The 50,057-nt window shown below is 52.3% G+C and carries 47 protein-coding genes, 1 rRNA gene and 1 other RNA gene (1 of these 49 running past the window's edge); 14 read left to right on the top strand and 35 right to left on the bottom strand.

Going from position 1 to position 50,057, the window contains the following annotated elements:
- The 16 genes from D3P09_RS24120 to rpoE form a co-directional block, all read right to left on the bottom strand.
- Positions 1 to 224 (bottom strand): 16S ribosomal RNA (locus D3P09_RS24120); the annotation flags it as partial.
- A 334-nt stretch (positions 225 to 558) separates the two neighbouring features.
- Entirely contained in the window at positions 559 to 822 is a 264-nt protein-coding gene (locus D3P09_RS24115; RefSeq protein ID WP_120113984.1) for a pro-sigmaK processing inhibitor BofA family protein, read from the bottom strand.
- On the bottom strand, positions 819 to 1,061 hold the full coding sequence (locus tag D3P09_RS27855; RefSeq protein ID WP_165867569.1) for a DUF2508 family protein: 243 nt from the start codon (positions 1,059 to 1,061) through the stop codon (positions 819 to 821). The genes D3P09_RS24115 and D3P09_RS27855 overlap by 4 nt, the downstream gene beginning before the upstream one ends.
- A gap of 155 nt (positions 1,062 to 1,216) precedes the next feature.
- On the bottom strand, positions 1,217 to 1,816 hold the full coding sequence (gene recR / locus D3P09_RS24105; RefSeq protein ID WP_120113982.1) for a recombination mediator RecR: 600 nt from the start codon (positions 1,814 to 1,816) through the stop codon (positions 1,217 to 1,219).
- 47 nt (positions 1,817 to 1,863) lie between these two features.
- On the bottom strand, positions 1,864 to 2,175 hold the full coding sequence (locus tag D3P09_RS24100; RefSeq protein ID WP_120113981.1) for a YbaB/EbfC family nucleoid-associated protein: 312 nt from the start codon (positions 2,173 to 2,175) through the stop codon (positions 1,864 to 1,866).
- A 25-nt stretch (positions 2,176 to 2,200) separates the two neighbouring features.
- Positions 2,201 to 3,979, bottom strand: coding sequence for a DNA polymerase III subunit gamma/tau (gene dnaX, locus D3P09_RS24095; protein ID WP_120113980.1), 1,779 nt, complete (start codon positions 3,977 to 3,979; stop codon positions 2,201 to 2,203).
- Positions 3,980 to 4,195: 216 nt separating this feature from the next.
- An RNA gene (ffs, locus tag D3P09_RS24090) (signal recognition particle sRNA large type) lies at positions 4,196 to 4,463 on the bottom strand.
- A gap of 339 nt (positions 4,464 to 4,802) precedes the next feature.
- Entirely contained in the window at positions 4,803 to 5,210 is a 408-nt protein-coding gene (locus D3P09_RS24085; protein WP_120113979.1) for a hypothetical protein, read from the bottom strand.
- Between the two features lie 82 nt (positions 5,211 to 5,292).
- On the bottom strand, positions 5,293 to 5,490 hold the full coding sequence (gene rpmE, locus D3P09_RS24080; protein ID WP_116047876.1) for a 50S ribosomal protein L31: 198 nt from the start codon (positions 5,488 to 5,490) through the stop codon (positions 5,293 to 5,295).
- Positions 5,491 to 5,618: 128 nt separating this feature from the next.
- On the bottom strand, positions 5,619 to 6,887 hold the full coding sequence (locus tag D3P09_RS24075; protein WP_120113978.1) for a radical SAM family protein: 1,269 nt from the start codon (positions 6,885 to 6,887) through the stop codon (positions 5,619 to 5,621).
- 23 nt (positions 6,888 to 6,910) lie between these two features.
- Positions 6,911 to 8,251 (bottom strand): transcription termination factor Rho, encoded by a 1,341-nt coding sequence (gene rho, locus D3P09_RS24070; protein ID WP_120113977.1) that lies wholly within the window; start codon positions 8,249 to 8,251, stop codon positions 6,911 to 6,913.
- Positions 8,252 to 8,346: 95 nt separating this feature from the next.
- Entirely contained in the window at positions 8,347 to 9,603 is a 1,257-nt protein-coding gene (locus D3P09_RS24065) for a UDP-N-acetylglucosamine 1-carboxyvinyltransferase (protein ID WP_120113976.1), read from the bottom strand.
- A gap of 114 nt (positions 9,604 to 9,717) precedes the next feature.
- Positions 9,718 to 10,572, bottom strand: coding sequence for a class II fructose-1,6-bisphosphate aldolase (fba, locus tag D3P09_RS24060; RefSeq protein ID WP_120113975.1), 855 nt, complete (start codon positions 10,570 to 10,572; stop codon positions 9,718 to 9,720).
- A gap of 236 nt (positions 10,573 to 10,808) precedes the next feature.
- Positions 10,809 to 11,207, bottom strand: a complete 399-nt coding sequence (locus D3P09_RS24055) for a response regulator (RefSeq protein WP_120113974.1) — start codon at positions 11,205 to 11,207, stop codon at positions 10,809 to 10,811.
- A 164-nt stretch (positions 11,208 to 11,371) separates the two neighbouring features.
- Positions 11,372 to 12,976 carry a CTP synthase gene (locus tag D3P09_RS24050; RefSeq protein WP_120114003.1) on the bottom strand — a complete coding sequence of 535 codons (1,605 nt, stop codon included), beginning with the start codon at positions 12,974 to 12,976 and terminating at the stop codon, positions 11,372 to 11,374.
- A gap of 286 nt (positions 12,977 to 13,262) precedes the next feature.
- On the bottom strand, positions 13,263 to 13,835 hold the full coding sequence (rpoE, locus tag D3P09_RS24045) for a DNA-directed RNA polymerase subunit delta (RefSeq protein WP_120113973.1): 573 nt from the start codon (positions 13,833 to 13,835) through the stop codon (positions 13,263 to 13,265).
- 356 nt (positions 13,836 to 14,191) lie between these two features.
- Here rpoE and D3P09_RS24040 point away from each other — a divergent pair, with 356 nt between their 5' ends.
- Positions 14,192 to 15,331 carry a S8 family peptidase gene (locus D3P09_RS24040; protein ID WP_120113972.1) on the top strand — a complete coding sequence of 380 codons (1,140 nt, stop codon included), beginning with the start codon at positions 14,192 to 14,194 and terminating at the stop codon, positions 15,329 to 15,331.
- A gap of 22 nt (positions 15,332 to 15,353) precedes the next feature.
- Here D3P09_RS24040 and argS read toward each other — a convergent pair whose 3' ends face one another.
- The 3 genes from argS to D3P09_RS24025 form a co-directional block, all read right to left on the bottom strand.
- The gene (gene argS, locus D3P09_RS24035; RefSeq protein WP_120114002.1) at positions 15,354 to 17,033 is read right to left on the bottom strand and encodes an arginine--tRNA ligase; all 1,680 of its coding nucleotides are present in this window, start codon (positions 17,031 to 17,033) and stop codon (positions 15,354 to 15,356) included.
- Complete coding sequence (locus D3P09_RS24030) at positions 17,033 to 17,473, bottom strand: YwiB family protein (protein ID WP_120113971.1); 441 nt, start codon at positions 17,471 to 17,473, stop codon at positions 17,033 to 17,035. Before D3P09_RS24030 ends, argS begins: the two co-directional genes overlap by 1 nt.
- An 84-nt stretch (positions 17,474 to 17,557) precedes the next feature.
- On the bottom strand, positions 17,558 to 18,097 hold the full coding sequence (locus tag D3P09_RS24025) for a DNA-deoxyinosine glycosylase (protein ID WP_120113970.1): 540 nt from the start codon (positions 18,095 to 18,097) through the stop codon (positions 17,558 to 17,560).
- A gap of 342 nt (positions 18,098 to 18,439) precedes the next feature.
- Between D3P09_RS24025 and D3P09_RS24020 the strand changes: the two genes are divergently transcribed.
- A complete protein-coding gene (locus D3P09_RS24020) occupies positions 18,440 to 19,372 on the top strand; it encodes a copper amine oxidase N-terminal domain-containing protein (protein ID WP_120113969.1) in 933 nt (310 codons plus the stop codon).
- Between the two features lie 81 nt (positions 19,373 to 19,453).
- Here the strand turns inward: D3P09_RS24020 and speE are convergent, their stop codons facing one another.
- Together speE and D3P09_RS24010 are read right to left on the bottom strand one after the other, a co-directional pair.
- Entirely contained in the window at positions 19,454 to 20,281 is an 828-nt protein-coding gene (gene speE / locus D3P09_RS24015; protein ID WP_120113968.1) for a polyamine aminopropyltransferase, read from the bottom strand.
- Between the two features lie 108 nt (positions 20,282 to 20,389).
- Positions 20,390 to 21,634: a sugar efflux transporter gene (locus tag D3P09_RS24010; RefSeq protein WP_120113967.1), complete on the bottom strand. Its 1,245-nt coding sequence runs from the start codon at positions 21,632 to 21,634 to the stop codon at positions 20,390 to 20,392.
- Positions 21,635 to 21,962: 328 nt separating this feature from the next.
- On the opposite strand from D3P09_RS24010, the gene D3P09_RS24005 reads away from it, so the two are divergent.
- Both D3P09_RS24005 and D3P09_RS24000 read left to right on the top strand, forming a co-directional pair.
- Positions 21,963 to 24,098, top strand: a complete 2,136-nt coding sequence (locus tag D3P09_RS24005) for a transglycosylase domain-containing protein (RefSeq protein ID WP_120113966.1) — start codon at positions 21,963 to 21,965, stop codon at positions 24,096 to 24,098.
- Between the two features lie 884 nt (positions 24,099 to 24,982).
- The gene (locus D3P09_RS24000) at positions 24,983 to 25,285 is read left to right on the top strand and encodes a hypothetical protein (protein ID WP_120113965.1); all 303 of its coding nucleotides are present in this window, start codon (positions 24,983 to 24,985) and stop codon (positions 25,283 to 25,285) included.
- A gap of 282 nt (positions 25,286 to 25,567) precedes the next feature.
- Here the strand turns inward: D3P09_RS24000 and D3P09_RS23995 are convergent, their stop codons facing one another.
- From D3P09_RS23995 to D3P09_RS23980, 4 genes are read right to left on the bottom strand one after another with little or no spacing between them, the layout of a single operon-like run.
- Positions 25,568 to 25,999: a (2Fe-2S) ferredoxin domain-containing protein gene (locus tag D3P09_RS23995; protein WP_207892550.1), complete on the bottom strand. Its 432-nt coding sequence runs from the start codon at positions 25,997 to 25,999 to the stop codon at positions 25,568 to 25,570.
- Positions 26,000 to 26,037: 38 nt separating this feature from the next.
- Positions 26,038 to 26,844, bottom strand: coding sequence for an ABC transporter ATP-binding protein (locus tag D3P09_RS23990; protein WP_120113964.1), 807 nt, complete (start codon positions 26,842 to 26,844; stop codon positions 26,038 to 26,040).
- A gap of 2 nt (positions 26,845 to 26,846) precedes the next feature.
- Positions 26,847 to 27,872 (bottom strand): FecCD family ABC transporter permease, encoded by a 1,026-nt coding sequence (locus tag D3P09_RS23985; RefSeq protein WP_207892549.1) that lies wholly within the window; start codon positions 27,870 to 27,872, stop codon positions 26,847 to 26,849.
- Entirely contained in the window at positions 27,862 to 28,881 is a 1,020-nt protein-coding gene (locus D3P09_RS23980) for an ABC transporter substrate-binding protein (RefSeq protein WP_120113962.1), read from the bottom strand. The genes D3P09_RS23985 and D3P09_RS23980 overlap by 11 nt, the downstream gene beginning before the upstream one ends.
- A gap of 725 nt (positions 28,882 to 29,606) precedes the next feature.
- On the opposite strand from D3P09_RS23980, the gene cyoA reads away from it, so the two are divergent.
- From cyoA to cyoD, 4 genes are read left to right on the top strand one after another with little or no spacing between them, the layout of a single operon-like run.
- Positions 29,607 to 30,587, top strand: coding sequence for a ubiquinol oxidase subunit II (gene cyoA / locus D3P09_RS23975; protein WP_120113961.1), 981 nt, complete (start codon positions 29,607 to 29,609; stop codon positions 30,585 to 30,587).
- Positions 30,588 to 30,617: 30 nt separating this feature from the next.
- A complete protein-coding gene (locus tag D3P09_RS23970) occupies positions 30,618 to 32,606 on the top strand; it encodes a cbb3-type cytochrome c oxidase subunit I (RefSeq protein WP_120113960.1) in 1,989 nt (662 codons plus the stop codon).
- The gene (gene cyoC, locus D3P09_RS23965) at positions 32,606 to 33,253 is read left to right on the top strand and encodes a cytochrome o ubiquinol oxidase subunit III (RefSeq protein WP_120113959.1); all 648 of its coding nucleotides are present in this window, start codon (positions 32,606 to 32,608) and stop codon (positions 33,251 to 33,253) included. The genes D3P09_RS23970 and cyoC overlap by 1 nt, the downstream gene beginning before the upstream one ends.
- A 1-nt stretch (position 33,254) precedes the next feature.
- Positions 33,255 to 33,596: a cytochrome o ubiquinol oxidase subunit IV gene (cyoD, locus tag D3P09_RS23960; protein WP_120113958.1), complete on the top strand. Its 342-nt coding sequence runs from the start codon at positions 33,255 to 33,257 to the stop codon at positions 33,594 to 33,596.
- A gap of 69 nt (positions 33,597 to 33,665) precedes the next feature.
- Here the strand turns inward: cyoD and D3P09_RS28230 are convergent, their stop codons facing one another.
- Positions 33,666 to 35,753, bottom strand: a complete 2,088-nt coding sequence (locus D3P09_RS28230) for an Ig domain protein group 2 domain protein (RefSeq protein WP_243644440.1) — start codon at positions 35,751 to 35,753, stop codon at positions 33,666 to 33,668.
- Positions 35,754 to 36,046: 293 nt separating this feature from the next.
- On the opposite strand from D3P09_RS28230, the gene D3P09_RS23950 reads away from it, so the two are divergent.
- Complete coding sequence (locus tag D3P09_RS23950; protein ID WP_120113957.1) at positions 36,047 to 37,081, top strand: GNAT family N-acetyltransferase; 1,035 nt, start codon at positions 36,047 to 36,049, stop codon at positions 37,079 to 37,081.
- A gap of 166 nt (positions 37,082 to 37,247) precedes the next feature.
- Positions 37,248 to 38,477, top strand: a complete 1,230-nt coding sequence (gene hmpA / locus D3P09_RS23945; protein ID WP_120113956.1) for an NO-inducible flavohemoprotein — start codon at positions 37,248 to 37,250, stop codon at positions 38,475 to 38,477.
- A 3-nt stretch (positions 38,478 to 38,480) separates the two neighbouring features.
- Here hmpA and D3P09_RS23940 read toward each other — a convergent pair whose 3' ends face one another.
- Positions 38,481 to 38,987, bottom strand: coding sequence for a Crp/Fnr family transcriptional regulator (locus D3P09_RS23940; protein ID WP_120113955.1), 507 nt, complete (start codon positions 38,985 to 38,987; stop codon positions 38,481 to 38,483).
- A gap of 201 nt (positions 38,988 to 39,188) precedes the next feature.
- On the opposite strand from D3P09_RS23940, the gene D3P09_RS23935 reads away from it, so the two are divergent.
- Positions 39,189 to 39,659: an HPP family protein gene (locus D3P09_RS23935; protein ID WP_165867568.1), complete on the top strand. Its 471-nt coding sequence runs from the start codon at positions 39,189 to 39,191 to the stop codon at positions 39,657 to 39,659.
- A 48-nt stretch (positions 39,660 to 39,707) separates the two neighbouring features.
- Here the strand turns inward: D3P09_RS23935 and D3P09_RS23930 are convergent, their stop codons facing one another.
- From D3P09_RS23930 to D3P09_RS23915, 4 genes are read right to left on the bottom strand one after another with little or no spacing between them, the layout of a single operon-like run.
- Entirely contained in the window at positions 39,708 to 40,409 is a 702-nt protein-coding gene (locus D3P09_RS23930; protein ID WP_120113953.1) for a hypothetical protein, read from the bottom strand.
- A gap of 2 nt (positions 40,410 to 40,411) precedes the next feature.
- Positions 40,412 to 41,674, bottom strand: coding sequence for a hypothetical protein (locus tag D3P09_RS23925; protein WP_120113952.1), 1,263 nt, complete (start codon positions 41,672 to 41,674; stop codon positions 40,412 to 40,414).
- 23 nt (positions 41,675 to 41,697) lie between these two features.
- Complete coding sequence (locus tag D3P09_RS23920; protein WP_120113951.1) at positions 41,698 to 42,381, bottom strand: hypothetical protein; 684 nt, start codon at positions 42,379 to 42,381, stop codon at positions 41,698 to 41,700.
- Positions 42,378 to 42,929: an RNA polymerase sigma factor gene (locus tag D3P09_RS23915; RefSeq protein ID WP_243644438.1), complete on the bottom strand. Its 552-nt coding sequence runs from the start codon at positions 42,927 to 42,929 to the stop codon at positions 42,378 to 42,380. The genes D3P09_RS23920 and D3P09_RS23915 overlap by 4 nt, the downstream gene beginning before the upstream one ends.
- Before the next feature lie 253 nt (positions 42,930 to 43,182).
- Between D3P09_RS23915 and D3P09_RS23910 the strand changes: the two genes are divergently transcribed.
- Positions 43,183 to 44,199 (top strand): S66 family peptidase, encoded by a 1,017-nt coding sequence (locus D3P09_RS23910; RefSeq protein WP_120113950.1) that lies wholly within the window; start codon positions 43,183 to 43,185, stop codon positions 44,197 to 44,199.
- Between the two features lie 73 nt (positions 44,200 to 44,272).
- On the opposite strand, the gene D3P09_RS23905 is transcribed toward D3P09_RS23910, so the two are convergent.
- Complete coding sequence (locus tag D3P09_RS23905) at positions 44,273 to 44,797, bottom strand: YwhD family protein (protein ID WP_120113949.1); 525 nt, start codon at positions 44,795 to 44,797, stop codon at positions 44,273 to 44,275.
- A 103-nt stretch (positions 44,798 to 44,900) separates the two neighbouring features.
- Between D3P09_RS23905 and D3P09_RS23900 the strand changes: the two genes are divergently transcribed.
- Both D3P09_RS23900 and D3P09_RS23895 read left to right on the top strand, forming a co-directional pair.
- Entirely contained in the window at positions 44,901 to 46,913 is a 2,013-nt protein-coding gene (locus D3P09_RS23900; RefSeq protein ID WP_120113948.1) for a M1 family metallopeptidase, read from the top strand.
- Positions 46,914 to 46,962: 49 nt separating this feature from the next.
- On the top strand, positions 46,963 to 47,781 hold the full coding sequence (locus D3P09_RS23895; RefSeq protein WP_120113947.1) for a hypothetical protein: 819 nt from the start codon (positions 46,963 to 46,965) through the stop codon (positions 47,779 to 47,781).
- A gap of 66 nt (positions 47,782 to 47,847) precedes the next feature.
- On the opposite strand, the gene D3P09_RS23890 is transcribed toward D3P09_RS23895, so the two are convergent.
- The 3 genes from D3P09_RS23890 to D3P09_RS23880 form a co-directional block, all read right to left on the bottom strand.
- Positions 47,848 to 49,119 carry an MFS transporter gene (locus D3P09_RS23890; RefSeq protein ID WP_120113946.1) on the bottom strand — a complete coding sequence of 424 codons (1,272 nt, stop codon included), beginning with the start codon at positions 49,117 to 49,119 and terminating at the stop codon, positions 47,848 to 47,850.
- Between the two features lie 117 nt (positions 49,120 to 49,236).
- Positions 49,237 to 49,680, bottom strand: a complete 444-nt coding sequence (locus tag D3P09_RS23885; protein ID WP_120113945.1) for an Rrf2 family transcriptional regulator — start codon at positions 49,678 to 49,680, stop codon at positions 49,237 to 49,239.
- 86 nt (positions 49,681 to 49,766) lie between these two features.
- Positions 49,767 to 50,057 carry the 3' end of a sodium-dependent transporter gene (locus tag D3P09_RS23880; protein WP_243644437.1) on the bottom strand. It continues 1,038 nt past the right edge of the window, so only the last 291 of its 1,329 coding nucleotides appear in the window; the start codon falls outside the window, past its right edge — the gene reads right to left on this strand; it ends in the stop codon at positions 49,767 to 49,769.

Raw genomic sequence — 50,057 nt, 5'->3', positions numbered from 1 at the left:
ATTGCTCCGTCTTTCCCGAGTCGGCCATGCGACCAACTCGCGTATCCGGTATTAGCATTCGTTTCCGAATGTTATCCCAGTCTTACAGGCAGGTTACCTACGTGTTACTCACCCGTCCGCCGCTAACCATCAGGAGTGCAAGCACTCCATCAAGTCCGCTCGACTTGCATGTATTAGGCACGCCGCCAGCGTTCGTCCTGAGCCAGGATCAAACTCTCCATAAAAGTGTTTGACTTGCTCAATAACGTTGTTGCTTTTCTGTTTCATGCTTACGAAGCAAGCTTTGCTCCGCAAACCTTTTAACAGGGCATTTTCGCTCGTTGTTCAGTTTTCAAAGAACAATCATTTGTCTTTCATGTCAGCCCTTTGTCTCAGCGGCGACTTTTATAATATATCACAGCTGCCTAGGTTAATGCAAGCATTTTTTTGAATCTTTTTTTCTTGCCCGCTTGCCGTATTCCCTGGGGCGAACATTAATGTAGCATAATTCGAGACAACTCGTCAACCACTTCGACTATATTCGCAACATTCTGAGTTGGGCGAGCATTCAATCCTTTGTTAAACGATAAAAAGCTGAACGCCCGCGAGCATCAAAACCCCCGGTACGCCAAGCACGACAGCCGTACTTATCGTAATTGGATTAAGCGGAATATGGAGCCCTTCCACAATAGCAAGCTCGTTAACGAGATATAGCAAACCCGCTGCAATGACCATATGCAGCGCAAATCCTTTTAGCCATCCCCATGACAGCTTGTTCCGAAGCAATATACCTATCAATAGCAGCGATGAAACGATCAATATAGACAGCCACACCATTTTCATTCTCCAATCTCCTCCCATTTGGGCCATGGCCCTTTCATTTCTTTGGCTTTATGAATGAGCATGGCGTATCTCTTCTCTGCCGTAATAATCGCATGAATTGCATAGTCCACTTGCTCATGCCCAAGAGCATGTTCGAAAAATCGCTTCGCATTCTCCCATTCCCTAAGCGTCTCCCGTATTTCTTCTTTGATGCGCCGCATGCGTGTCAGCTCTTCACCCTGTGTAACAGTCGAATTCATAGCCCGTCCCCCTCGTCCATGATTCTGATTGGCTTCCTTCTTATGTGTATAAGCCATGGGACAAGAATAGAACGGCATTCTAAACGAGTTATCTCCAAATAACAAAAAAAGAGCCCCCTGGGGGAGCTCGATTCTTGCCATACACACATATGGGATCAACTTAATTCCCGTCTGCCTTCCAGCGCTTTGGACAGCGTCACCTCATCCGCATACTCCAGATCGCCGCCAACAGGCAATCCGTGCGCAATACGGGTAACTTTAAGACCAAAGGGCTTAACCAGCCGGGACAAATACATGGCGGTTGCCTCGCCTTCGATATTCGGATTGGTAGCCAGAATAAGCTCCTGCACCTGCTCATCGCTAAGTCTTCTTAGAAGCTCGGCTATCCGAATCTCATCCGGTCCGATCCCCTCCATTGGAGAGATTGCGCCTTGCAGCACATGATAATAGCCGTCGAATTCCTTCGTACGTTCCATCGCAACAAGATCTTTGGATTCCTGTACCACGCAAATAACAGAACCGTCACGAGACTTGTCTTGGCATATTCTGCAGGGGTCCGTATCCGTAATGTTGCAGCATACAGAGCAATAAAATAAGTTACGCTTCACGCTCACCAGCGCTTTGGCAAAGTCGATGACATCATCCTCTTTCATCCGCAGCACATGGAAAGCAAGCCTGGCTGCGGTCTTGGGACCAATGCCGGGCAAGCGTGTGAATGAATCGATTAGTTTCGCTATCGGTTCCGGGTAATGCAAAGGGGTACAGCTCCTTTCAGGCCTTCAGCAAAGCATCAGCCTGTCGATTAGAACAGACCCGGGATTTTCATGCCGCCTGTAAATTTGCCCATGTCTTGGTTAGCAAGCTCATCTGCCTTTGTAAGAGCGTCATTAACAGCAGTCATGACAAGGTCTTGCAGCATTTCTACATCATCCGGATCTACCGCTTCCGGCTTGATGACAATGTTAAGAAGCTTCTTATGTCCGTTTACAGTTACCGTTACAACGCCGCCGCCAGCTGTACCTTCAACCGACTTCGTTTCCAGCTGCTCCTGAGCCTTCAGCATTTGCTCCTGCATCTTCTTGACTTGCTTCATCATTTGATTCATATTGTTCATTTCATTCACCCCATTGAATTAGTTGTTATTGATTTTCTTTCACGACCACAAGATCTTCACCGAACAACTTGACTGCTTCCTCAACCCATTCGGGCCGCTTGCTCGCCGCAACTGGCGCGCCTTCCCCCTCTGGCACAAGCTCCAGCGGTTCGCTAGCCGGATTGCCCGCGCCATCAAGGGCAGCTTGCCAATCCTTCAGCATGACGGTTACCAGATTGTAGCTGACTCCAAGCACTTCCTGCGCGATTCTCTCGATAATCTCACGGTGATTCGGCTTCTCTGTCGTTTCCCTATGAATATCATTCTTGAAGGCCAGAAGCAAATTTCCGCCATCGACGGATACCAGCTCTCCATCCTTCAACCATGCGTGCAGAGTAACTTTGGCATCCTTGACCCGGCTTAACACATCGCCCCAACGGGAGCGCGCGATGCTAGTCTCCGGACTGCCGGCCGCCGCAATATAACCATCGAGCTTTACCTTCGCGCGGGCAATGCCGCCGCCACCGAATGAGCCGCGAAGCGCTCCCCTGGCGTTAGGCGCCGGATTGCGGGATGCTCCCGCCCCTGCGTCTTGTCCGGCTTGAACCTGCACGCCGTTCTGAACCAGGCTTTCGAGCTTGCGCTCCAATGCCTGGACTTGCTGGCGAAGCTTCGTCACTTCAGCGGAGGAAGCACTGTCGCTGCCTCCGGTATCTCTGGCTCCTTCGGAAGCATGGTCGTCTCCGATAGCGCAAAGTTTCATCAAAGCCACTTCGAACAATGTCTGCGGCTGTGAGGCATGTTTTAATTCTACTTGATAACGATTGAGCACATCAATCATCGCGAACAATCGCTGGGAGGAATAGGCCTCGGCCATTTCGCGGAATCGGTCGCGGTCTACTACCCGCTCCGTAACGGCGCCTCCAGTCGGTGCAAGCTTCAGGACAAGCAAATCGCGGAAATAATACATGAGATTCTCCATGCACTTGTCTGCTGCCTTGCCCGCTTGCATCAAGCTTTCGACCAGCGGCATCAAAGCCGCTACATTGCGTTCCCGCACAGCTTCCGCCAGTTGATAGAATTGATCCGCCGCCATACCGCCTGTCACATCAATAGCTGCGTCCAGCGTAATACGCCGATCGCCGAATGCCGCGACTTGCTCAAGCAAGCTTATAGCATCCCGCATGCCGCCCTCGGACAATCTGGAGATATAAGCGATCGCATCTTCATCAGCCACGATGCCCTCATCCCCGCAAATCTGCAGAAGTCTGGCCGATTGCTCCTCTAGCGATACTTGCCGGAAGTCAAACCGCTGGCACCTCGAAATAATGGTTGCCGGAAGCTTGTGCGGCTCCGTCGTCGCCAATATAAAGATGACATGCCCCGGCGGCTCCTCCAGCGTCTTGAGCAGCGCGTTGAACGCCTCTGTGGTAAGCATATGAACCTCATCGATAATGTACACTTTAAAGCGCACTTCCGACGGTGCGTATCTCACCTTGTCTCTAATTTCCCGAATTTCATCAATGCCGCGATTGGATGCGGCATCAATCTCGATGACATCCATAATGTGTCCCGCCGTAATTCCGCGGCAAGCATCACATTCATTGCAGGGCTCCACCGCCGGTCCCCGTTCGCAGTTCACAGCTTTGGCGAGCACCTTGGCTGTCGTCGTCTTCCCCGTCCCGCGGGGTCCGTTGAACAGATAGGCATGAGATACGCGATTCTCTCGAATCGCATTTTGAAGCGTTTGTATAATATGCTGCTGTCCAACCATGTCCTGAAACGTCTGAGGACGCCAGGCACGATATAACGCAATATGTGACACGCGACCCTTCCCTTTCAGCTTGCTGATCTTCTCGAAGCAGCGTTTTCAGATGCATCTATTATACTACATCAGCGCACCAAGCAAAATGTTAAAAAGCTTATGCATGCAAAAAGTCCCGCAGCCTCGTTCACTCGAGGGCTTCAGCCACTTAAGGAACGGAACTGCGGGACTTTTATGATACGGGCATCCGCTGCCCTTCAATATCTATGGTTAGGACCGTGCACCTGCCCCCGATACATGAGATCCAAGTGGCATTCTTGCTGCACAGCTCGAGCCAGGCACTCCCCCGGCACATGAACTAACTTGCTTACGGCTGCTTCCTTCCGGACCTGACCGGGTTCACAAGCGTCCATTGCGGAGGACCCAGCTGTCAACACTGCTTGCAAGCGCCAAGCCTCACATCAGCATAACCTCAGACAGGAATTCAACCTCGCTACAGCGGATTGCGAGTTACAGGGCACCGCTACCTCCCCATCTAGCACGGCAAAGACAAGTATAGTACATTCCAGAGCAAAGCGCAACCTATGGAGTTTTTTACATACCGCCACCGTTGTATGTCAAAAATCTCCTTAGGTGTTTTTTACATGTCGAAGACTGTGAAAAAGCACCATGGAGTTTTTTGCATGTCGCAAGACTGCGAAAAAGCACCATGGAGTTTTTTACCGCATTAGACTAATTGAATATCTCGTGAATATTCAAAAACTAATCGGCGATCAAAACTTCCGCTATACGCGGTCGCTCATCTTCGTATTGCTTCGATCATTGTTTTTATCACATGCCGTCAGGCTGCGAAAAATCTCCTTAGGTGATTTTAACTTCATTCTTAACTGCGCACCTTTACATGCACATCGTATCGCGGGAAGTTCGCTTGCAGAATATTCTGCGCTTCGGCCCGAATCCGATTACGCTCGGCATCGGACAATCCTGACTCGAGGCGCAGCGTAACGTTGGCATCGTCCCCGTTAAAGCCGACCTCCGTCTTGCGGATACCCTTCACTTGCTGCAGCAGTTCGCCTATAAACTGGATATCCTTCTCATACAGAGTGCCGCTGCGATTAAGCAAATTCGGATTCGTATTGGAGTAGCCCAAATACCCGTCATTATGATAAGTCCGGGCTTTTTCCGCCGCATCTCTTGCACATCCGCTAAGCATTACTACAGCACCGAACAGACCGATCCACAGCAGCTTCCACATCCTGCGTCCTCTTCTATATCCCTTGAAAATGCCCATAAAAAAACCTCCCTTATACCATAGGATGGCTGAGGGAGGTGCTTGTATTCTGCCAAATAAAGGCTGAATGTTCGTAATAAAATTAAATGCCGTATTTCTTCTTGAAACGGTCGACGCGGCCGCCGGCATCCAGGAACTTCTGCTTACCCGTGAAGAATGGGTGACATGCGGAGCAAACCTCAACACGAAGGGTCGATTTGATCGAACCTGTCTCGAACGTATTGCCGCAAGCGCAAGTTGCTGTAACGACGTGGTATGTCGGATGAATACCTTGTTTCATCTCGTTCACCTCTTTCTGCCCTGAGCCACATGCGGACCCAGAGTTAAATCACACATAGTGGATTATAGCACGATAGGCAGCTTGGCGCAATGCCTGGCCGGCTCTCGCAGCACGATTGGTACAATTTGTTAACGAGCGATAATAGGACGGCGCATTCCGGCTGGCGGCACATGCGTATACGATCCGATTACGACATCAGGAAGCTCCTGACGGTAAATCTCCAGCATTTGCTTCATGCCGTAGATTTCCCCCTGCGCTTTCGGAATGAGCTCCAGATAGCTCTCCGGATCGATGTTCAAGTTGCGCATCTGAATGAGCTTCAGCCCCGTACGTTTGGCAAACCCGATCATCGCTTCAATCTCTTCCTCCCGGTCCGTAACGCCGGGGAAGATCAGATAGTTAATAGAAGTATATACGCCTTGATCTGTCGCATATTTGAGCGAGCGTTCCACATTCTGCAGCGTATAAGCGCGCGGTTTGTAGTACGCATTATAATGCTCGTCGATCGCGCTAATCGTACTGACCCGCATGAGGTCGAGACCAGCATCCACAATAGCCCTCATAAAGTCAGTCAATCCGGCATTGGTATTAATATTAATATAGCCAAGCGAGTTTTGGGCGCGCACACGCTTCATCGCTTCTACAATAATTTTCACTTGCGTGGAAGGCTCGCCTTCACAGCCTTGGCCGAAGCTGATGATAGACTCAGGCTCCTTCAGCTGCTCCAGCATAATCTCTACCACTTCGTCCACAGTCGGCTTGAAGTTCATGCGCGTCTGCGGCGCCACGAAGCCGCTGTCATCCGGCTGCTCCGAGATGCAGCCGAAGCAGCCTGCATTGCAGGAATACGAGACAGGCACTGCGCCTTCCCATCTGCTTAAGAAAGTATTGGAGGCTGTCAGACATTCGTATCCCAGCGCACAGTTGGACAGATGCTTGTACAGCCTGTTATCCGGATACTTCTGCAGCAGCCGTTCAACTTGTACATTCAACTCTTGCCGGTCGCAATTCAGGGGATCCCAACGTTCCGGATCATCGCATTGCTCCGCGGTAACGTAGAATCGTCCGTCCTTCCATACAACAGCTGTATAGCCGAATAGCGGCAGCTTCTCTTTCTTGTCCGACTTGACATAGCCGGGCAGACAGAGACGGGTATAACCTTGCGGCAAAAGCGCGCCTACAGCCTGTGAGCCGCTTGGCAATGCCTGCATTTGACCGGATTCGGGATCAAGCCCAATAGGTCTGGTGAACGGCAGGCTGACCAGCGTCGCCCCTTCCGGCAGCGGGATAAGCTCGTCTTCCATAATCTCCACAATCATATCGCCGCTTCGGCCTAGTCCGATATAGTCAGGATGGTCGAACACATTGCCGTGTTCGTCCGCATATACGAGATTCATGATGTACTCCTTTCCTCGAGGCCTTATGAAGTATGCGTCGTTCTGGCTACCGGCCTGCGGCTTGCAGGCGCGCCTGAATTGCTCTTCATCGAAGGCCGTTCACTCTTCGGCGGATCTGCCGATGTATCCAGCGACATGAGGAACTGTTCGTTGTTCTCTGAATCCTTAAGCTTCTTGAGGAAGTTGTCGACAAAGTCAGGCGTGTCGGTCAAGCTTCTGCGAATCGCCCATACCTTATCCAGCTCTTCCTTGCTAAGCAGCATCTCTTCGCGGCGCGTTCCCGATCTGCGCATATCCAGCGCAGGGAAGATCCGGCGCTCTGCCAGCTTCCGGTCGAGATGAAGCTCCATATTGCCCGTGCCTTTAAATTCCTCATAAATAATATCGTCCATACGCGAGCCTGTCTCGATCAATGCCGTCGCCAGAATCGTCAGGCTGCCGCCCTCTTCCACATTGCGGGCAGAGCCGAAGAAGCGCTTCGGACGATGGAACGCAGCAGGGTCGATACCGCCGCTAAGCGTCCGTCCAGACGGCGGGATAACCAGGTTATACGCTCTCGCAAGACGAGTGATGCTATCAAGCAGAATGACGACGTCCTTCTTGTGCTCTACCAATCGAAGAGCGCGCTCTAATACAAGCTCCGCTACTTTGATATGATTCTCCGGGAGCTCGTCGAATGTCGATGATACAACCTCGCCTTTGACCGAACGCTGCATATCCGTTACTTCCTCCGGACGCTCGTCAATGAGCAGCACAAACAGCTCGATATCCGGATGATTCTCCGATATGCTATTGGCGATTTCCTTCAGCAAAAGAGTTTTGCCCGCCTTCGGCGGTGCGACGATCAGACCCCTCTGGCCAAGTCCAACAGGCGCGAGTAAGTCCATCATGCGAGTAGATAGCTTCGACTGCGAGGTTTCGAGCACTAATTTCTTCTCGGGATATAGAGGAGTAAGGGCAGGAAAATGAAGTCGTTCAGACGCTGTATCGGGATTCTCCCCATTCACGGCATTCACTTGAAGCAGACCGAAATAACGTTCGTTTTCTTTTGGCGGCCGGCATTTGCCGGATACGAGATCGCCGTTCCTCAGATCGAATCTGCGGATCTGGGAAGCCGAGATATAAATATCTTCTTTGCTTGGCAGATAATTAATAGGACGCAAGAAGCCGAAGCCTTCCTGCAAAATATCAAGTACGCCTTCCATGAACATAAGTCCGCTCTTCTCGGCCTGAGCACGCAGAATAGCGAAAATAAGCTCCTTTTTCTTCAACTGACCGTAATAGGCGATCTGGTACTGCTTCGCCAGCTTGTACAGTTCCGTCAGCTTTAAGCCTTCCAGATCCGCGATCTGTAGATCGGACATATTCTCACCACTTTATTCAAATTATATAGAGTATGACTGATTAAACATCTTTTCCATTCTATGGCAATTCTATTCCATACGCGCATACGGAGTCCTTAGGACTCCGTCTCGCGCCATACTTCCGCACCCAATCTGGTGAGGTTCTCCACAAGATGATCATATCCGCGGTCAATGTATTCCACATTCGTAATTTCCGTAACGCCATCCTCGACGGTCAAAGCAGCCACTACAAGAGCGGCGCCCGCCCGGAGATCCGCAGCTTTCACCTTGGCAGCGTTAAGCTTCGTGCCTTCAATAATGGCAGAGCGGCCTTCCATACGAATATTCGCGCCCATCCGCGACAGCTCCGGCACATGCTTGAACCGTGTTCCGTACACATAATCAGACAATATGCTGACACCATTCGCTTGGGTTAGCAACGTCGTCATCGGAGACTGCAAATCGGTGGCAAAGCCCGGATAGATTAATGCTTTAACATCAATTGCTGTATATTCTGGCGCTCCGACAATGCGGATCGCTTCATCCATCTCTTCCACTTGCACGCCCATCTCTTCCAGCTTGGCGGTCAGCGCCTCCAAGTGCTTAGGAATAACGTTATCGATAAGAACATCGCCGCGTGTTGCCGCAGCCATAATCATATAAGTGCCTGCCTGGATTCGGTCTGGAATAATGGAGTGACGGCAGCCGTGAAGACGATCGACCCCTTCGATACGGATCGTTTCGGTTCCGGCGCCTTTAATGGTGGCGCCCATGGCGTTCAGGAGAGTAGCTACATCTATAATTTCAGGCTCTTTTGCCGCATTTTCAATAATTGTATGGCCTTTGGCTCTTGAAGCCGCCAGCATAATATTAATCGTCGCGCCTACGCTTGCGACGTCCAGATAAATCTTTGCTCCGCGCAGTTCCTTAGCGGCAATCCGAATGGAACCATGTTCATTCGTTACCGTAGCGCCCAGCGCTTCAAATCCTTTAATGTGTTGATCAATAGGCCGCGGCTCGAAGTTGCAGCCGCCCGGAAGTCCGATCGTCGCTTCGCCGAAACGTCCCAGCAATGCACCCATCATATAATAAGACGCTCTAAGCAGCTTCACCTTGCCATTAGGCATCGGCTTCGAGATCAGCTGCGAGGGATCGATGCGCATCGTATCGCCATCACGCTTCACGACAGCACCCAGCTCTTGCAATATTTCACTATAGACCGCCACATCGCTAATCTGCGGCAAATTATCAAGTACAACTTCCGATTCTGCCAGAATCGCTGCCGGCACAAGAGCCACTGCACTGTTCTTGGCCCCGCTGATCTGGACAGTTCCGCGCAGCGGACGCCCGCCGCGGATCATGAGTTTCTCCATCAAATCAATAATCCTCCTGTTAGTTGGAAGATAACAAAGGAAAAACCGCCGAAGCTAACGGCTCTGAAGCCGCTAGCTCTGTTCAGGCGGTTTGTCCTCCCTTGTTCCTGTTGCTTAAGCTTGATTGCTGCTTCCGAACAAACGGATTTTTTCTTGAATAACAGCCTTCATCGCTGCGCGTGCAGGCGTCAAGTATTTACGAGGATCGATTACATCAGCTTTAGCGCCCAGCACTTCGCGGATCGCGTTCGTGCAAGCCACTTGGTTCTCCGTATTCACGTTGATTTTGCCAACGCCAGCTGCGATCGACAGGCGAATCGCTTCGTCTGGAACGCCCGAACCGCCGTGAAGTACCACTGGTACTGGAATAGCGTCAGATACTTTTTGAATAATATCGTAATGGATTTTTGGCTCGCCTGAGTACATGCCATGAGCTGTACCGACAGCAATAGCCAGACAGTCTACGCCAGTCTCTTCGTAGAAGCGGATCGCTTCCTCTGGTTTAGCCAATGTAGCATCAGCTTCATCAACGCTCAGGTCATCCTCAACGCCGCCGATTGTACCAAGCTCGCCCTCTACGGATACGCCCATAGCGCGTGCTGCTTTCACAACTTCCTTCGTCAATTTGATGTTCTCTTCCAGGCCGTAGTGGGAGCCGTCGAACATAACGGACGAGAAACCTGCGCGGATACATTTCATTGCAACTTCAAAGCTGCTGCCGTGGTCAAGGTGAAGCGCGATTGGCAGGCCGGATTTTTTGGCAGCCGCTTCAGCCATTGCTACGGTAAATTCGATACCCATGTATTTCAGAGCGCCTTCGCTGACTCCGTAAATAAATGGCGAGTTTTCTTCCATAGCAGCCTCGACAGTCGCTTGCGCGAATTCCAGGTTGTTCATGTTGAATTGACCTACTGCGAATTTGTTTGCTTTTGCTTTTGGCAAAAACTCATTCATAGACACGAGTGGCATAGTTCTGTTTCCTCCTATAGTTAGCTTTCTGTCTCAAGCCCGTTCCGACTTGTCATTCTGAGCTATTATATCATATTGCGGCTGCAAATAGTAAAGCTTGTTTTATCAGGGCCCCAAAGGCTATGACCGCTTTATGCAGGCCTTGGAATTTCATAGCAGCTGCAGAGTTGACAGACCTGCGGCTTCACGCAAAAACGGCACCAGTGCCTTCCAGCACCGGTGCCGCCTATATTCCATTATGATCCTACTGCGAAACGGCCAGAAGAGCTGCCTCCCTGCAACTGACGGTTCACTTCCATGCGCATTTCGTCAATGTCGAACGGCTTCGTGAAGTGCATCAGCGCTCCCAGGTCGGTCGCTTCCTTAATCATATCCAGTTCGCCATATGCAGTCATCATGATGACTTTAATCGAAGGGTCAATAGCCTTGATATGCTTCAGAATTTCCAGTCCGTCCATGCCAGGTATCTTCATATCCAATAAAACCAAATCCGGCGCTTCGTGCTTCACGATTTCCAGGGCGATTTTGCCATTGGCCGCCTGAAATGTATTGTAGCCCTCGCTGCTGAATACTTCCAGTAGCAGCACGCGGATTCCGTTCTGATCGTCAACAATAAGTACCTTCTTCTTATCCAAGCCTCATCTACCCCCCAAGACTAAACTCCATATAAAAAATAGAAATCATCGAAAATCCTCATTTTTTATATATTCGTGAAGCTAAGGGATTTTCCTTCTAATCCATACAAAAACTTACTGGCTTTGATAGGAAATGCGACATCAGCTTATAATTTGACTTCCAATTAGCGTTCGGAGTATCCCACTGCCGCGCGTACGAAGCCTTGGAACAACGGCTGCGGACGGTTCGGTCTGGACGTGAACTCCGGATGGAATTGAACGGCAAGGAACCATGGGTGATCGGCAAGCTCCACCATTTCAACCAGACGGCCGTCCGGCGACGTGCCGGAGATGCGCAGTCCTGCGGCTTCAATCGCTTCTCTATATTCATTGTTGAACTCATAGCGGTGGCGATGACGCTCGTATACCAGCTCGTCCGAATATTCGCGTGCCGCAACCGTCTCAGGCGCGATCTTGCACGGATACAGGCCAAGACGCATCGTTCCGCCCAGATCTTCGATGTCCTTCTGATCCGGAAGCAGGTCGATGACCGGATACGGCGTAGCGGAGTTGATCTCCGAGCTGTTCGCATTCGCCAGTCCAACCACGTTGCGCGCAAATTCAATCACGGCAACCTGCATGCCCAGGCAGATGCCGAAGAACGGAACGCCTTGCTCGCGCGCATAGCGAATCGCGCTGATCTTGCCTTCGATGCCGCGGTCGCCGAAGCCTCCCGGCACGAGAATGCCATGAACGCCTTGCAGGCTCTCCGCTACATTGGCATCGGTCAGAAGCTCCGCATCAACCCAGCGGATCTTGATCTCGGAATCAAGCGCGATGCCCGCATGTCCAAGCGATTCTACGATACTGAGGTAAGCGTCATGAAGCGCTACATACTTGCCTACAATTGCGATTTCGGTCGTCTTGTGCAGCGACTTCACGCGTGCAACCAGACTTTCCCATTCGCGCATGTCCGGCTGATCCGTCGTCAGCTTCAGGTGATTGACTACGATCTCGTCGAGTCCTTGCTCTCTGAGCATGAGCGGCACTTCGTACAAGGTAGAAGCGTCACGGCATTCCACAACAGCATTCGCGTCAATGTCGCAGAACAGGCCGATCTTGCGCTTCATGTCCTCAGCCAGCGGATATTCAGTACGGCATACGATGACATTCGGCTGAATGCCAATGCTGCGCAGCTCTTTTACGCTATGCTGGGTTGGCTTCGTCTTCACTTCGCCAGCCGCTTTTATATAAGGAATGAGCGTTACATGAATATACATCACATTGTCGCGGCCGATGTCGCTCTTGATCTGGCGGATAGCTTCCAGGAACGGCAAGCTCTCGATATCGCCAACCGTACCGCCGATCTCTGTAATGACAACGTCGGAACCCGCTTCGCGGCCGGCGCGGAATACGCGATCCTTGATTTCGTTCGTAATATGGGGAATAACTTGCACTGTGCCGCCAAGGTAATCGCCGCGGCGCTCTTTCGTAATGACGTTGGAGTAGATTTTGCCCGTCGTTACGTTGCTGTTCTTCGAAAGATTGATGTCGATGAAGCGCTCATAGTGACCAAGATCAAGGTCAGTCTCCGCTCCGTCGTCGGTTACGAATACTTCGCCGTGCTGATACGGGCTCATCGTTCCCGGGTCCACGTTAATGTACGGATCGAACTTTTGAATCGTAACTTTCAGACCTCTGTTCTTCAGCAATCTGCCAAGAGAAGCTGCTGTTATTCCCTTGCCCAAGGATGAGACTACGCCGCCGGTTACAAATATATATTTGGTCACTGTGATGATACCCTCCATGCTCCTATGTTAATTTCAGTTTGCCCTTACAGAGGTGGTTTAAAAAGCGATCATGATGAAGGCCTGACTTTTTAAACGTACGCTTTCAGGTCAAAACTTTGCTTCCTAACTAGTCCCTTCAAACAAAAAAAGTGACACCCGTAGCACCGGGGGCACTTTTCTCATCTGCATATCAAATGCGTTATTTGTTAACCTATTCTTAAAGCCCATGCAATAGTTTACTCTGCCGCCACAGGGCATGTCAAGCAAAACTAGCTTCCATTTCGGACTATCGTCCGTCCTCTTCACCTTCGTCGTCGAAGGAGTCTTCCTCATCCTCTTCCTCGGAGTCCAGATCTTCTTCTTCGCCTTCTTCTTCGAGGTCTTCGTCATCGATTTCGACATCCTCGTCTACTTCCGATTCCTCTTCCGATTCCTCGTAGTCTTCGTTGTCTTCATCGTATGCATCGTAATCCTCGTCTTCCGCTGCATAGCTGTCGTCTTCCTCGTCTGCGAACAGATCCTCGTCTTCCAGATCGTCATCATCATTGATGATACGGGTACGCTTCGCATTGCCCACAGGATCCTCGGAACGCTCGACCGGATACCAGCGCTTCAGCCCCCACATGTTGCTGCCGACGCAAGCGAATCGCCCGTCAATGTTAATCTCCGTATATACCTGCGCGATGAACTGATTGATTCCTTCTTCAGAAAGACCGCGTATCTTAGCAATCTCCATCATCAGATCACGATAATAATAAGGCGTATTTGCCGCTTTCAGCACCTCGAACGCCAAGTCGACCATCGGCATCTCTTTTACGCGCTCGGGATCAAGCTTTAGTGTAAAGTTGCTTCCGCTCATATCGACACATCCTCTCTTGCCCAAAAATTATGTACATTTTATTAGTCGCTTACACGCTAGTCACAGTATAGTAAAACCTATTTCATGCAAAAAATCAAGCGGACTTCCATTTAGCCCCCGGCACAGCAAAAAGCGAAGGAGCGACCCTTCGCTTTGACTGTATCCATCCGACAAGCCGCAAGCGGAATTATCGGAAATGCAAGAGCATGGTAAGCTCTTCATTTATCCTATGTCCTTTGGTGAAAAATGACACGGCATTCGACCTATTTCTCGGAAAAAGGGCAAGTTGCTCATGCGGCGGAAGATGCGAATTCATAAGATGATGAAGCATCGTCCTTCGGGAGGGGAAGCCAAAATTGGATACCGCCGCATTATTACGCTGGTTACAGCAAGTGACAACAAACAGCCAATCCGCCACTACCAAAAGAATTATAAGATTCCAGAATGGCAGCGAGTACCGGCGCTTCCTTCGCAAGCTGTCCGAAGCGGCTGCAACGGCTGCAAATCTGAAAGAGATCAGGCCTCTGCCTTTTATACAGGGCATCTCCTGCAAGCTGCCGACCGATGCCAGACTTCAGGGACCCTTCTCCGGACGCGTCTGGATGGAGAAAGACTGCAAGATCAGCGTAAGCCCCTCGGGTCAAAAAGCGCTCGCGATTGAAAACGGCATTCCATGGGGCGTTCAGCACATTCGGGCACCGCATGCCTGGGGGATAACGACGGGCCACCGGGTCAAGGTTGGCGTCATCGACACCGGCGTCGACTTTGGACATCCCGACCTGCATCACTCGCTCCTCCGCGGCATTAACCTGTTGAATCGAAGCAAGATGCCTTATGACGACAACGGGCACGGCACGCATATCGCCGGCACCATCGCTGCAGCCAACCAAATGCAAGGCATGATTGGCGTAGCGCCAAGAGCGCTTATCGCACCTGTGAAAGCCTTCGACCATAATGGCAGCGCCTTTGTCTCCGACATCGTTCTCGGAATCGAATGGTGCGTACGCAACGGAATGAATGTCATCAACATGAGCTTCGGCATGAAAACCCGAAGCAAGGCGCTGCTCGGCGCGGTAACGAACGCCTATAATTCCGGCGTCATCATCGTAGCCTCCTCGGGCAACGACGGGAAGCTGCGCTCGGTAGATTACCCGGCGCGTTACCCGCAGACGATCTCCGTAGGAGCCACGAACCGCCACCGGCGCATCGCGCCATTCAGCAACCGCGGCACTTATATCGACATCTACGCGCCCGGCGACAAAATCACGTCAGCCTGGCTGCGGGGCAAATACAATGAGATGAGCGGCACGTCAATGGCCACCTCTCATGTCAGCGGCGCAATCGCTCTGCTGCTATCGCTCCGCCCTGGATTGTCTCCCGGCGAAATCAAGTCCATTATGAAGCGATCCATGCAGCCGCTCAAAAACAGCAAAGCCCGCCGAAATATCGGCGAGCTGGATGTCATACGTATGCTGCAAGCCGCGGAGCGGAAATAGCTCTGCGGCTTGTTTTATGATCTTACATGCGCTCCGGCGCAGATACGCCGACCAGACGAAGCACGTTCGCGATGGCGACCCGTACAGCGCCAAGCAGCGCCAGCCTTGCTGCCGTCTGCTCCGCGTCCTCGGTGATAACCCGCTCCGCACGGTAATAGCTGTGCAGCTCCGCAGCCAGCTCATAGACGTAACGGATCAGGCGATGCGGCGCGTATTGCGCAGCGGCCTCCGCCACCTCCTGCGGCAGCTCGCCGATCTTGCGGATCAGATCGTATTCCGCTTCCGTATTCAGCTTGTCATAATTCACGCTGCCCGCATCCGGAATCGCGACGCCTTGCTCCTCCGCTTGTCTGTAGATGCTGCAAATTCGGGCATGGGCGTATTGAACATAGAAAACCGGATTCTCGTTGGATGTTGAGATCGCCAGATCCATGTCGAAATCCAGATGCGAGTCCATGCTTCTCATGGAGAAGAAATAGCGGATGGCGTCTACGCCAACTTCATCCATGAGATCCTCCATCGTTACCGCTTTGCCGGTACGCTTCGACATCTTCATCTTCTCGCCGTTCTGGAACAGGCTGACCATCTGGGCAATCAATACCGTCAGTTTCTCCGGATCGTTGCCGAGCGCCGCCATTGCAGCCTTCACACGCGGAATATAGCCATGATGATCCGCTCCCCAGATGTTGATCATCCGGTCGAAGCCGCGGCCGTACTTATCGCGGTGGTACGCAATGTCCGGCGTCAAATACGTATACGACCCGTCGTTTTTCACAAGAACGCGGTTTTTGTCGTCGCCGAACGGAACCGTCGACAGCCAAGTCGCGCCTTCTTCCTCATATACGTGTCCGGATGCCTTCAGCGCTTCAAGTCCCTGCTCGACTTGACCGCTCTCGTAAAGCGAAGTCTCGCTGTACCAGACGTCGAAGCCTACGCGGAAGCGTCCAAGATCGCGCTTGATCTTGTCCAGCTCCTTCTCCAGCCCGAAGCTGCGGAAGTAGGTAAAACGCTCTTGGTCGGACAGCTGCAGCAGCTTGTCGCCTTCCTGCTCCGCGAGACCTTTGGCAAATCCGATAATGTCTTCTCCGTAATAGCCGTCCTCCGGCATCTCCGCCTCTTGGCCAAGCGCCTGGCGGTAACGCGCCTCCAGCGACAGCGCCAAATTCTCCACTTGCTTGCCGGCGTCGTTAATATAATATTCGCGCGTTACATCGTAGCCCGCGAAGTCCAGCACGTTGCACAGCGAATCGCCGACAGCCGCGCCGCGAGCATGGCCCAGATGAAGGCTGCCCGTCGGATTGGCGCTGACGAACTCCACTTGCACGCGCGAGCCTTCGCCTGCCGATACACGGCCATAATCTTCTCCCGCTTTAAGCGCATCTGCAATAATCGGATATAAATAGCTTTTGTCCATACGGAAGTTGATGAAGCCCGGTCCTGCGATCTCAGCCGACTGGATGGATGCGCCCTTATGATCGAGATGCTCAATAATCGCTTCAGCAATCTGACGCGGATTCTTCTTCGCCAGCTTGGTCAGCTGCATCGCCGCATTCGTCGCAAGATCGCCGTGGGATTTGTCCTTCGGCACCTCAAGCGCGAATACCGGCAGATCCTCTCTCGCTGCCAGTCCCGCCGCTACTGCCGCATCGGCAATCGCCGCTTTCACTTGCTCATACAATTTGTCCAGTACATTCGCACTCATCATTCGTGATCCTCCTGAATATGGAGACGGATATGGAACCGTCCCGATAGTTGCTCGCTTACATATAAATCGTACCGCCACTCCAAGGTAAACGGCGGCGCCGTCGGCAATACCGCTCCCGCCTGATCCTCTCTCGCCTTCGCTTGCAGCGCAAGCGACTTCGTCCTGGTCTCCAGCTCGAATACCGTAACAGCCGAGCGGTACTGGCCGATCCGGCTTTGCCCGGATACGAACAGCTGGTCCGACTGCACAGCGCCGCTCCGCTTAAGCAGCAGCTCTCCCGGCGTATACCGGATGAGCGCCCGGGTCGCCTCGTCCTCCGCATAGCGGATGAACAGCGACTTCTCCTTGCGGAACCATTCACCTTTGTAACGGTGCGTCGCTTTCTCTCCGTCCGCCTTGCTTTCCAATATAATGATGGCCTTGCCGCTATCCCTCATTGCCCCGCTCCCGCTATCGTTCTTTCGTATGTTACTACTATATACAGGAAGCCCTCCAATTTCAACGCCTGAATAGCGGAAATACTAGTCCTCCAGGACAAAAGGAACGATCGTCTGCCATGCCCCGATCCGATCCTCCAGACTTCGCATATGCTTCGTCGGTATCGGACTCGAAGAAGGCAGCTTAAGCTTGGCAACATGCTGAAGCGACGGATGGCCGCCGAAGTTCTTGCGGAAGGTGTCATACGCTTTGCTTCCATTAAACGCAATGGCCCGAATGCCAGGGTAGTGCTCTATCAATCCGGGGAAGTCGTTAGGAGTCTCTTCTTTTATATTGGCATCCAGGCTCCCTTCCCGCTCGCAGGAGTGAATCACGTCCCATACCGCCAGCCTGTGCTCCCGCAGGAAAGCGAGACGATTCTCATAGACGGGGTCCGGCGGCGGGTAGCCTTCCTGACCAGGAACGCGCTCTTGAAACAAGCCGTAGACGATGCGCCAAAAAAAGTTTTGCGGATGGCCGTAGAACTGGCCGTACGCCAGCGACTTCACGCTTGGCGCCGTACCGGCAATGAGCACACGCGAGCGCTCGTCGACTACGGGCGGAAATGAATAGATTAGCGACATAAGACGACTCCTTTCTATCTCTCTATTATATCCTTCATAGCGCTGCTCATGCGAAAGTCCTACATCCTTGTCACCGATACACGATTACAAGTTGCAAAAAAATAATATAGCAATGGGTAATTTTCTCAGTTATACTAGATCGAGCGAAGGGAATAGAAGTAAAAAATGGCTCAGTATTCTTTATTGAAGATATATTTACGGAATTAGTATATGAATGTTTGAATAATTATAGGTGTGAATTCCTTTGTTTGCACTATCCATGAGCAAAACAACCCTTAGTTGTTAAGTCCCAGGACTTACACATACATACATCATTTCATAACATGCAGAGGAGATGGCTTCATGAAAAAGTTTTTCACCAAAAAAGCGCTGATTGTCACGACGGCGCTTTCGCTCACTCTGAGCGCAGGTTCCATCGCTTATTCGGCAACAACGCTCAAAAAAATTACAGCGTATCAGAACTATGCTATTGGCATTGAGGTTGGCGGCAAAAAAGTCGATCTCACCATGGATGGCAAAAAGCTGTATCCCATTACGTTCGAAGGCAGAACCTATGTACCGGCTCGTATCGTAGCCGACTCGCTCGGCGCGAATGTCCAGTGGGATGATAAACGCCAGACGGTTGTGATTACGCCGGAGGGCCAAACTCCGCCGAAAATTGACACAGGCTCTTCGAATCCCGGAACCTCGACGCCGCCAAGCGGCTCGGCTTCTGCATCCAGCAACAAAGGCACCTTTAACGATCCGGTAAAGTTCAATACAGCATTTACGTATAAAGAGCTAGTTAATTATAAGCCTGAGGAAAACGACACCAGCTCCGCCGACTTCACCGTGACGGTTACGAAGGTTGTTCCTATTTCATTGGACCAGATCGTCGCTCTTGGCTTCCAGCGTCCGGAAAACAATCCGGATATAGAGTACAGAATGGTATCCATTAATCTTAAGGTCAAAAATGCAACGATGAAAAGCAAAGATAAAAACGGCTATAAGTTCCTCTCGTCTTACAGACCTTATATCTCAGGAGTAGAGACACCGGACGGCCATTATATCATCGGCTCAACTGACTTTGGTTTCGATGGCGCAATCGCTGAAGCAACTCGTGAGGTGCTGCCAGATTTCCCGCAAGTGACACCTACAACCAAAGGCAGCTCCTTCGAAGTAAACGGTAAAGTCCTTCTGCCTATTGTTAAAGGAGAAGAAAATTACATGGTCGTCTCGAGAAGCGACTCTACACTGGAGTATGAAGACCGTAAAATCTTCTTCAAGCTTCAATAATAAGAATATAAAAAGAACGAAGCCGCGACATTACGCGGCTTCGTTCTTTTTATGTTGGCCGCATCGCTGCTGCCGTTCGCCTTACTTCACCAGATCCTCAACGAATTTCGGAAGGATGAACGCCGCCTTGTGCAGGCGAGGCGAATAATATTTGGTATCCAGCTCCGGAATGGCTGACTCGTCCACTTGTAGCGGATCATGTTTTTTGCTGCCCATTGTGAATGTCCATAGACCGGACGGGTAAGTCGGAATGTTAGCGCCGTATACGCGCACGATCGGGAATACTTCCTTCACATCGCGGTTTACGCTTTGGATCAGATCGGCTTTGAACCAAGGATTGTCCGTCTGAGCGACGAAGATGCCGTCTTCCTTCAGCGCCTCGTAGATGCCTTGGTAGAAGCCGCGCGTGAACAGGTTAGCCGCTGGACCTACCGGCTCCGTGGAGTCGACCATGATGACGTCGTACGTGTTCTTATGATCGTGGATGTGCATGAAGCCGTCATTAACAAGCACCTCTACGCGAGGGTTGTCCAACTCGCCTGCGATCGTCGGCAGGTACTTCTTGGAGTACTCGATGACTTTGCCGTCGATATCGACCAGAACAGCCTTTTTCACCTTCGGATGCTTCATTACCTCACGGATGACGCCGCCGTCGCCGCCGCCTACAACCAGCACGTTCTCAGGGTTAGGATGCGTGAAGAGAACCGGATGAGCCACCATCTCATGGTAGACGAATTCATCCTTAACCGTGGTCATAACCATGCCGTCGAGTACAAGCATCGTGCCGAACTCTTCCGTCTCGATCATATCCAGTTGTTGAAATTCCGTTTGTTCGTGTACGTAGCTTTTTGTAATCTTCGCCGTAATGCCGAAGTTTTCAGTTTGTTTCTCGGTGTACCACAATTCCATGAGATTGATCCCTTCTTTCCGTCAATGGTTCAACCTGTATTATAGTATTTCAAGCCAAAAAAGCAACCTTTTCACCCGTCCTGCACAAAAAATTCATGAAATCCTCTGCTATCCGCTTACGGACACCTGGTTTGATGCGCTTTTCGCCCGATTAAGCCCGAACAGCAGCACAACCGCCGCCAGCGTAAAGATAGCGCAAGCCAGGTATACATTACGGTAGCCGAAGGCATCTGCTATGATACCGAACAGCAGGAATCCGATCATATTGCCCACCTTGTTCGAATTGGAATACAAGTTCGTTGCGGTACCCGGCATTTCCGGCAGGAAATCCTGGAAATAAGTAATCGCAATGCCTGAAGTGATCGAAATATATGCCGCGCTTAATATTTGCACCGAGAAGATATGCCAAGGCGCATCGGCGAAAAACAACAAGCAGAAGTAGACTAGAGCCAGGAATGCGCCAAGGCGGATCAGGCGGTCGCTCTTCATTCGCGTCGCCATATAGCCGAAGCCCAGCATGAACGGAATTTCGAACACTGGCGGGATGCTGAAGATGATGCCGATGTCTTCTTTGCCTCCGCCAAGCACCTTTGTCACGAATTGCGCCATATTCATGGAGCTGAGCGTGGTTGCCGCAGAGATAAAGGTGAAAGCGACCAGGTTGATGAAGATGGTCGGCTGGAACACGATTTTTTTGAGCGGAATATTGGCTTTCTCCGACTTTGCCCCAGCAGCCTCCGAACGGCGATGCAGGAACAGCAGCGCAATGATGGCTACAACCGCATTGCAAGTAGCGGCGACAACGAATAGTCCTGTAAAGCCCATAAATAGAAGCACATAGGAGGCAATGGCAGGACCTACCGTCCAGGACAAAGCAAAGATGGTACGCAAAATATTCATGTACAGCGGCACCTGCTTGGAGGGCACGTCGGACCTTGTCAGCGCTTCTCTTCCAATCGCAAATACTTGGGCGAATGTCGAAGACGCAACCCCCAGGAATACGGAAGAGAAAATAAGCAGCACAAAATAGTTGCGCGAGTAGGCAAAGCCCAGATAACCGATGATGCCGGCCACCGAGCATAAAATCAGAATGAATTTGCGATCCGGCACGCGGTCGGACAGCTTCGCGATAATCGTGCTAAGAACAATGCCGCATAGCGATGAGACCAGCATAAAAATGCCGAAGGTTGTATTGCTCATCCCCACTTCGTCGATGCCGAACAAAGAATTGAAGGGCAAGATGAATGCATGAGAGATGCCCAGAAAAATATTGATGACCATAATAGTGGGGAAACCTTGAATTCCCCATGCCGTTTTGGCATGCTGCTTCATTGACGCAATAAAGTTACTCATCCTACCACTACCATCCCCGTATTTTTCTATATCTATAAGAACAACTAGCCTGATTCACCGTGAGTCTAATGATGCAGCGACCTGCTGTCGCCGGATGCGGTGAGGGCTAGCCGCAGTATTTTCTCTCGCTTAATGGTCAGCTTGCATGCCCGTTCAGAAGCGTTATTCTCAACATACTCGCATAAACCCCGCCAGACTTCAAGAACAATATGTGATTCCCGCCATAATAAGCCATTCCTTTCAATCTCCCGGCGACAAATGAATAGCGGATTCCGCATTTTTCCATACTAAAGAATAGATCTGCAACAAGCGGAAGGGAGTCGGCAGCATGATCAAATGGAAACCCCCGTACTTCAAACGAAAAGGCGCGGCGAAACGCCGCTTGGCTTTTCCTCAACTATCCGAGCGGCTTCTTCCATATATATTGAAGCTGCGCAAGTGGCTTCGGCGGGTTGCGGCGGCTCTGGCGGTTGTCGCCATCCTGATGGCGGGGCTCTATTTGTATCTGCGCTCGCAGGCGCTGCCCGTCTCAAAGATAAGCCAGACCTCGCAGATGCTTGATATACAGGGCCATGTCATCGATACGTTCCATGCCGGAGAGAACCGCCGGTCGGTTCCCTTATCCGATATCAACCACTATGTGGTGGATGCTACTCTCGCCATTGAAGATCGCAGATTCTACGATCATGCCGGCTTCGATCTGAAGGGCATGGCCCGCGCCGTCGTCGTCAATGTGCAGAGCATGTCGGCAAAGCAAGGAGCCAGTACGCTGACCCAGCAGCTCGCCCGCAATCTCTACCTGAGCCATGAGCGAACCTGGCAGCGCAAGCTGAAGGAAGCTGTATATACCGCCCAGCTTGAGATGAATTACAGCAAAGACGAGATTCTCGGCATGTATCTCAATCAAATCTATTATGGGCACGGCTCATATGGAATCGAAGCAGCCGCCATGATGTATTTCGACAAACATGCCTCCGAGCTGTCACTGGCCGAAAGCGCTATGCTGGCAGGCATTCCGAAGGGGCCCAAATATTATTCTCCGTATTTAAATATGAAGAACGCCAAAGACCGGCAATGGATTATTCTGGAAGCCATGAAGGAAGGCGGTTCGATTACAGAAGAGCAGGCTGAAGCCGCTTATGGCGAGATCCTGAACTTCCAGCCGCTTGGCGCGGAACAACAGGAGGGCTTTGCCCCTTACTTCCGCGACTATATCCGCTATCTTGCGGTGGAGCAAATTGGAATCGATCCTTCGATGCTGAATGAAGGCGGCATTACGATCTACACCACGCTTGATCAGGAAGCGCAAGCAGCAGCAGAGGAATCCATCAAGGAGATCATGCCGGCCGCCTCGGAGCAGCAAGCGGCGCTGGTCGCCATCGATCCGCGGACCGGCTATATCAAGGCGATGGTCGGCGGCAGGGATTATGCGAAGAACCAATACAACCGCGTGTTCGCCAGCACTCGCCAGCCCGGTTCTTCTTTCAAGCCGTTCCTGTATTTGACGGCGCTGCAAAGCGGCTTTATGTCGCCCGTAACGCGCTTCAAGAGCGAGCCGACCGTATTCAGCTATGACGAAGGGCGCAAGACGTATGAGCCCCATAACTATGGCGACAAATACGCTAACGATTATATTGACATGCGAACCGCGATCAGCGGCTCCGACAATATCTATGCGGTCAATACCATTATGACAGTCGGCGCGGACAAAGTAATCGAGACCGCTCGCAAGCTTGGCATCCGCAGCCGCATGCAGCCCGTGCCGTCGCTGGCGCTGGGGACGTTCCCTGCCAGCCCGTTCGAGATGGCAGCCGCCTACGGTGTCTTCGCCAATGCTGGGCTGCGGGTCGAGCCTGTTGCCATTCTGCGTATTGAAGACCGCAAAGGGAATGTATTATATGAAGCGAAGCCAAAAGAAGAGCAGGCCATTACTGCCGCGGAAGCGTATGTCATGACAAGCCTGCTCCAAAGTGTCTTCGACGACGGCGGTACAGCGCACCGGGTATCGGCAACGATCAAGCGCCCTGTCGCAGGCAAGACCGGGACTACAGCCACCGATGCCTGGCTTGTCGGCTATACGCCGGAGCTAGCGGCTGCGGTATGGGTCGGCTACGACAAGGACCGCAAGCTGACGGTCGCCGAGGCGCACCGGGCGGCTCCGATCTTTGCCCGGTTCATCGAGGGCACGCTATCCGCCGTGCCTCCGAAGTACTTCCGCGTGCCGGAAGGCGTCGTGAATGTCCTCATCGATCCCGTATCCGGCAAGCTTGCAGCGGCGACATGCCCGAATCGGCGATTCGAATCGTTCATCGCCGGAACGGAGCCGACCGAGGTATGCGGCTCTACCGTGGATGCCGGCAACGGTAGCGAGCATAAGGGGGGCAACGGCAGCACGGATAGCAGCAATCAGCCGCAAAAACGCCGTTCCTGGTGGAACGACCTGAAGCGCTGGTGGACCGATTAGCGCAGCTTGACAATACGGCCTGCAGAATAGATCTGCAGGCCGTTATTTATATGTTGAGTATGTTTGTGCGTTTGCGTCGCTTTTCATTTCACACCGTTGCATCACCACTTCCGCCGTTTCACACGTCTAACGCCGTCTCACAACGCTGCACCAACTTTTTCGCTGTTTCCGCCCCTCTAACGCCGCCTCGCCACGTTGCACCAACTTTTTCGCCGCTTCCGCACCTCTAACGCCGCCTCACACCGTTGCATCACCACTTCCGCCGCTTTCACACGTCTAACGCCGTCTCACAACGCTGCACCAACTTTTTCGCCGTTTCCGCACCTCTAACGCCGCCTCACAACGTTGCACCAGCTTTTTCGTCGTTTCCACACTTCTAACGCCGCCTCACAACGCTGCACCAACCTTTTTGCCGTTTCCGCACCTCTAACGCCGCCTCACAACGTTGCACCAGCTTTTTCGTCGTTTCGACACTTCTAACGCCGCCTCACAACGCTACACCAAATTTTCCATCGTTTCCGCACCTCTAAAACCGTCTCACAACGCTGCATCAGCTCTTCCGCCGATTCCACACATTTAACACCGCCTCACACCTTCGTATCATCATTCCCGCCGACTTTGCACAACGATCATAAGAGAATTGCATAAGGGGAAGAATACGCTATATGACGCTAATTCCCTATCTCGGCTCCTGACACATTCTCATCCCTTATTGGTCTTCAAAATACTCCCAATTGCTTACGAATGCTCGGCATGGCGCTGCTCCACCAAAATTATTTGTCCAATTTATGTGCAAAAAGTGAATTTTCTTTGAACAAACGACATAATATGTGGTATAGTATGGTTAAGAAAGCACTTTCATTCTCTAATTAGGAGTGTTTGATATGACTACAAAAACGGCAACGATCAGCCAACTTGGCCCAACGAAATCCGACGTGAAGCGTCTTGTCAATGTAATGACTGCGATGGCATGGGGTGTTCTCGGCATTGGCTTCCTTCTATGCCTCATTAACTTAAGTCATTTCAGCGATAAAAATATCGGTCTCATGGTCGGAATCGGCTTCCTCGTCGGAAGTGTTCATATTTATGTCATTGGCACAGCGATTGGTCTCGTTCATGCGAGATTGAACAGCAACAAAAACCAATCAGATGCGAGCGCATCCGGATTAACCGACAAGGATCACTAACATGTTATTTTTGACTCGATAAGCAATGAACTGTCCGAAGCGAGGAATCGTTCACTTGAAGAATAATTCCCCTCGTCGGAGTCCTCTCAAAAATGAGAAATGGCGATGCCAGGAATTTCACTCCTGGCATCGCCATTTTTGCATTCAACCGTTGCCTCTTCCTCAACAAATCACGGGAGGACAGAGCCTCTTCTGCCTTTGCTATCTGCCTTAGCCTGAAAAACTTTCGAATGCCACAATAAGAAGCTATCCCGATAATGAGATAGCTCCTGAGACAACATACTAAACGATCGTTTCATCCGAAGGAAACAACGGGGAACGAACAAACTTCCCTTCCTCCGACAGAGAATAGGCAACCCTTTCTTGAACGGGTCGGTCTTCAATAAAGTGCTGCTGCACAATTTCCCTTACATCATCGGTCGATACGCCTTGATACCATACGCCTTCCGGATATACCACCATACTCCCTGCGTCCGCGCAGCGGCTCATGCACCTTACTTCGGACACCTTGATTTTAGCCGCCATTCCGGTTGCTTTAAGTTCTTCTCGGAATGCCGCAATCACTTCATGAGCATCGCCTTTTTTTACACAGCAGATGCCATCGCATATAAAAACATGCTTCTCAAGCGAATCCATCATACGGTTAGCCAGCTTGCGCTTTTTCAAGCGCTCCTCAGTAGTCATAGGCTTGTAGGCTTCCTGCTCTACGCTCATTGCAATCCCTTCTTTCGTTAACATATTATAAAACGCTATCAGGCATCCATCAGCACGCCGGTCTTACCCGCAAGACCAACAGGCTCTACAGTTAATTGCCCTTGATGCCCCGCCTTTAACACCGCCTCGACGCCGAACACTTCATTCAGCATGGACTGGGTAATAACATGAGACGGTTCACCGACAGAGTGAAGACGGCCGTTGTGTACAACAATAATCTCGTCAGAATATTTGGCAGCTTGATTGATATCATGCAAGATCATGAGGACCGTCAGCCCGTGCTCCCGATTAAGCCGCTTCACCAGCTCCAACATTTCAAGCTGATGGCAAATATCTAGAAACGTCGTCGGCTCATCCAGCAACAGCAGCTTCGAGCTTTGTGCCAGCGCCATAGCAAGCCAAGCCCGCTGCCCTTCGCCGCCGGATAAATCCTGTAATTTCTTGTCTTGCATGTACGTAAGATGAGTCTGGTCGAGCGCCCATTCTATCTTCTCGTTATCCGCTGAGGCGTCCGCACTCCAGAACTTGCGGTGAGGGAAGCGACCATGCTCTACCAGCTCCCTAATACTTAAATCACCCGGCGCCTGAGGCTTCTGATGCAGCAAAGCCATTCTTTTCGCCACATCAAGAGCTCTAATGGAGTAGATATTTTCTCCTTCAAGCTTTATCGTTCCGCTGCTGGGTTTCAGGTTTCTCGATAGCGCCTTTAATAATGTGCTTTTGCCTGAACCGTTCGGCCCCAGAATGGTATAGATCTTCCCTTGCTCAATCGCAAGCGATATCCCATTCATGATCGTTCGATTGCCATATCTCAATTGAATATCAATGGCTTGCAAAGCCAGCATAGTTAACCTCCTCTCTTCAGCAAATATAAGAAGAATGGAGCGCCCACCGCCGCCATCACAATACCTACCGGAAGTTCTATCGGCGCAAAAACCGTTCTTGCTATCATATCGCTTAACGTCACCACTCCGGCTCCCAATAAAGCAGATGCCGGAATCAGCATCCGGTAGTTGTTGCCAATCATCAGCCTTGCGGCATGCGGGACCACTAATCCAACAAAGCCGAGCAAGCCAACGATGCTAACCGCGCTTGCTGCAAGCAGAGAAGCCAACGCTGTCAAAAGCAACCGGTTGCCCTCTACATTCAATCCTAATGATCTGGCATTGTTGTCACTCAATAAAAGCAAATTAAGACGATTCGAGCTTATCAAAGCAAGGAGGAGTCCAATGATTGTATACGGGGCAATGATCTTAAGCTGAGGCCAACTGCTTGTGCCCAGTCCGCCTACAATAAATTGCATAGCGCCATGCACCCGATCTGAATAGAACACAAGCAGACCCGATACCCCTGCGCCAAGCAGCGATGCAACTGCCACCCCCGCTAATATGATTCGGGTAGTCTGAATCCCGTTCTTCCACGACAAGGCATATACGAGAATAGCTGCCAGCATGGCGCCGATGAAGGCTCCTGGCGTCAACAGCCACTGCGACTGGGGGAACAGAATCAGGATGGTGATAGCGACAAAGCCTGCTCCCGCATTTACCCCGATAATCTGCGGATCCGCCAGCGGGTTTTTCATAATTCCTTGAAGAATGGCTCCGGCAAGCGCGAGGTTGATTCCTACTGCCGCACCGACAAGCGCGCGCGGGAGACGAATATTCATTAGAATACCGTAGTGATCGGACTGCTCGCCAAGAAACAGTATGCTCCCCATCTCAGCCAGCGGAATGGATACAGCGCCTCTGGCAACGCCTATCGAAAGGCTCGCCAGAGCAAAGATGAAAAAAACCGCCAGAATTAATATACTGGAGGGCTTCCATCGCCACTTTCTTTTAAACCCGCCTTTTTGCAAAGCCAGCTTATTCTGCATGTCCATATACTTCCGGGTATACAGCCTTGCCGATATACTCTACTGCATCCGCATAGTCTACTCCGGGGTTAGTGAGGAAATATTGTTGGGGAAGGAAACGGACCTGCCCGTCTTTCACAGCCCGCAGCGAGCTCCAGGCCGGATGGCCCTCCATATCCTGCTTCATGCGCGGTTCAATATCTTCTATGCTGCCGCGAGTGGAAATGAGAATCAGATCGGGATCGAATTCCATGATCTTCTCAAGACTGAAAGGCGTTTTGTCGGGACGTCCTTCCATTGCATCCAGGCTGGCCCCGAGATTATCCACATTAAGCAGCTTGGCAGCGCCTCCTGCAATCGAGTTATCCCGTTCCAAGGTTACTTCTCTGGTCGAAACTTGAATGATGACCACCTTCGGGCTATGAGCCGGCAATTTGCTTTGAAGTTGAATGATCCTTTCTTCCATCGCTTGCAAAACCGCTTCGCTCTTGCTCTCATCGTCCGACAGCTTGCTGAACAGCTGAAGCTTGGACTTCACATCCTCATAAGTCGTCATATTCAGCACAATGATTGGAATGTTGTTCGCTTCCAGCTGCTCGACCATGGAATCATGAAGCCTGACTCCGCCAATCACCAGATCCGGCTTGAGGCTTACGACCTTCTCCAGATTCACTTGAGCGTTGAATCCGACTTCAGCCGCATCCTCAGCTCCTTTGGGAATGTCACCGAGGAAGCTTTGGAACGATACACGACCCACAGCCTGCCCGCCTGTCTCATACAGCATGGAAGTAAATGTCGGCGTCAAGGTTACAATGCGTTCCGGCTTGCTCTTCACAACCACTTCCCTGCCCAGATCATCCGTAATTCTCAAATATTCTAATGAAGCATTCTCATTGACATCTGCACCGGAAGCCTGGCCGGCTCGAGATTCCACCCCGCCTTGAACAGCTTGGCCTTGATTGCTGGCACATGCAGAAGCAATTGATAATAAAAGACTAGCGCATATCGCCGATATCACAATTTTTCTCATTTTCGAATCAACCCCCCAATTATTTCTATCTCGTAAGTAATATAGCTTATCCCCTCCTTATCTACATGACTCGTTAGAGCCATATGGGAGTTAATAATTGAACGCGAGTAAAATAAAGCCAGCTCTCTAATAGTAGAAAGCCGGCACGAATACCGCACTAAAATCCCCTATAAGCACATAGGGATAGGCCACGTAAATTTCCTAGAAATGACTGTTTATTGGACTACTTTCAACCATATGTCTAACTCGTGAATAATATATGGCGGAAAAAAGTCAAATTGTTTACGTAATTGTTAACCCTACAGCCACAGCGTTTCGAATCTGCTATGTTAGTCGTAAGCTATTAATAAGAGTTTGCGGACTAAGCAAGACGACTGTGAGTATTCCAGCATGCGCTTTGGTTCACAAACCTTAGGCGCATGCCTTCAAAACGCATAAGCTTTGCTTCACAAACCTAAGCGGATGCTTCCGCAGCTAGGTTTGTTTTCAAGCCAGCAAGCTTTTGCTTTGGCTTCATGCTTCACAAGCCAATTGCATCTGGCTTTATGCTTCACAAACCTTAGCGAATGCTTCCGTAGCTAGGTTTGTTACAAGCCAGCAAGCTTTTGCTTTGGCTTAATGCTTCACAAACCTTAGCGAATGCTTCCGTAGCTAGGTTTGTTACAAGCCAGCAAGCTTTTGCTTTGGCTTAATGCTTCACAAACCTTTAAGGAGTTGGAACCGAGATGAGACGTAATTATCGAATGCTGGCAGCAGGGCTCTTCCTTGCGATGGTCTTCCTGCTCTCAGGCTGCAGCGAGCAGTACATCGTGCTTGACCCGAAAGGGCCGATCGGGCAATCCCAGAAGGACTTGATTATCATATCAACCGTTCTGTGCGCGGTCATCATTGTCCCGGTGCTCATTATGACGGCTGTAATCGTCTGGCGCTATCGCGACCGTCCAGGCAGCAAAGCGAAATACAAGCCGAACTGGGAACACAATACGAAGCTGGAAGTGACATGGTGGAGCATTCCGATCGTGATCATCATCATCCTTGCAGCCGTAACCATCAACTATACTTACAAGCTGGAGCCTTCACGGGCGATCGAATCTGAGAAGGCGCCGATTACGATACAAGTAACTTCGATGGACTGGAAGTGGCTGTTCAAATATCCTGGCGAGGATATCGCGACAGTCAACTACGTGAAATTCCCGGAAGACAGGCCTGTCCGCTTCCAGCTGACATCCGATACGGCAATGAACTCCTTCTGGATCCCGCAGCTTGGCGGCCAGCTCTACTCCATGTCGGGCATGGCGATGACGCTGTACCTGCAAGCTGACGAGCAAGGAAGCTACTACGGCTCGGGCGCCAACTTCAACGGCAAGGATTTTGCCCAAATGACGTTCAAGGCCGACGCCGTCTCCCAAGAGGAGTACGATGCATGGATTCAAGAAGTGAAGAAAGACGCTCCTGCTCTGACTATGGACGGCTATAAAGAATTGCAAAAACCAGGCCGCTCTGACGTGCAGCTGTTCTCCAGCTTCCCGGAAGGACTGTTCGAGCAGATCGTAACGCAATATGTCGAGGAAGGCAGCACCGGCGCGCATGCGCATCATGGCGCAAGCTCGGACACTTCCAAGAATGAAGGAAGCAGCAAGAACAACGATAGCGAGACCAACACGGCCGACGCATCAGACCAACACAACGGACACGCGGGCCATTAATGTACCGTTATCGAAAGGAGAAACTAGCTCATGTGGGATAAAATCAAAGATTTTTCATCCGAGTTTTTCGTGACGGGCGACCCGCTCATTCTCGGAGCCCAAGTATCGATTGCGATCACTATGGTTGCCATCGTATTCATCCTCACGTATTTCAAGAAGTGGCGCTGGCTTTGGACGGAGTGGCTAACTTCTGTCGATCATAAAAAAATCGGCATTATGTATATCATCGCATCTATTCTGATGTTGTTCCGCGGCGGGGTTGACGCCTTGCTCATGCGGATGCAGCTGGCTGTTCCGCAGGTGGAATTCCTGAACGCGGAGCACTATAACGCGATATTCACGACGCATGGCGTTATCATGATTCTGTTCATGGCCATGCCGCTTATGTTCGGCTTGTTCAACATTGTCGTTCCGCTCCAGATCGGCGCGCGGGACGTCGCGTTCCCGTTCTTGAACTCCTTAAGCTTCTGGATGTTCTTCTTCGGGGCTATGCTGTTCAACGTTTCATTCGTTATCGGCGGTTCGCCGGACGCGGGCTGGCTCGCCTATCCGCCTCTGTCAGGGCTGTCAGGAAGCCCGGGCGTCGGCCAGGACTTCTATATATGGGGCATACAGATTTCAGGTATAGGCTCATTAGCAACCGGTATTAACTTTATCGTTACGATTCTGAAGATGCGTGCGCCAGGCATGAAGTTGATGAAGATGCCAATGTTCACCTGGTCCGTACTGTCTTCCTGTACGACAATTATTTTCGCATTCCCGATTCTGACAGTAACTCTGTTCCTGCTGTTCATCGACCGTTACCTGGGTGCGCACTTCTTCACCCTCGACGGCGGCGGCAACCCGATGATGTATATCAACCTCATCTGGATGTGGGGTCACCCGGAAGTATATATCGTTATTTTGCCGGCGTTCGGTATTTTCTCCGAAATCGTCTCGGCTTTCTCGAAGAAAAAGCTGTTCGGTTACAAATCGATGGTATTCGCACTGATGTCCATCAGCTTCTTCTCCTTCTTCACTTGGGCGCATCACTTCTTCACGATGGGCTCCGGCGCGAATGTCAATGCGTTCTTCGCCGTAACAACCATGTTGATCGCGATACCGACCGGGGTCAAAGTGTTCAACTGGCTGTTCACCATGTATCGGGGCAAGCTAAGCTTCCCTACACCGATGATGTGGACGATCGCCTTTATCCCGTGTTTCGTCATTGGGGGAATGACCGGGGTGCTTCTATCGGTTGCGCCTGCGGACTTCCAGTTCCACAACAGTTATTTCTTGATCGCTCACTTCCACCAAGTGCTGATCGGCGGCGTCGTATTCGGTTACTTCGCGGGCCTGTACTACTGGTGGCCAAAAATGTTCGGCTTCAAGCTTCATGAAGGCTTGGGCAAATGGGCATTCTGGTTCTGGAATATCGGTTTCTATGTATGTTTCATGCCGCAATACGCGCTTGGCCTGATGGGCATGACTCGCCGCTTCAACGAATACAACTTCGATATGGGCTGGCAGCCGCTCAACGTCGTGTCCACGGTAGGCGGATTCCTGATGGGTATCGCGTTCTTGTTCCAAGTATGGCAAATTGCGCATAGCATCAAGTTCTACAAGAAAGAGAAAACCGGAGATACTTGGGATGGCCGCACACTGGAATGGTCGATTCCATCGCCTGCTCCAATGTACAACTTCGCTCGTATTCCTGTCGTTACAGAACAAGACGACTGGTGGGAGAAGAAGCAGCGCCGCCTAAGAGGCGAAGCCGATCCTCCAGAGGTAGCGCAAGCAGAGCAAGCTCCGCTCGAGCCGATTCATATGCCGCGCAACTCCGGCGTACCGTTCGTTATGTCTAGCTTCTGGTTCATTGCAGGCTTCGGCTTTGTCTGGGATTGGAAATGGATGATTGTGCTCGGACTCGGCGGCGTCATCGTGAGTATGCTGGTTCGATCCTTTACCTATAATACGGATTACTATATCCCGGTCGAAGAAGTTGAGCGGACCGAAGCCGCTGCAAGGGGGGCTCATTAATGGCAGAAGCAATTAAAAACAAGGGGCACCTCGCCCATGCCGGCCACGGAAGCCATGGCGGCGACCACGGTCACGGCCATGACCATCACGACCAAGAAGAGATGAAGACATTTGGCTTCTGGCTCTTCCTCATTACCGACGTTATTCTATTCGGCACATTATTCGCCACTTATGTCGTCCTGCGGAACAACTTCGCAGGCGGCCCGCTTGGCAGCGATCTGATCGAGATGTCGGGCATCATAGCATCAACGTTCATCTTGCTCACAAGCAGCTTCACCAGCGGCATCGCGCTGCTGGAGATGAACAAAGGCAACAAAAAAGGGTTGATCACTTGGCTGATCATTACCGCATTGCTTGGCGCTTCCTTTATCTATCTGGAAGTAAACGAATTTATCCACCTTGTGCATGAAGGCGCGAATATCGGCACAAGCGCGTACTGGTCCGCATTCTTCACCCTGGTCGGCACGCACGGTCTTCACGTAACGGTGGGCCTCGTATGGATGACGGCGATAATTCTTCAGATCAGACGCCGAGGCATTACGCCGGTTACGAAGCGCAAGGTCAACATTATCAGCTTGTACTGGCATTTCCTTGACGTTGTATGGATCTTTGTCTTCACAATCGTGTATCTGATGGGGGTGATGTAGGATGGCGAACCATAACGCTCATACAGAGCATGGAGATCACGGCCATGAAGGCGGCCACGGCTCCATGAAGTCGTATGTCATCGGCTTCCTGCTCTCGATCGTGCTGACGATCATCCCGCTCGTCGCGGTCATGAACGGCATGTTCAGCAAGCAAGTCACGACGGTGCTTATTCTCGTCATGGCGATTCTGCAATTCGCAGTCCAGCTCTTGTTCTTCATGCATATCCGGGACGAGAAGAAACCTCGTTACAACCTGATCTCCCTGATCTTCGGCCTGGTCATCATGCTGACGATCGTAGCAGGCTCGATCTGGATCATGACATACAATGCGGTAGCAACCTAAGACCCTACTCGCTCTATAGCATAAGAGGCGGCTGATCAATCCGATCAGCCGCCTCTTTCTCTATTGCCCCTACTTCACGATAATGATTTGATCCAGGTTAAGCCGTTTCCCTGATGTGCCTCCTGCTGCAATCTTAAATCTGACGCTGCCGCTCTCATTGACAGGCACAGTCTGCTCCGTAAGCAGCGCACTGCTAGTATAAGGGCCGCCGGCATCCGTCCAGGTAACGCCTCCATTGACAGACTTCTGCAGCTTCCAAGTCGCTCCGCTGTCAGAGCCGAAATTCGCATGCTGCACCTTCACGCTCTTCACGCCGCCCGTCAGATCGAAGTTCATGGCTATCGATCCCGCCGCGCGCAGCCTCGCCGACTTGGCGCCAATCTTCTGGTCCGTTACCAGGTCGCCTATGAGCGCATTGTCGAACGTCCAGCTGCCGCTGTCCAGCGTAATCGCCCCTGCAGCATAAGCGCCTTTGACGCCATTCTCGAAGGTCTCCAGCAGCACTTCGGACGGCATAGGCACGATTTCGAATTGATCAAAATTCAGCCGTTTGCCCGAAATGCCGCTGACTGTGATTTTGAACCGGACACTGCCGCTTTCTCCAATGACGATCGTCTGTTCCGCAAGCGTAGAGCCGCTGGTATACGCTCCTCCCGCATCCTTCCACGTAGCGCCGCCGTTAAGCGACTTTTGCAGCTTCCATGTCGCCCCGCTGTCCGAGCCAAAATTCGCATGCTGCACCTTAATGCTTTGGACGCCTGTCACATCGGCATTCATATAGATGGAGCCGTCTGCACGAACACGGGCTGACTTGGCGCCAACCTTTTTATCCGTCGTCATATCGCCTATAAGCGCATTGTCGAACGTCCAGGAGCCGCTATCCAGCGTCACCGTCCCTGTTGCATAAGCCCCTTTCACGCCTGCCTCAAAGGTTTCGATACTGCCATCGCCGTCAGGAGGGTTCGGCGTATCTGGAGCCGAATAGCCATAGGAGCCTGGCTTGAAGGTGGAAGGGTCCCACCACTTGTAGCCGGCCGCCGGTGGCGACCATGGCTCGAATTGCGGCTCTGTGGAAGTCTGAGGATTCTCCATAGGCAGCAGCGCAGTCGCGCTATCCAGCGTTAAGCCGGATACCTGGGTCAAATCCGTATAGCTTTCCTGCGCAGCCAGCCAATCTATAATATTCGTAAGAAGAATGGCATTGTCCATCTCGTACCAGCCGTCGTATGTTGTTTTGGTTCCGCCTGTCTCTTCGCGTTTGTACTTGGGCGTAATATCTTCGACTGGCGATGAATCGCCAATGACCGCTACTTTGCCAAGCCCTTTCTTGGCGACAGCCGCATAAGGACCCTCTGCAATGCCGCCGCCGTTGTAGACGCCTTGATCGACTGCGTTCGGCCAAGCCGCACTGGTCGTCTGCGTGTAGACGATGCCTTTGGCTCTGCCTGGATCGGTAATGGCAATCGTAGAGCCCGCATGCATCGTCACCGTGCCGACGCCTGCCGTAATGCCAAAGGCTTGGGAAGGGGCTACGATGTAGCCTGAATTGACATTGCCCAGCGCATTGTACCGGATGCGCATGCCGAATTCATCCGACAGCCAGTCAGAGCTCGCTACGCCCTGCATGGCTGCCGAGGCCGCTTCCTCCGCGCCCATGCCTGCCTTCGGGTTGGCCCAGGCCCCTCTGCGGTATCCGTTGAATACCTCGGAGGAATCCCAACGGTTCTTGTTGCGGTCTGCGTTATAATGATCCGCGATGAAGAAGATGCTGCCGCCATCCTCCACATAGTCGGCTAACACTTGCTGTTCGCTTGTCTTGAACGGAATGTTCGCTTCCGGAATAACAAATACATCATACCCTGACAGATCACCCGCCGTTAACGGGCCGGACTTGCGGTGCTCCTTGACGTAGTAGCCTTCAGCGGCCAGCGCTGAGCCAAATGCGGAGAAAGCGCCGTCTATGACCCAGTCCGCCGCTCCAGCCGTCTGTCCATGCGAATTATCGAAGAGGACGGACTTGCCGTTAGACGTACCTATAGGCATAAGCACAGGTGCGGGATCGGACGGCCCCTCTGCGTAAGCTTGTCCGATTGGCCATAAGCCGACAATCAATGCCGCTGACAACAATAGGGAGACGATTCTTTTGTACCCATTCATTTTTACGATTTCCCTCCATTCTTTAATATGACCACTCGCGCAAGCTGCCTTACCCGAGGCAAACTGATCTTGCTCTCTTCTTCTGATCACCTCCCTGTACTTGAATACGCCCTCATTCTAACAAAATGAAATCATTCTCCGAGATAATCTTTTGTAAATGATTGGATATTGCGCACTTGCATGAATGATTAATGACCCGTCAGTAACATTTGCTTCATAGCTATTTTTTCCCTACCGCCCTCTTCTTCGTTGCTTCATACTTTGAGCTATATACAGGGAAAGATGGTGGATAGATGTCAATGTCATTGCGCATACGTGAATTAGAGCTTCCCCGGGATTATGAGCAGCTGGCTGTGCTAATGAGCGGCTATTGGTCGGAGCCCGCTTCCGCAGAACGCCTTGAAGAGGATGACCGCAAGCTGTATGAAGTGGGGGCTACCTGGAAGGACGAGAACGGACTGCTCGCCGGCTATGACCGTACACGCCGCGTAGCTGTGGATTCAAGCAACAATATCCTCGGATACGTATGGGCCTGGCGGGCGCCATGGACAGAGCCGGGATATATCTGCATCACGCTGGTAGTTGCGCCGGAGGCGCGCGGGCAAGGAATTGGAGACCGTCTGCTGCGGCATGCTTGCGATTGGGCGGAGCAGCTCGGCGCGTCTGCCCTGATCTCTGAAGTATGGGACGACCATCCCAGCGCTCTGGAATTCGCCAAGCGAAGAAGCTTTCAGATCGAGCGGCATGCTTACCAGTCTGTACTTCAATTGAGGGATACGACAATAGAGTTGATGGAAATTGAGCCGGAGGCGATTCTGGCTGGCAGCGGCCTTCGGCTTCTGACATTGGCGGAGGAGCCGGGCGAAGAGAGCGAGCGCAAGCTCTACGAGCTGTCATGCGCCACGCTAAGGGATGTTCCTAGCTTCTTGGGAGATGTGCCTGATTTTGTCGAGTGGAGGAAATGGAATCTGCAAGTAGACGGCTTTACGCCTGAGCTGGTTCTGATCGCCGCTGACGGCGACCGGTTCGTCGGCATGACCAATGTGCTGCATATTTCCGCGACCAACGGGTTGTACCATGAATTTACCGGGGTAGACCGCGCGTACCGCGGCAAGCAGGTAGCGTTCGCCCTTAAGCTCGAGACCATCCGGGCCGGCAAGCGCCGCGGAGCGGACTATATCCGCACGGACAACGACTCCATGAATGCGCCGATCCTCTCGATTAACCGCAAGCTCGGGTATGTCCCGCTCAGAGGCAATTATCGCATTGTCACCTCTATGGAGAAGGTGAAGGAAGCTTTGGGCAGCCAGCCTTCCAGTATGCGATGAGCTTACCGGCAACGTCACAAATCGTTGCGGATTAGTGTGATTGGAATCACAAACGGCCCATTCATCCTTCCCTATACTGAGATTATGAAGAGACGCTGCGGCACTCAAGATCACAAGCCGCTTTTGCGCAGCGTCCGATAATCAAGGTGTAGAGGGAGGATGTTTTATGTTAAGCGAACAATCCATTGGGATTATTAAATCTACGGTACCGGTGCTTGAAGTACACGGCGTCGCGATTACCAAGAGCTTCTACGGACTCATGTTCGAGGCCCATCCCGAGCTGATGAATATATTCAATCACGCCAATCAGAAGCAGGGCAGGCAGCAGACCGCCCTCGCCAATACGGTATACGCGGCAGCTGTTCATATCGACAATCTGGCGGCCATCATTCCGGCGGTCAAGCAAATCGCCCATAAGCACCGCAGTCTCGGGGTGAAGCCGGAGCATTACCCGATAGTCGGGAAGTTCTTGCTCATGGCGATCAAGGATGTGCTTGGAGATGCTGCCACAGACGAAATTCTGGAAGCATGGGGAGAAGCTTACGGAGTCATTGCCGATGCCTTCATCGGGGTCGAGGCTGAGATGTATGAGCAGTCGCAGGGCCAGTCAGGCGGCTGGGCGGATTTCCGGCCATTCCGCGTGGAGCGGAAGGTTCAGGAGAGCTCCGTCATTACCTCGTTCTATCTGGTGCCGCAGGACGGCCGTGAGATCGCAGCATTCCAGCCGGGCCAATATGTCAGTGTCAAACTCCAAATTCCAGGCGAGAGCCACACGCATATCCGGCAATACAGCCTATCGGATGCCCCCGGCAAGCCGTACTACCGCATATCCGTAAAACGAGAAAGAGGTAATGATCAATTCCCGGCAGGCATCGTATCTACCTATCTCCATGAACAGATAGCCGAAGGAGATACTTTGCATCTGTCTGCGCCTGCAGGCGACTTCGTGCTCGACACCGCGGATCATCGTCCTGTTGTGCTGCTGAGCGGGGGGGTAGGGCTCACGCCAATGGTCAGCATGCTGAATACGCTAGCCGGCCAATATCCGGAGCGTGCTGTAACCTTCATTCATGCCGCACAAGACGGAGGGGCGCATGCGTTAAGACAGCAGGTTGAGAGCATTGCGCTGGGCAGTGCCAATGTAACCGTCCAATATTGTTATGAGCGGCCTACGGACGCTGACCGCGAAGCGCAACATTATCATCGGGAAGGACGTATTGAGCCGGCTTGGCTCCAATCCGTACTCGCGAATCGCGATGCTGCCTACTATCTATGCGGACCTGTGCCGTTCATGCAGAGCGTCAAGGCTTCCTTAATCAAGTGGGGGGTGCCAGGCGAGGATATTCACTACGAGTTCTTCGGCCCAAAAGCTGACATTGAAGCTGCCGGAGCCTAAGACTCAGGCGTTGCGCGCCTGCTCCCGCAGCAGACGGTTCACGGTCTCGCGGCGAAGGCCAATCAATTGCCCAATCTCATCCTGAGTCAAAATATCGGTAATCGTCTGCGGCGCAATATACGACTGGAACCACTGCTGAAGCTTGACCAGCTTGTCAGCGGGCGTTACTTGCGTCAGCTGGTCGATGCGCTGCTGCATCATTCGCAGCTTGCTCTGCAGCAGCAGCGCGATTTCCTTGCTTTTTGCCGCATCGCGGTCCAGTTCATCGTACCATCGCTCGGGAGAGATCCGTTCGATCTCGGAGCTGACAAGCGCGATGGCCGTTCCATGGTAAGGCATCGGGCTGATCAGCGAATGATGAGGGATCGTCTCCCCCGCTACGATAATATTTACAAGGAACGGATTGCCGTCCTCGTGGATACGCATAATTTTGAGCATACCGCTATTCACATGGAACAGATCGCCCGTCTCGCCTTGCCGAAATAACGTTTCTCCTTTGTGCAGCAGCATATAGACCTCCTTAACAAAAGTCCCTCCGATCTCTCGGAGGGCTTATTTGTTGATACAGCATGGTGATTTCCCATTCCTTGCGCGCAATTCCAACTTATCCAATAGCTATTAAGTTGACGGCTCACTCGTCTCAGGGGTACAATAATGCAGGCAGAAAATCCAGCCCAAATTATATCTTCACCCTTAAAGGCGGTATTGTTCATGCGACTGAAAACTTACGCAATCTGTTTATATATTCTATTGATTTATTGGATTTCATCCCATATTCCCCAGATGCATTCCCTGTTCTTCCCTACGCTTGGCGCCTTCAGCCTGCTATTCATCTCGCGACCGCTTAATCGCGCCGAAATCCGCAACATTGCGGTAGGAGCTATCTCGGCATCAGCGGTCGGTTCACTGTTCGTCCATCTGAGCACAGGCATTCTCTCTCTATTGGCAACCCTGCTGATCGTACTCGGCCTGATGAAAAAAATGAACTGGAGCGCGCCGCCTATTCTGGCTGTTGCTTTAATCCCGTTCTTCACGCAGCCTCCGACCGTATGGGTCATTCCCGTATCTGTAGCCTGCACACTGGCAGGCTTGCTTGTCACCTTGTCAGCCGCCGCTTATGCAGAGAAGCTGATGGGCGGCAAGCCGGCGGTCATCAAAACGGATTCCGACACAGCGGCATAACCCCCGCTTGGCTCCCATTCAAGCATAAGCAACCAATCACCTTTCCAGTTAATAAGGGCGCCGCTCCACTTCCACACCTTCCGGAATCGTTAAGATCAGATTGGGATTGAGCCAATCCGACGACAGCACACCGCTCTTCATATCGGGCGAGTTCACAAACACATACAGGGTAGAGCCCGCAATATTCGTATGAAGAAGCTCGTTCTGATTCGTTATAGGCTCCGTCGAGCGATAACGAATCTGCCCGATAAGCTGAAGCTCATTCACCTTCGCTTCCTCCCAAGTCACATACAGGGCAGACTGTAGAACCATTTTTTTGATCCCCTCCGGCACTGCAATCTTCTCGCTTTCTACATAGGCGGTTCGAGTGGTCATATTGACCTCCCGCTGCAGCTCGCCATAGATCCCGGACGACATCAGCATAGCCAGCACCAGGCTCCCCGCGCCAAGCAAACCCACAAAAAACACGCTAAGCCAATCATACCGGACGATTGTATTCGATTTCCCGGCTGTCCTCAAATAAATCAGAAGCTCTACCCCAAGCAATACAAATACGACGGGTGCCACCCATAGCAGCAGCTTGTACGCCTCTGTATCCTGCCAGATGGATACGGCAAAGGCGGTGCCGATCAGAATGAGCGTAATCCCCATCGACAGGGAGCCGACTCGCCACTCCCGCTCAGCCGGCTTCGGAGCCGCAGACGAATAGGATTCGGCAGGATACGGGTTGACAGGTCTGTTCATACTCATCCTTACATCCCCTCCCGGTCTTCAAGCCGCGGCGGAGGCTGGCTGACAGACCTTGCGCTGACGCTTGCCAAGCTGCGGCTGCCGAACGCAAGACGAAGGCCGATGACAATCATGACGAAAGCGATGACAGCAGTCGGCAGCATATATTTGTACTGTGCATATTGATGGTACAACTCCGGCCAGCTCCTGAAGACAACGCCTAGCAGGATACGATCGACAATGAAGTAAATTCCAAACCCAAGCAGGCCAAGACCGAGCCAACGCTGATAAGGGACGACCGCAGGCAATAGCGGCTCATCGGTCAACTGCTGGCGGCCATAACGAGATAGCTGGGCCAGCGCATCGAAAAAGGCGAAGAACCAGAATAGCGGCAGCAGGAACAAAAAGAGCGACAGCCGCAAATTGTCCATAATATAGATGGCGAGAAGGAAACCGCCCATCAGCTGCAAACCTCTCTTTTGCAAGCCGAGATACAGATGTCCCGCTCCCGGGAAGATGGCCAGTGCGATTGTGAATACCCGATTCTTCTGTCCGGAGGCAATATGGCTCTCGATGCCCTCGAACAACGATTTATCCTCCAGGGCTTCTCCGCGCATCTTCTGCTGCACAAGGCTGGAGGCGTCGAACATGCTGTAGATCCAGATGACAGGAAGCGCCAGCAGGAACACCAGCATCGAACCCGAACCGGTGATAAAGCTAAGAAAGAGCGTAATCGCAAACAGTCCTACGAACGACACCATAAACGTAATGCCTCTTTGCATCAAGCCCAAATTCATATGTCCAAGTCCGGGGATGATCGACATCATGATTGTCTTGCTTCTTAATTGTTCCAGCTCATAGTCGGGACGTTGTCCATAGCCGGGTCCTGGCCCTGGGGCTCCTTGCTGGCTGTATGATGCGCCTTGGAAGCCCGGCGAGCCGTATGGAGGCGGCGGAGCCGCACCGGACCCATGGCCCCCTGCATATTCACCGTGCGGCATATAGCCATGCGCCTGCGGCGGCAAAAACACTTTGCCGGATACAAGCGTAATGATCATGTCCAGCATATTGGCAAAGCCGAATACGGCAGCGACGAACAACAGAAAGATCACAAATTCCTCATTGCTATAGCCTCCGCTGACGGCCAAAATAAACAGCGCCAACGCCAGCGAGCCGAAAAATCCTCCCCCATACAACACGCCGCGAATCGGCCGTCTTAGATAAAAATGCCCTGCGCCAGGTATAAAAGATAAGAAAAACGCAACAAGCGGGCTTTTATTCACCATACCCTATACTTCCTTTCACTCGATTATTTGAACCGCCACGATTGAATGCCGTCAAGCCAATTCCCTGCCTGATCCACCAGCCGATCCGACCAGGTAGGCTCCGTCATCCATTCCGCTCCGACGTGCTGCGGCGGGATATTGCTCCGGTCTTTCTCCTGCAATTGCTGCAAGGACTCGGAGAAGCTGGTTAAAGCGCCTGTCGCCAGCAGCATCAGCGTGATAGAAGCTGCGATAGTATAATGCACAGCCGGGTGCTGCAGCCATGAGCCGCGTTCTCGCCGCGGGTGTCTCTGTGCTTGCTTCTCTTTCTCTTGCTGCGTCTCGCTATGCGCTTCCTGCAGCTCTTCGGCAGGCTTCGGCGGTTCTTCAGCCCGTTCCACTTTCAAAGCTGCAGGCATTCGGTCCCGTTCAAGAGAAGGTACAACTTTGATGGATGGGAAGGATTCCTCTTCTTGCAGTTCATCCGTGCGCATCAGGGCAGCCATGACCGTATCTTCTATACGCGCCAAGTCGGGCATGCCGGCTTCCATCCACAATGGATCGTCTGCCTGATCGGCCTCCTCCATCATGGCCATGAACCGCCATAGGCAGCCCTCGCATACTTCCAGCTCCGCGTCCGCCCTTTCACGCTCACCCTGCATCAGTTCATTGCGGATATATCTCCGCAACTGCTCATCTGTCAGATGTCCTGTTTCCATTCCATTCATTCAAAGTCCTCCTTTCGCCAATGCTGCCTCATCCAGTTCCGGGCGCGGTAGAGCCTGGATTCCACGCTTTTGCGCTCCAGCCCTGTTTCGACTGCAATTTGCTCGTAGGTTTTCTCCTCTATATAAAAAGCATGTATAACTTCGCGATAATGATCCGGCAGCTCGTCAACCTTTGCATGTATGTACCTAAGCTCCTCCGCGCGCAGCGCAATCGATTCTGCTGCAGGAGCCGGCAGGGCGTTTAGCATACCTTCCGCCTCATATTCCGTCTGCTGCCCTTCTACTGCATCCTGCTCCATAAGCTGCTCTGGCCTTCTGGCCTTGCTCCGCTTGAAATCAATTGCCCGATTAACGGCAATTCGGGTAATCCAGGTCTTCAGCCCATCCATACGATAGTTCGGGAGAGAGCGATAGATGAGCAGAAGAACCTCTTGCGTCACGTCTTCCGCATCATGCGGCGAATGCAGCACGGCATAGACGGTTTTGTAGATATAAGCCCCATAGGCTTGCACGAACGGTCGATATTGCTCGGGCCCGCCGTCACGCACTGCTATGAGCCATGCTTCATCATGAATTGCGCTCTCCTCCCTTCCCATACAATAGACGTCGGCGGCTTATTGAAACCCTGCGCGGTTAATCATTTTTTTCAGACAAACAGATACCTGGTTCATTCTACAGCGCATCCTTCAGATCCCGCAACACTCTCTGAGACGTTAATTGCTGGATCCCGCGCAAATCAGGGTGGACCGATTTCCCTAATCCTTGTATAATTCCCCAAAAAGGAAACAGAGGAGGACTGCCATGATTACATACCCGCAATTGAGGCCAAATGCGGCGATTGGCGTTACAGCACCGTCATCCGGCGTGCAGGCAGAGCTGCACGGCATATTGCTCGAAGCGATCGCCAAGTTGAAAAATGAAGGATTCGACGTCATCCCGGGAGAGACACCATGGACGCAGCACAAAGCCAAGTCCTCCTCAGCTGCGCGGAGAGCCGCGGAGCTGAATGCCATGATGGCGGACACCAACATCGGCATGATCATTCCGCCTTGGGGCGGAGAGCTGCTCATCGAGCTATTGGAGCATCTGGATTTCGCCAGCTATCCGGCAAAGTGGCTGCTGGGCTACTCCGATACGAGCATTCTGCTGCTTGCCATGACACTCCGCACGGGAATCGCAACGGCGCATGGCACGAATCTGGTAGATTTGCGCGGCGAATATTGGGATGAGACGACCGCTGCATGGCTTCAGGCACTGCGCACGAAGACCGGCGAGTCCATCGTCCAGCAATCTTCCCCTCTCTTTCAGAGGGAATGGGACTTTGAGACGCCATCGCCTTGCGTCTTCCACCTGACGGAGCCTACAAGCTGGAAGAGCATCACCGGCAGACCCGTGCATATGTCGGGACGCTTGCTCGGCGGCTGTATCGATATCGTCCGCCATCTCGCTGGCACGCCATTCGGCGATATCGCCGCATTCCGGAAGCGGCATATCCCAGGCGATCCGATTATATGGTATTTCGAGAACTGCGAATTGCGGACGACCGACCTGAAGCGGTCGCTTGTGCAGCTGAAGCTGGCGGGATGGTTCGAGCACTGCTCAGGCCTCATGTTCGGCAGAAGCGCGGCCAATGCGCCCGTAGAAGACTACGTAATCGAGGATGTATACCGTGATCTGGCGGAGGAGCTTGGCATACCGGTCATCTACGATATCGATTGCGGACATGTCCCGCCCCAGATCACGTTCATTAACGGAGCTTATGCGGAAATCGCCGTAACGGATGGCAAAGGGACGGTTACACAATACTTCAGGCCTTAATATTGGACGGCTATTCCCATACAGCAAAGACCCGGCTCACCAGAGCCGGGTCTTTGCTGTATGCTAACTATTCTTATCCGCCCAGAGCATCCTTCAGCTCGGCCGGCGTACGCTCCCACCATTCCGCATTGTGCTCGACCAGAAGCTTGCGAAGCGCCGCTTTCTCTTCATCGCCAAGGTTATCCACCATATAACGGCGCTTGAGCGCGGAGTCAAGGCGATTCACATGGTCGGCGAGAATCTTCCAGCCCCGTCTCGCCTCGGTATCAATCAGCATCTCGCATGCGGTCGCGCCCGCATAATACGAACCTTCCTCATTGCGTCCTACCGCTACCCAGACGATCCAGCACTGGCGGCCGTTCGGCGTATCTTCTTTATTCGGCGTGAACTTGATGCCCCGCTCAATCTTGCTCTTCGCATGCATGGCCCCAACATCGATATAAGCGACGCCTTGGTCAATCATTACGCAAGCCACATCGCTAAGATCGATGGAGCCTGCTCCAAAACCTTTATGTTTCTTGTTGCTCACTACGTTGAGCGACAAGGATTTCTTCTCTTTTACCTCCGGCTGAGCCGGCGTATTTTCTTGCTCCGTCATGCTTATCCCACCTTCCCATACAATAATTCCATTTTAGCTAATAATCTTGGAATTGCAAACATATACATGCTTTAGATGCTTGTCAACGGGAGGGAAACGTTCAATGACTCCACGCTATTTCAAACGGATTTTATTCGGTTCGCTCGCAGTCGTCTTCCTCGTCATCTCGATGAGGTACGGCTTCGGAGAAGCATGGCTATCTCAATATACGTATGCGCTAGCCCCCGCCGCCGATGTCATGCAGACTTCGCCTGTCCCAAATTCGGCCAAGCCGCAAGTTGTCCAGCAGCCGGATACGGCTATGCCGCCCAAGCCGCAGCCGCTGAGCAAGCGGGTAGTCGAATACCACATTAACGTCTCGCTGCGCGATGACGGCCAACATCTGGACGGGTCCCAGGACGTCACCTGGACCAACCCAGGCAAAAAAACGGTGTCCGAGCTCTACTTTCATTTGTATCCGAACGCCTTCCAATCTCCCAAGACCACTTTCATGACCGAGTCTCACGGCATGCTGCGCAAGGATAAGGCGACACCGAACAGCAGAAGCCATATCAAGCTGCTGACCCTGGAGACGCTTGAAGGCGAGAGCCTGCTTCCGCGCCTGCAGTATACGCAGCCCGATGATGGCAACTCGAGTGACTATACGCTAGCTAGACTGCGGCTCCCGGAGCCCGTGCCTCCCGGCAAATCCGTCACGCTTCGGATGAGCTACGAGGTGAAGCTGCCGGAGATATTCGCGAGAATGGGCTACTCCGGAGACTTCATCATGGCGGGCCAGTGGTTTCCGAAGCTCGCTGTCTATGAGACGCAAGGCACAAGAGGCCGCACCTCCGAAGGGTGGAACGTGCACCAGTATCACGGCAACTCGGAGTTTTACAGCGACTTCGGCATCTACAGCGTACGAATTCAAGTGCCGGAGACGTATACGGTCGCGGCTACCGGCTTCCAGACCAAGTCAATCGTTCAGCAGGACGGCAAAAAGCTCTTCCAATTCTATGCCGAGGATGTCCACGACTTCGCTTGGGCCGCATCGCCGAACTTCGTCTATGAGGAAGCCGCATTTTCGGACAAAGGCATACCGGGAGTAAGGATCAAGCTGTATCTCGATCCGTCGCATGCCGAGCTGAAGGACCGCTACATGCATGCGGCCAAGTCCGCGCTGGCGAATTACTCCAGATGGTACGGGAGCTATCCTTACAATACGCTGTCGGTTGTCGTCCCGCCGAAGGGAGCGGCCGGCGCTGGCGGCATGGAGTATCCGACGCTTATTACAGCGTTTGCCGCCGAGGTCGGCAACCCCGGTTATGAGCTGGAGCGCACGGTCGTCCATGAGATCGGCCACCAGTTCTGGTACGGCATGGTCGCTTCCAATGAATTTGAGGAAGCATGGCTGGATGAAGGGTTCACCTCCTATGCTGAGGACAAAGTGATGGAGGCAGCCTACGGCATTCAGCCGAACCTCCGCCTTGAAGCGAGTTACATGACTCATCCCGCGCCGCTTAGACAGCCGTCTTGGGCATACAACAACCATCTTCACTACGCCGAGAATGTGTACATGCGTGCCAAGCTGGTGCTGGTGGATATAGAGAACAAGGTCGGAAGCAAGCAGATGAACCGCATCATGAGGACCTACTTCCAGAAGTATAAATTCAAGCATCCGTCTACCGCTGACTTCCAGCGTGTCGTGGAGCAGGTTACAAAAGCCGATTGGACTGAATATTTCAATCAGTTCGTATACAGCAACCGGATGGCCGACTTCTCGGTCGATGCCATCGATGTCAAGTCCGTTGACCGGGAGGGTGGCCAGCTGTACGAATCTACCGTGCTCATCAGGAAGAACGGCGGCACGACAGGGCCGATTCCGATCCTGTTCAAGTTCACTGACGGAACGACCATGACGAAGGAATGGGCCGGCGACGAATCCCATATCCAATACACTGAAGTGACAGCCGCGCCGCTGGAGTGGGTATCGATCGACCCTGATCATACCAATGTGCTGGACAACAAGCTGATCAACAACTTCATGATGGCCGAGCTTCCGAGCGAGACCCGCACCAGATGGAATGTCGGGGTATCCAAGTTCATTCAAGGCGTCTTAGGCGCATTCGGCTGGTAGCAGCCCGCCTGCCTTCGGCAAGTATTCGCTTTTTCAAGGAGAGATCGAGATGAAACAAAACATGTTGCAAGGCTGGCGGCTGGCATTCCGGCATATGAACCTTGTCATCCTGCTGTTCTTGTACCAGCTGTTGTGGGGCTTCCTTCTCTACCGCACCATCGACGATACGGTATCTCCGCTGCTCAGGCGGTTCCCTGCCGCTGCTCCAACCGAGCAAGCCGTTCAGTCATTCCTGGCGGAAGCCCAATTTCAGCTGTTCAAGACAGATCTGATTACGCCTTATCTCTGGCTGCTTGGAGGGCTGTTCCTGGCCCGCATGCTGCTGACTCCGCTATTTAATGCCGGATTGCTCTACTCCCTCCATCATCAGTATGCGCGCGGCGAGGGAACGCGCATCGTAGAGGGCATCCGCAAGACCTGGAAGCCCATTATGCTGCTGTACTGGAGCAGCACCGCCCTTATGCTGGCTCCAGCATGGTGGTTATTGCCAAAGTGGATTGATGCGCTGAGACACGGACTTTCGCCGGCCTTCCTGTCTGCCGTTGCGCCGGGAGCCGTCATCTGGCTGCTCTGGATTGCTGTCATTCATCTATTATTTCTCTCCATGCAGTTCGGCGCTGTCTCCGGCGAAGGCATATTCCCTGCATTGTGGCGCTCCGTAAGACGCTTCTTTCCCTATGCAGCAATCTCTCTGATCATGTGGGGCATCGTAGCGCTGCTTGGGCTGGCCATCACGAGCATGTCGATGATCTGGGCAGGCTTGTTCGCCCTCATCGTGCATCAGGGCTACCCGCTTATCCAGACGCTGCTTCGGGTATGGACGATCGCCTCGCAGTACAATTGCTTGAATTCCGATCAATCGTCTTGATCCATGAAAGAAGCTGCTTCCTCTGGCTTTGCGCCTGCCGGGAAGCAGCTTCTTTGATTGCGGCCGTTATGCCGCGATTGTTGCTTTCAAGTGTCTGGCCTTGCGAATGCGGATCGACATGAGGGATGCCAGCAAACATAAAAAGCCAGCGGCTACGAAAGCCACGGTATAGCTTCCCAGCGCTTCGCGCACTACCCCTGCGCCATAAGCTGCGAGCGATGCTCCGAGCTGATGGGCTACGAGAACCCAGCCGAATACCATTCCTGCCTTCTCCTTGCCGAATGCGTCGGATGCAAGCTTGGCCGTTGGCGGCACGGTCGCAATCCAGTCCAGCCCGTAGAAGACCGAGAAAATGAGCAGCTGCGTATAACCCGTACCTAGCGCATAAGGCAGGAAGATTAACGATAAACCTCTGAGCCCGTAATACCAGAACAGCAGCCAGCGGCTGTCGAAGCGGTCTGTCAGCCAGCCGGACATCGTCGTGCCAATCAGATCGAACAGTCCCATCAATGACAGCAGTCCCGCAGCGATGACGATCGGGATGCCAAAGTCTCCGCAGGCCGGTATGAGATGCGTTCCAATCAGGCCATTGGTAGAAAAACCGCATAAGAAGAAGGTTCCCGCGAGCAGCCAGAACGTTCCGCTTTTCGCTGCTGAGACAAGCACCTTAATCGGCGTGGTGAACAAGTTGCCCGTGAACGGAGCCGGCTTCTCCACATGCTCCTCGCCAAGCGCTGGCTGTCCGATATCAGACGGGTGATTTTTCATGCCCAGTACCACTAACGGAACCAGCAGCAGAAGTGCTCCAGCAACAAGATAGATAGAGAATCTCCAGCCCATCGTATCAACCGCTTGTGCCAATAGCGGCAAAAAGATCAGCTGTCCCGTCGCCGCACTGGCTGTCAGCAATCCGATGACCAGTCCTTTATGCTTGACGAACCAGCGATTCGCTACCGTTACGCCAAGCACATTGGCCAGCGATCCGGTACCTAGCCCGACAAGTACGCCCCACAACACAATATACTGCCATACCTCGGTCATCATAGGAGTGACGAGGATGCTTGTGACCAGCAGGGCAATCGAGATGACCATCATTTTTTTGATGCCGAATTTCAGCATGAACGCTGCTGCGAACGGCCCCATCAAGCCGTAAAGCAAGATACGGATGGACGCTGCCGCCGATACCGCTCCACGATCCCAGCCGAATTCATCCTCCAGCGACAGCATAAGCACACTTGGCAGCGAATTGATCGCAGCCGATACAAGCAGCGTTAGGAACACAACTCCTACTACAATCCATCCGTAATACAAACGCGAAGTACGTTGACCACTGTTCATTCCCGATTTCATCCTATCCCTCTGTATGAGATTATTTATATATGCAGCTTTCTTTTTGCAACCAATTCAGTTACATTAATGACCGTAAAAAATGAATGAATGGCTCTATTTGAAAAACTATTGTACCTGCGCGTTTATCATAATCTCCTGATACACTTCCTCCAATGTGGTTGCGGCAAGCTCATTGCGGAAGGCCTGCTCGGCCCGGTCATAATACATTTTTAACGTCGGCTTAATGCCTCTGCCTACCGGACAATTATCATTGGGCTCGCTATGATGAAGCTCCTGAAGCGGACCTCCATTTACAGCATCATATACACACAGAAGCGTAATATCGCTTGCTTCCTTGGCCAGCTTCCAACCGCCGTTGACGCTGCCTCGGCGAACCTGAACCAAGCCTGATTTGTTCAACGCGGACAAAATTCGTCTGATGAATACAGGGTTCGTATTAACGCTCCGTGCAATGACTTCGGAAGAGATATAGGCATCTGTCCGGTCTGCCTCATACCGGATACGCGACAGAATGTGCAGTGCAATGGTGGACTGACTATTGGCGCTCATGCTATCCCTCCTTAATAGAACCATAATAGTTACAATTGATCCCGCTGTCAATAACATATTGGAGCAATGCCAGCAGCCAGCCTCAATCAGATTCGAATGACGCCGGCATAATACAAGAGGACCAGCAAGACCAGCACTGGCGCTACGAACCGCAGCATGAACAGCCATATCCGAAACCACGCCTGCGATAACCTTGCTTCATCCGCCACCCCTTTCCAGACGTACCCGGCAAAAATCGTAATAACCAGTCCGCTAATAGGCAGCACCACGTTGGAGCATACAAAGTCCACCCAATCGAACAAGGCTCGCCCGCCAAAAGAAAGCCAAGGATCTTCGCCAAGCGACAGCGCTGAAGGAACTCCCGCAAGGAAGCACAG

The sequence above is a fragment of the Paenibacillus pinisoli genome (assembly GCF_003605435.1).
GTDB classification, from domain to species: Bacteria; Bacillota; Bacilli; order Paenibacillales; family Paenibacillaceae; genus Pristimantibacillus; species Pristimantibacillus pinisoli.
The sequence above is the reverse complement of the archived record's forward strand: the minus strand, read 5'-3'. Positions and strand labels throughout refer to the sequence as shown.

Coding starts and splice junctions, on each gene's coding strand:
- cyoD (WP_120113958.1), top strand. CDS start 33,255: ATGGCGAACCATAACGCTCATACAGAGCATGGAGATCACGGCCATGAA.
- D3P09_RS24020 (WP_120113969.1), top strand. CDS start 18,440: ATGAAAAAGTTTTTCACCAAAAAAGCGCTGATTGTCACGACGGCGCTT.
- rpmE (WP_116047876.1), bottom strand. CDS start 5,490: ATGAAACAAGGTATTCATCCGACATACCACGTCGTTACAGCAACTTGC.
- speE (WP_120113968.1), bottom strand. CDS start 20,281: ATGGAATTGTGGTACACCGAGAAACAAACTGAAAACTTCGGCATTACG.
- D3P09_RS24085 (WP_120113979.1), bottom strand. CDS start 5,210: ATGGGCATTTTCAAGGGATATAGAAGAGGACGCAGGATGTGGAAGCTG.
- cyoC (WP_120113959.1), top strand. CDS start 32,606: ATGGCAGAAGCAATTAAAAACAAGGGGCACCTCGCCCATGCCGGCCAC.
- D3P09_RS24065 (WP_120113976.1), bottom strand. CDS start 9,603: ATGGAGAAACTCATGATCCGCGGCGGGCGTCCGCTGCGCGGAACTGTC.
- D3P09_RS23950 (WP_120113957.1), top strand. CDS start 36,047: ATGTCAATGTCATTGCGCATACGTGAATTAGAGCTTCCCCGGGATTAT.
- D3P09_RS24100 (WP_120113981.1), bottom strand. CDS start 2,175: ATGAACAATATGAATCAAATGATGAAGCAAGTCAAGAAGATGCAGGAG.
- D3P09_RS23885 (WP_120113945.1), bottom strand. CDS start 49,680: ATGAGCGCCAATAGTCAGTCCACCATTGCACTGCACATTCTGTCGCGT.
- D3P09_RS24030 (WP_120113971.1), bottom strand. CDS start 17,473: ATGAGGGATAGCGGCAAGGCCATCATTATATTGGAAAGCAAGGCGGAC.
- cyoA (WP_120113961.1), top strand. CDS start 29,607: ATGAGACGTAATTATCGAATGCTGGCAGCAGGGCTCTTCCTTGCGATG.
- hmpA (WP_120113956.1), top strand. CDS start 37,248: ATGTTAAGCGAACAATCCATTGGGATTATTAAATCTACGGTACCGGTG.
- D3P09_RS23980 (WP_120113962.1), bottom strand. CDS start 28,881: ATGAGAAAAATTGTGATATCGGCGATATGCGCTAGTCTTTTATTATCA.
- D3P09_RS24115 (WP_120113984.1), bottom strand. CDS start 822: ATGAAAATGGTGTGGCTGTCTATATTGATCGTTTCATCGCTGCTATTG.
- D3P09_RS28230 (WP_243644440.1), bottom strand. CDS start 35,753: ATGAATGGGTACAAAAGAATCGTCTCCCTATTGTTGTCAGCGGCATTG.
- D3P09_RS23895 (WP_120113947.1), top strand. CDS start 46,963: ATGAAACAAAACATGTTGCAAGGCTGGCGGCTGGCATTCCGGCATATG.
- D3P09_RS23985 (WP_207892549.1), bottom strand. CDS start 27,872: ATGCAGAATAAGCTGGCTTTGCAAAAAGGCGGGTTTAAAAGAAAGTGG.
- D3P09_RS23905 (WP_120113949.1), bottom strand. CDS start 44,797: ATGACGGAGCAAGAAAATACGCCGGCTCAGCCGGAGGTAAAAGAGAAG.
- D3P09_RS23940 (WP_120113955.1), bottom strand. CDS start 38,987: ATGCTGCTGCACAAAGGAGAAACGTTATTTCGGCAAGGCGAGACGGGC.
- D3P09_RS24010 (WP_120113967.1), bottom strand. CDS start 21,634: ATGAGTAACTTTATTGCGTCAATGAAGCAGCATGCCAAAACGGCATGG.
- D3P09_RS23995 (WP_207892550.1), bottom strand. CDS start 25,999: ATGAGCGTAGAGCAGGAAGCCTACAAGCCTATGACTACTGAGGAGCGC.
- D3P09_RS23970 (WP_120113960.1), top strand. CDS start 30,618: ATGTGGGATAAAATCAAAGATTTTTCATCCGAGTTTTTCGTGACGGGC.
- D3P09_RS23910 (WP_120113950.1), top strand. CDS start 43,183: ATGATTACATACCCGCAATTGAGGCCAAATGCGGCGATTGGCGTTACA.
- D3P09_RS24000 (WP_120113965.1), top strand. CDS start 24,983: ATGACTACAAAAACGGCAACGATCAGCCAACTTGGCCCAACGAAATCC.
- fba (WP_120113975.1), bottom strand. CDS start 10,572: ATGCCACTCGTGTCTATGAATGAGTTTTTGCCAAAAGCAAAAGCAAAC.
- D3P09_RS27855 (WP_165867569.1), bottom strand. CDS start 1,061: ATGAATTCGACTGTTACACAGGGTGAAGAGCTGACACGCATGCGGCGC.
- D3P09_RS24025 (WP_120113970.1), bottom strand. CDS start 18,097: ATGTCGCTAATCTATTCATTTCCGCCCGTAGTCGACGAGCGCTCGCGT.
- D3P09_RS23920 (WP_120113951.1), bottom strand. CDS start 42,381: ATGAATGGAATGGAAACAGGACATCTGACAGATGAGCAGTTGCGGAGA.
- D3P09_RS23925 (WP_120113952.1), bottom strand. CDS start 41,674: ATGGTGAATAAAAGCCCGCTTGTTGCGTTTTTCTTATCTTTTATACCT.
- D3P09_RS23990 (WP_120113964.1), bottom strand. CDS start 26,844: ATGCTGGCTTTGCAAGCCATTGATATTCAATTGAGATATGGCAATCGA.
- rpoE (WP_120113973.1), bottom strand. CDS start 13,835: ATGAGCGGAAGCAACTTTACACTAAAGCTTGATCCCGAGCGCGTAAAA.
- D3P09_RS23900 (WP_120113948.1), top strand. CDS start 44,901: ATGACTCCACGCTATTTCAAACGGATTTTATTCGGTTCGCTCGCAGTC.
- argS (WP_120114002.1), bottom strand. CDS start 17,033: ATGAGTGCGAATGTACTGGACAAATTGTATGAGCAAGTGAAAGCGGCG.
- D3P09_RS23930 (WP_120113953.1), bottom strand. CDS start 40,409: ATGAGTATGAACAGACCTGTCAACCCGTATCCTGCCGAATCCTATTCG.
- rho (WP_120113977.1), bottom strand. CDS start 8,251: ATGTCCGATCTACAGATCGCGGATCTGGAAGGCTTAAAGCTGACGGAA.
- D3P09_RS24075 (WP_120113978.1), bottom strand. CDS start 6,887: ATGAATCTCGTATATGCGGACGAACACGGCAATGTGTTCGACCATCCT.
- D3P09_RS23890 (WP_120113946.1), bottom strand. CDS start 49,119: ATGAACAGTGGTCAACGTACTTCGCGTTTGTATTACGGATGGATTGTA.
- D3P09_RS23935 (WP_165867568.1), top strand. CDS start 39,189: ATGCGACTGAAAACTTACGCAATCTGTTTATATATTCTATTGATTTAT.
- D3P09_RS24005 (WP_120113966.1), top strand. CDS start 21,963: ATGATCAAATGGAAACCCCCGTACTTCAAACGAAAAGGCGCGGCGAAA.